Below are 57,671 nucleotides of genomic sequence, written 5' to 3' on the forward strand. Positions count from 1 at the left end.
ACACCCCAAATAGGCTCAATAAAGCGTTTTTTTGAGCGTTGTTTGATCCTTTCTTCGGTAAATTCGTGAGCCTGTTTAGGCCGATATCCACGTTTGCCTGTATTACGTTTAAGCTCTCGACTAATGGTTGATTTGTGAACACCAAGCGTTTTAGCGATCTCAGTTTGGGTTAAATTGTTATCAAGCAGGGCAGATATTTGGTATCGTTGCTCTCTGGTGAGCTGTGTGTAGTGTCTCATGTTTGCTTCTCATTCTTGGTCGATTGAAAAGCATAAGATGCTACAGCAGCTTGCCATCCAATCCTAGTTTAATGAGTTGCACTTGAGAGTTGAATCCAGGTTAGTATAATTAAACTATCAATCAGCTAGGCTAATAAACAAATTCACTCAATAGCCCGGCTCAATTTATTTAGGAAATAACACTTGCCTGCCAACTATTCAACTCAACCTCTACCACTTTCTACTCCCGGTCGTAACTTACTACGCTTAACCTTGGTAAGAGGTATTACTTGGACAGGTTTCTTAGGCGGTATCATCTTTGGGTTAGAAGTTTTAAATTTTCAGTTACAAGTTGTTGCTGTCTTTTCAGTTATTCTAGCCATGGCTTTAGTTAACCTACTCACCTGGTGGCGACTTAGCTGGCCTGGTCCTGTTACTGATACAGAATACTTATTACACCTTTTAGCCGATCTACTTGGTTTAAGCCTGCTATTTTATTTTACAGGTGGTGCTAACAATCCCTTTATTTCTTATTTTTTAGTGCCTTTAACCATTTCAGCCGCAACCTTGCCTTGGCGTTCAACTTGGATTATTGCTGCATATATCTTATTCGCCTACCCACTTTTAATGCTTTTTCATCAGCCTGTACCGCAACTTGAACACCTAGCTGAAACCAGTGAATTAAACGTGCATTTATTAGGTAGATGGGCAAACTTTGTACTCAGTACCAGCTTAATTAGTGTATTTATTTTTAAAATGGCTCAATCTTTACGTCAAAGGGATGCTGATTTATCTCAAACACGCGAACACTCCTTACGCGATGAGCAAATAATTGCAGTGGCTACTCAAGCAGCGGGTACTGCACATGAACTAGGTACCCCTCTTTCAACTATGGCGGTCATACTAAAAGAACTGAGTAATGAATATACGAGTGATAAAGAATTAAGTGCAGACTTAGACCTACTACGCAAACAGGTAGATACTTGTAAAGTTACTCTTCAGTCTTTAGTTAGTAATGCAGATCGTAGTAGGTTACTCAATCCAGATTGCAAACCCCTTAAATGCTTTTTAAAACAACTTTTAGAACACTGGGAAGTATTACGACCCGATGTGCGCTACTGCATTGACTGGTCAGATAACAGCCAAGATGAACCCCGTATTTGTAATGACATTACTCTACAGCAAGCGTTAATTAACCTGTTAAATAATGCAGCCGATGCCAGCGATGAACCAGTAACGATTGTTATAGACTGGACTAAACAAGAAGCACAAATTGATATCCATGACCAAGGCCCAGGTATTCCAATGGAAATAGCTGAACGCTTAGGTCAAACTTTTTTATCGACCAAAAGTAAAGGTTTAGGTTTGGGGTTGTTTTTAACTCATGCCACGATAAATCGGTTAGGGGGCACTGTTCACCTGTATAATCATAAACACGGCGGAACTTTAACCGAGGTCAGGTTTCCTGTTAAAGCGACTGTAGCTAAGAAATCAGTGGCAGCTAAGAATTAAAAAGGAGAAGTAGTTTCATGTGTAGTGACGATCAGCAAGAAGAAAGCACACGTATTCTAGTTATAGATGATGACGATATTTTTACTCATGTACTAGAGCGTGCTTTTTTAAAACGAGGTTATGAGGTTGAAGTGGCTGCTAATGAAGCGCAAGCCCTAGAAAAAACTCAAAGCTTCGAGCCAGACCTAATTAGCTTAGACTTAAAACTAGAGAGTAGCTCAGGCTTGAACCTTTTGCCTCAGTTAGCTGAAGTATCGCCTCAGTCTAAAATTGTGGTACTAACCGGTTATTCCAGCATAGCAACCGCAGTTGAAGCCATAAAACTAGGTGCAGTCAATTACCTTTGCAAACCGGCAGATGCTGATGAAATTCTTGCTGCCTTCCAAAAGCAAGAAGGCAACCCAGATGCCCCTCTAGCTGAACAACCCATGTCGGTTAACCGCCTAACCTGGGAGCATATACAAAAAGTTTTACATGAAAATGATGGCAACATTTCTGCTACTGCACGCGCTTTAGGCATGCACCGCCGTACTTTACAACGCAAGCTACAAAAGCGACCTGTAAGGCGTTAACCAGCTTTCTGTTAAGCTCCATCTAGGTATTTTTTGGGATCAAAAGCCCTCACCCAATCAGGCATATAAGCAGTTAACCCACTGATAATCATGCCATTAACAACGGCTTCTGGAGGTAGGGTAAGGGGTAGAAACAAGAAATAGTTTTGTGCCAAATGGGTAAACTGATGACCTGAAATATAAATCCAGGTAATTAAAATAACCGCTAAGCCTGTGCTTAAAACAGCTAAAATACTGCCAACACCTGCAGCAACCAAAACAAAAATAAAATAATTAGCGGGCAGCTTCCACTCCACAAAACGCCATACCCAATGACTAACAAAAACAGGCAAAACACAAATTAACAGCGCATTAATGCCAAACATATCCCAAGTTGCTTTACCGCTAAAGGTTAGACTCAACAGAGCAATACTTGTAGCAATCAGAGCCATAGGCCAATAAAACATGAGTGTAAGGCTGGTTGCTAGAATAAGGTGGATAGCCACTTGTGAGCTAATGCCTGCACGCATTTGCCATAAAAAAGCTACAAGAACAATGCTGCCTAAAAAAAGGTGCTGCAAACCTCTTTCTCTTAGTAAAATTTTCCAAGGCACCTGCCACAAGGCAACGGCTAAAAATACCAAGTATAAAACCCAAGCAATCCACCCGAGATTTTCAGGATGAAGGCTAGCCGAAAAACTCATGTTTTTGCCCTTTAAGTAGTAGAAAAAAACTGGTTAACAATTCTCTATAGAATAAAACTAGAAACCCATCGCGTTTTAAAGGCATAATTGCGCACCCTAAACAAAATAATAATATACATCTTAACTGAGCAAAAAAATTAGTCACAGCTCTATAACAATAAAAATCTTCGATCTATTTTGCTTTCACACTACTTTCAGTAATTTTGGAGATTTTTTCTATGCAGCTTATGCTTAGACAACTCACGATCAACCTTCGACTATGGCTTATTCTAGTCTTAGCAGTTATCACTATGGGGCTACTCAGCTTTCTAGCTATTCAGCAAGAGCGTACAGCCATTCTAAATCAAAAAAATCTTCAGCTAAAGCAATTACTTGAGCTAAGCAACACCACCTTAGAGCATTATCACCAACAGGCTGAACAAGGATTAATCAGCACTGAAGAAGCAAAAAGTAAAGCCTTTAATATGATTAAGGACTTTCGTTTTACTACTGGTAAAGACCGAGACTACTTCTCTATTTTTAACCTTCAAGGCACTGCCCTTATGCATCCTAACGCCTCGCTAGAAGGCACCAACATGCTTAGGGTTAAAGACGTAGAAGGCTTTGCCTTTATTGAAGATATTTTAGAAAAAGCCAGACATAGCAACCAAGGTTACTCTACTTATATGTGGGATAAACTGGGTTTTTCTGAACCAGTCACCAAGCTGGCTAGCTACCAAATATTCACGCCCTGGAATCTTGTTGTCATCAATGGCGTTTACTTAGACACCATGAATGCTCTGCTATGGAAGCATGCGTTAAAACTGATCACTAGCTTTATATTGGCTAGCATTATTATGGGTGGTTTAATTCTACTCATTATAAATTCTATTAAGCGGCCACTGGGTAACATGCTAGTTAAAATGCGTGATATTGCCGACGGCGATGGCGACCTTACGCATCGCTTACCCTTAGATGGTAAAGATGAGCTAACCCAAATCAACAATGCATTTAATGGTTTTATTAGTAAGATTCAAGAACTGGTTAAACAAACACACCAGTCATCGCTATCCGTTTCTGCCGCTGCTGAAGAGCTTTCTGCAGTTACTCAACAAAGTTCTCAAACCGTTCACCAGCAAAGCTTAGAGACCGATCAGGTTGCTACAGCCATGAACGAGATGACAGCCACAGTACAAGAAGTTGCTACCAATGCCACACAAGCGGCGGCGGCAGCTAGAAATGCCATAGACCAAGCCCAGCAAGGTGAAGAGCGCTTAAAAGCTACACTTAAAACCTTAGCAGACTTAGATCAGAGCATTGAACAAACGGCCTTAACCCTCGACCACCTCAAAGAGGGTACGGAAAATATTGGTGTGGTTATGGATGTAATTAGCTCTGTTGCCGAACAAACCAACCTACTGGCTTTAAATGCTGCCATTGAAGCGGCCCGTGCTGGTGAGCATGGTCGAGGTTTTGCAGTGGTTGCCGATGAAGTTCGAGGACTCGCTGCTCGCACTCAGGAAAGCACTAACGAAATCCAGGTTACGATTGAAACCTTAGTAAAAGAAGCAAATGAATCTTACCGTGCCATGTCTGAAAGCCGTAAAAAAGCGGTAGATACAGTTAACCATGCCAAAGAAACTGCAGAGGCTTTGGATATGGTGAGTGAAGCGATTCAAATAATTAATGATATGAATACACAAATTGCCAGTGCTGCTGAGGAACAAGCGGCTGTATCTGATGAGATAAACCGTAATGTGGTTAATATCAATGAGCTTTCTAGCCAAACTAGAGAGGGTTCTGAACACACAACCCAAGCTAGCCAGGATCTAGCGCGGTTAGCTGAAACCCTTAATGGGCAGGTCAGTCAGTTTAAAACTTAGTTATTAAGCAATCATAAGTTTGCCATGAGTTGAATAGAAGTTAGGTTCAGCTCATGGCCTTATTCCGCCCTGCTCCTTTTGCTAAATAGAGTTTCTCATCTGCTAAAGAAAGCAAGTCATCAACGGTTAAACCCTGTTTAGCCTCTACTATTCCGGCACTCACAGTTTGCTTTATGCCTTCATCAAAAAACTGTTTTTCTAAAGCTGATCTAATTTTTTCAACCACCAAACAAGCCTGTTCTTTGTTGGTTTCAGGACAAATTAATAAAAACTCTTCACCACCCCAACGTCCGAACACATCATTCACTCGCGTATTTTTATCAACCAACTCAACAAAGGCCTGAAGGACTTTATCTCCTACCTGATGACCAAAGTTATCATTCACTTTTTTAAACAAATCTAAATCAAACAAAGCAATAGACATAGGTCTTTTATGCCTTTGTGCTAGTGCCAACAAATCTTGTAAAGCTTTATCTAAATAGTGACGGTTATAGGCACCCGTTAGCTTGTCGGTAACGGAGGCTTTTTCTAACTGAATATTTTTTTCTTTTAAGGCAAGCTCCGCTTTCTTTAGTTTGCAGTTCACCACTCTAATGCGCTGATTAAGCTTAAATAAATAGATGGTATAACAACAGAGCACTAGCAAAGTTAAACCTAAACCAATAAAGGGCGGTAAAAACTTGCTCCAAGGAAAACCCTTTTCAACCTCTAAGGTCACCCAGCTATCATAAATGTTAGTGTGTTGCTGTCTAGAAATATGTGCTAGTGCTTTATCTAAAATAGATTTAAGAAGTAGCTGGTCTTTTTGTACAGCCATAGACAAGTCAAAAGAATAGGGTGTTTGACCCGATATTTTTAAGTTTGCCAAACCCTGTGTACGTATTAAGTAGCTTGCAACAGCAAGATTATCTATAAAAGCATCAACTTCTCCTGCCGCGACAGCTTTTAAAGCTTCTATGGCACTATCTCTTAAATCAAGTTGAATCAAGGGGTGGTGTTTTTCTAGCATTTCATGTGATGCATAGCCTTTTACCACGGCTACACGCCTAGCATTCAACTCATTCATATTAGAAATAAAGCTAACCTGATTATCAGTCACGATAATCATCGGGGAACGAATATAAGGCTGGGTAAAGCTCAAATACTGGCTTCTTTCTGGTGTTTTGGTAATGGCTGGAAAGAAATCCACACCCCCAGCTTTAGCTTCATCTAGAGTTTCTGGCCAACTGAGCTGGTCTTGAATTGCAAATTTCAGGTGCAGCAATTCTTCTAACAGTCTTATGTAGTCTCTGCTTATACCCTGTAAAACTATGTCTTTGGTATCTAGGTATTCAAAAGGTGGCCAGTTACGGTCTACCCCAACTTTTAAAGTAGGGTTAGATGCTAAGAAGGCTTGCTCTTCTGGCGTTAAATTAAGTGCCTTATTAGGCTGACTATCAAAAATTAAGCGCCCAATTCTTTGCTCATAGTCTGATTGAGTTAACTCGGTTTCAATTATTTTAGTTTTAGCTAAGAGCGCCAGCATATACTCTAAACGACCCGGTACCAGGGTACCTAATTCGGTTGTATGCCTGGCAACAAGCGTTTCTAGCCCCTGTGCTTCGGTCATAAGGGCTTGTTTGGTTTTATTTTGAGTGTTGTAATCTCTAAGAATTAAATCAACAATTTCTTCTTTATTGTCTAGCGCATATTCCCAGCCTCGCAATACAGCGCGGCGCATAGCAGCAACTCTACTGGGGTGTTTATTTGCTTCATCAGTGCTGGTGAAAAACACGTCACCGTAGAAATCCATTCCGTAATGTTTAGGGTCAAGAATATTAATGGAGTAGCCTAACTCTCTAAGCACAACAGGCTCATTGGTGCTGTAGGCTGCAATGGCATCAACCTCACCACTAATAAGCCGTTCAATACGATTAGATAAATCAACTTTTATAAGACCGTCTTTCAATACACCTTGCTCTGCAAGCATAGCAAGTACAGAAATACCGTCTGTATCGTTTTCATAAAAGGCTAAACGACGACCCACTAAGTCTGTAGGTCGATTAATGTTTGAAGAGCGCAAACTAATCAAAACATTGGGTGAGTGCTGGAAAATAGGTGCAACTAAAATAACACCGTTTCTTTGCGTCTGATTAAGCAAAATTATGGAGTCAGTTACACCATACTGAGCTTCACCAGCTAATACTTGATCAACATTGCTTAGCTCTATATCCCTTTCCCTTAACTCAACATTTAAACCCTCTTCGGCAAAGTAGCCTTGATCTAAGGCGGCATAATAACCTGCAGACTGAAACTGATGAAGCCACTTAAGTTGAATAACCACAGTATCAGAAGCCGTGCTTAGACTGCTGACTAGGAGAAGCAAGTAAAGACAGAAGCGCAGCTGAGCGAGTAAATTCTTAGGGAAGGGAGTATTCATACTTTATATGCCTTTATCTTTATTACTAACAGCATAAGCAATGAATAGAATTATTAAAAGTACATATTTAAGTTAGATAAACAAAAAAACTAACTAGGTTTCGTAAAGTAACAAATGGCTACTTATGTTTACAGCTTCACTTTCACAGGCTAGTGTAGTTCGCGGCGAAATGGAGGGAGGCTGTTTAACAATTGACTGCCGTAGCGCTTGGTAAGAATACGCCTGTCTAATAAAGTCACTCGCCCAATGTCTTGTTCAGTGCGTATTAATCGCCCACAGGCTTGCACTAATCGAATACTGGCATCGGGTACACTTATTTGCATAAAGGGATTGCCACCACTGGCTTCTATCCATTCTGCCAGCGTGGCATCTACCGGATCATCTGGGGTTGAGAAAGGCAGGCGAACTATCACCACATGCGTTAGGTATTTACCCGGCATATCAATACCTTCTGCCAAGGAAGCTAAACCAAAAATAATGCTGGGCTTTTCTTCATCAATTCTCTGACGATGTTTTTCAATTAGCCTATTTTTAGACAGCATATCTTGGGTCAGGGTTATTTTACGCAGCTGACTGGCTAAACCGTCATACACTTCATTCATTTGTCTACGTGAACTAAACAACACCAAAGCCGAAGCTTCTGGGTGATCTAGGTATTCCTGCATATAGTCTAAAATAGCATCGGTATGTGCTTCTGCTTGCGATGGGTCACAAGCCTGTTTGGGTACTTCAAAAACACCTAGCTCTGGGTAGTTAAAGGGGCTAGGGTAGGTTTTACAGACAGCATCTGCACTTAAACCTGCGCGCTGTTTTAATCTGTCAAACTTACCTAGGGCGGTTAAAGTGGCTGAAGTTAAAGTGGCTCCAAAGCAACGTGACCATAACCGATAGGCTAAATCGCCTGCTGCTGTCACTGGACTAGCACATAACTCTAGGTCTTCATCACCTTCATTTAAACTATGCCTAACTAACCAGCGTGCTAAAGGTGCCTGATTGGGTGGGTCTTGCTGGGCACAGAGCATCCACAATTGGTGGGCAGACTGAGCACGGGTATGTAGAACGGCCAAGAGTGGCTGCCACTCACCAGCTAAATCTGCATCTAGGCTAGAATTTTTTTCTGGGTCTTGGGCTTCTTTTAATAGGTTCACCAAGCTTTCTAGTACCCGACACAGGGTTGCAAAGTGAATGACCAACGCTTCTGAAAAGGCTAACAAGTTAGGTGGTAAAACCCCATTAGGCCAGCGATGAACGGCAGGCCTTGAATCCCTCGGGAGATGTTCTACCTGCTCATAAAGCTGACCATAAAGCGCACCTAAGTCTCTTTCTAAAATTTCTAAGGGCGCAACCAGTTGGTTAAGCAATCTAGCCGCTGAAGGGCTAGAGGCTCCTAGTTTTTTTAAAACTTCTGGCTGAAATTTTTTTAGTAGCCTTAGCCAGCTTAAAGCGGTATTAAAACGAAAACTGGCTGCAAAATGGTTAATGGCTTTATCGGGTAGGTGGTGCGCTTCATCAAACACATAATAAGTTTGTTCAGGTGAGGGTAAAATTACTCCACCCCCTAGGGCTAAATCTGCTAGCACTAGGTCATGGTTAGCAACAATAATGTCAGACTGCTCCATTGCTCGCCTTGCATTAAAAAATGGGCAAGCACCAGTAAAGTGAGGGCAGCGACGATTAGTGCAACGCTGATGGTCGGTGGTTAATCTTTCCCAGACTTCATTGGGTAGGTTTTCTTTTAGTGAATCCCTATCACCATCCCAAGCACCTGAAGAGAGGTTTTCAGCCAGCTTTTCTAACTGATCTTGGCCTGAACCACTGGCTTGTTTAACTAACTCAGCTTGAAATAAATCTAGCGTGGCATCTTCTTCTGGCTGGCTTTTATCTAGGGCTTTAATTAGCTGAGCAGTACACACATAACGCCCCCGCCCTTTTGCTAAAGCATAGCTAAAAGTTAGGTTGGTTAATTTGGCTAAATCAGGTAAATCACGTAGTAAAAGCTGTTCTTGTAGCGCAATGGTTGCCGTGGCTAGAACTAGTTTTTTTTCACGCGCTTGAGCTATGGGCAGGGTGGCTAGCAGGTAGGCAAGGGTTTTTCCTGTACCTGTACCTGCTTCTATAGCTATTAACTGTTGTTGACTGGTACGTTTACCTTCTTCGTCTTCTTTAATGGCTGCAAAACTTTTGGCTATGTCTGCAATCATGTGGGCCTGACCACGGCGTGCCTTAGCACCCCTACCCGCTAAAAAGTCTCGATAAGCTTGCTGTATTAATGCCTGCCACTGAGCCTTCATACCTCTTCTTTTAACAGCTCGTCAGGTGGGTAAACACAAGGCAGTTTGTTTTTGGTCAGCCCCTCAATGGCTGGTAAAGCAAAAGCATCTTCTTCACCAATAAAACTAATTGAAGTACCTAGTGCACCTGCTCGACCTGTACGACCTATACGGTGCACATAGTCTTCTGGGTCTTCTGGCAAGTTAAAATTAATAACGTGGCTTATATCGTCTATATGAATACCTCGCCCTGCTACATCGGTAGCTACTAACACTTCGATGCGGCCTGAGCGGAAATTTTCTAGCGTGGTAATGCGCTTTCTTTGCTCCACTTCGCCAGAAAGCATATCGACGTTAACACCCGACTTTTTGAGTGCCTCAAAGACTTTGCGAGTAGCATCTCGACGGTTGGCAAACACTAGCACCTTGGTTAAAGCCCACTTTTTAATTAAGCGGGTTAATAAGGGAATTTTTTCATCATCAGACACTAAAAACGCATGCTGCTCTATATTGTCTGATGCCTGAATTTTAGTTGCTATTTCAACGGTTTGTGGTGCAATCGTCCACTGGTCAGCCAAGTTCATTATGTCTTGAGTAAAAGTGGCCGAAAAGAGCAGGGTTTGGCGCTCTTCTTTATTGGGCGTGGCTCTAATGATGCGTTTCACATCAGGAATAAAGCCCATATCTAGCATTCGATCAGCCTCATCAAGCACTAACACTTCAACTTCACGCAAGTCGACATCGCGCTTGCTGTGAAAATCGAGTAGACGACCAGGTGTTGCAACGAGCAGATCTATTTTTTCGTTTCTGAGCTGATCACGCTGTTTAACATAATCCATACCACCCACTACTGATAGTAGTTTAAAAGGTGTATAGCGCATTAAGGCTTCAGCATCTTTACATATTTGAATAACCAGCTCACGGGTAGGCGCTAAAATTAACGCACGGGGTGCACCAATTTTTTGCCCAGCTGGTGCTTCTTCTTCAAGCAAATAAGTAAGAATGGCAATTAAAAAGGCTGCGGTTTTACCCGTTCCTGTTTGGGCTTTACCAATTAAATCAATGCCATGCAGAGTATAAAATAAAGATTGCGCTTGAATGGGAGTGCAGTAGTCAAAGCCTTGCTCGCCAATGGCACGTAATAACTCTTTAGGTAGCTTTAAGTCTTGAAAGCGTAGTTTACCTTCCATTGCTGCCACCTGGTGATCTTGCGGATTCCAGTCAGCCATGCTTTCCATTCCTTGCTGCTGCTTTTTCGGTGTGCTTCGAGCAGCCCGGGATGAGTTAGGGCGACGGTTCGTTGGTCTGCGGCGACGACGCTTGTTAGGTGAATTTTTTGAACCAGACGGTGCGGCAGGGGTATTTGTCAAAACACAACCTCAACTTAATGTATAAAATAACTAGCTTCCTTTTTAGGCAGCGCATTATAGCAACTTTTTAGCTAGCCTCCTAACAGGGTTTATTTAGCTTGTTGCAATTCTCTTACTTCTTCCATTAAACGTGTCACACGACTCACTAGTTGTGAACGGCTAGCTTCTAGTGAAGACAGTATTTCTTCCTGCTCAACTAACTTAGATTGCAAGTCATCTGGCAGTATTTGATTCATCTCTGTTGTGAGTTGAGCAAGCTGTTTTTGCAAGGCTTCTAGTTGTTTACGCTGGTCTTGATCACGCAAACGCTGATCAAAAGCACTAGTCGTTAGGCTAATTTCTGCAAGGCGCTGATTAAGTTCATTAATATGAAAATTAAACTCATCGGTATTGCTTTTAAGATTGCTGGCTAAGCTTTTGCTTTGGGCTAAAGCAGACTCACTTGCTGCCAGCGAGGTGGCTAATTGCTTCTCTAACTTATCCAAGCCATTATTCAATTGCTGTGTTTTACTATCTAGTTTGCCTATAGCAGAACGAATCTCTTTATGAGCTTCATTGTTTTTGGATTTCTCTGAAATAAGTGAATTAATTGTAGCTTTTGTTTCCTCTAATTGATTATTAAAACTACTACCTGCTGAAGATAAGTCTTCACCGGTTTCAGAAAGACGTATTTCTAGCTCTTGGATTCGATCCGCTAGCAAGCCTAAGGACGCCTGCTGTTGTTGAGCTTGCGTGTATTGCCAAACCAAAACTCCTAAAGCAGCAGTGGCTAAACCTATAGCCAACCAGCTTTTAAAAGAACTAGCAGGCTGAGTCGCTTGTAATTTTTCTTTTATTGGTTGCGTTTCAGGTGTTGGCTTGGCTTCTGGTGATGGCTTAGGTTCTTGTATTGGTTTGGCTTCAGACTGACTAGCATGGGCTGACTGTTTTTTAGTTGCCTCTGTCGCTTCTGCCCTCTCTCCGGTTGGCTTGGCAGCAGCTTCTACTTCTTCAATTTCTAAGCGTGGCTCTTTACGGTTAGGCATAAGGTCAATTCACCAGTGGTTATTCTGTTTTCAAATTTCAATCTATTTTGCCAAGAAGTCGAGGGAGTAGCTACTGTAACTTTTTTTAAAAAGTAGCTAGCTAGTTAAACCTGCTAGGGTATATCCCACTAAATAGCTCGGGTTTGTAAGACTTGCTAGTGAATGTTATTATTCTCGCGTTGATTGATTTGTATCAGCCCCTTGAAATTAACTGATACAGGCACCATCTAGTTAATAGAACCAATAGCTACAACCTCACTTGATGAGTAATAAAAAAGGAGATTCACCATGGCTTTTGAATTACCCGCACTACCTTTTGCAAAAGATGCACTAGAACCACACATTTCTTCTGAAACACTCGACTTCCACCACGGTAAACACCACCAAACCTACGTTACCAAGCTAAATGAGCTAGTACCTGGTACTGAGTTTGAAGGTAAAAGCCTAGAAGAAATTATTAAAGCTGCACCAGCTGGTCCAGTATTTAACAATGCTGCACAAGTTTGGAACCACACTTTCTACTGGAATAGCCTAAGCCCAAATGGTGGTGGTGCTGCAACTGGTGCTATTGCTGATGCGATTAATGCAAAATGGGGTTCTTTTGCTGAATTCCAAAAAGAGTTTGATAACAAAGCTGTTAACAACTTTGGTGCATCTTGGACTTGGTTAGTTAAAAATGCTGCTGGCGAACTAGAAATTGTTAATACTTCTAACGCTGGTACACCCATGACTGAAGGTCACACTGCACTACTGACTGTAGACCTTTGGGAACACGCTTACTACATTGACTACCGCAATGCGCGTCCTAAGTACCTAGAAGCTTTCTGGGCACTAGCTAACTGGGACTTTGTTAACCAAAACTTTGCTGGTTAATATTAGCGTTTAGCAGAAAACCCCAACTCAGTGTTGGGGTTTTTTTTGCCTTTTAGAAAGTTATTGTCAATTAAAATGAATTATTTAGCACACTTACATTTAGGTGGCTCGCGCCCTAACCAATTGCTTGGTAGCCTTTATGGTGACTTTGTGAAAGGCCCTTTAAAAGGCCACTACCCTGCAGAGTTAGAAGCAGCCATTCATCTGCATAGACGTTTAGATGCTTGGACAGATCAGCACCCGCTCATAACAGAAGCTAGATTAAGGTTTAGCCCTGAGTTAAGGCGTTATTCGGGCATTGTCTTAGACGTGTTCTTTGATCATGCTTTAGCTGTTAATTGGGCAAGCTATTCCCACGAACCTTTAGCTGTTTTCACTCAAAATTTTTACAAATTGCTAGCCAAGCAAACCAGTCTACCCGGTCGCTTGGTTAAAGTGGCGCCTTGGATAATTGAAGAAGATTGGCTAGGTAGCTATCAAGAGTTTGAAATTCTTCAAACGGTTCTCAAGGGTATTTCTTACCGCTTAAAACAGCCAGGAGTTTTAGCACCCTTTTGGCCAGAACTAGAAGATAACTACCTAGTATTGTTAAATGACTTTCAGGAAATTTACCCTCAGCTTATTGAGTTTGCAGAAGAGCATTGGCTAGTCAATTAAGTGCTGATGCATTAAATCTAGGCCACTGGTTAGTTCTGAACCTAACAAGCGCTCTGCGTAGGTTTCTAAATTACCTAGCTCACAAATGACTCGCTCTCGCCCTTCGCCCCAACCTTCAATATCAAACCCAAAACGTCTCCAAAAGTTGCGCCTAGCTGCCAAAGGCTCTAATACCAGTGATTGTGGTGCTTTTAAACGGCCTGTTATTACAGCTGTTTCAGGTAAAACATTGTTGAGCGTGTTAATTAGGGTGTTAACAAGAAAACTAGAAACTCCCTGACCAGATAAAGGGTTAGCATTTTCTAAATCAATAAGGGGCTGCGTTCCTACTAGATCAATAATTTTAACTTGTTGATCAGCAGTAAGGGTTAAACTCATCCTTGCTCTATGTACCTGACCATCAAGTTTAGCTGCAAAGTTTAAGCCCAACTCTGAACGCTTAATGTCGGTATAAAAACCTGCGCTACCTCTAGGAATAGAAACAGGTTGTTTAATGCCTTCTAATAATTGCAGCATGCGTCGATAGTTGTTATTCAATGCCATCACTCCCTGTTTTTTTCACTTCCACAACTTTACTTAAGGAACCCCTTAAATACTGTAAATAATGTTAGCACTAAGTAACGTTAGTTTAAAAATACATAAAAGTGTAGTGCGATTAGCTGTACTAACAACAAAACACCTACATAACCTAAATTCCAGCGCGTGAAAGCGTAAGAAGATAACCCATAACGCCCTTGCATGGCTAAATGCGTACCAGACAAAGGTGACAAACTCACCCCCAATGCCCAAGCCATTAAAAACACTAACGCAAGCAGGTTAGGGTCTTCAACCCAAGGTGAAAATAAGCCACCTGCCGTAGCAATCGTAATAACAGGATGAACACCCAAGCCAGATATAGCCACCAAAACCAAAAGTAGCAACCAAGCTTGCCAAGGTCCAAAGTAATCTAACTGTAAGGAAAATTCTGCAGCTTGTAATGCTGAGCCTAAACCAGCGGCCAAAACACCTGCCGACAAAAATAAGAGTGTCTCACCCGACATACTCGGCAGAGTAATTTCAATATGTTGGCGCAAATATTGCGCTGCCTTATAGCGATAGCGCACCAGCAGAAGTACCAGTGTAAATAGGATAGACAGTAAAGAAACCAGCGTTAAAACAGGGATGCTTTCATCTAGGGTGTGAATAGCTAACACACTAACTGCTAAAACAAAGGGAAGCGTTAATGCTTGCCAGTGCATAGGGTAGGCATCAGTATTTTTAGCTTCTGGGTTAGCTAGCAACAAGCTACCAGCAATAACTAAGCCTAAAGCAGCCAAGACTAAACCTACTGGCATCAACTTCCACAAACTAGCGCCTGGTGCACTCATTAAAACTACGCCCATAGAAGCAAAAAAAGGCGACCAGTGTGCTGCCAAGGTGAAGCCACGGGTAATCACTAAGGCTTGTAGTGGGGTTAAACCTTTTTTTATGGCTAGACGGTCTGCCATAATAATCATGGCAGAAAAATTAATGACCGCTCCAAAGGCATGTACGCCTAGCAGGGTTTTCCAGAGAGCAGCGCGTCCAAGGGGTAACTTTTCTTTAGCTGCTAAGTCAGTAATGGCTATTAGCCTTAAAAAACTAACTGATAACAACATGCTAACCAAGCCCTGATTACCCTCTAGTGCTTTTAGCCACCAAAAAGAACCTGTGTGCTTAAATTGCCCAAAAACTAAACCTAAAGTGCCTAAACCTAACATGACCAGCACTTGGATTCTTTGCAAAGGTTGTAGGCTAGAAAACATTCGGCTAGCCGCAAACCAGGCAAAGCATCCGGCTAAACCAGCTAAAAAAGGCCAACCAAAGCTGCCAACCAAGGCAAGAATAACCATAATAAATAGGCTATAGCCTGTTAGCGGGTCTGCTTTTAACATTATTTTTGAGGCGAGTTAAGTTTTTGCATGGATAGCTGTAATTGATCAGCAAGTCCCTGCCTGGCTTCAGTAGCTGCTCGCGTTATAGCATAAGAAAAGCCTTTAGCATCTGCATTGCCATGACTTTTAACCACGCAGCCCTGCAACCCAAGAAAACTGCCACCATTGTAGCGTACTGGATCCATTTGCTGCTTCAGCTTGTGTAGTAACGGCCGCGCCATCAAGCCCACCAAACGGCTATAAAGGTTTTTATGAAATAAATCTTGAATTTGGCCTGACAAATAACGCGCTAAACCTTCACTGGTTTTTAAAGCTATATTGCCTGTAAAACCGTCGCAAACCACTAGATCAACTTCACCACTAAATACTTCATTGCCTTCAATATAGCCAAAGTAATTAACACTAGGGTGGCCTTCTAACAGCTGTGCAGTTGCTTTGACTAAACTATTGCCTTTAATGGCTTCATGCCCAACATTAAGTAAGGCAACGCTAGGTCTGACCTTACCTTCAATTCGCTTAACCATAACTGATCCCATTAGAGCAAATTGCAACAAGTGCTCTGGCTGGCAATCAATATTTGCACCTAAATCTAGCAGGTAAGTTCGACCTTTATAAGTAGGAATGGCAGTGCTAATGGCTGGCCTTTCTACACCTGGCAACATCCCAAGGTAATAGCGGCTAATTAACATTAAAGCACCCGTATTGCCGCCACTTACCACACCTTGGCATCGACCTTCAGCCACTTGCTTAACAGCTAAATGCATAGAGGAGTTTTTTCGGCTACGCAAAACCGAGGCAGGGGCTTCATCCATACCTATGGTGTCATTGCTAGCTAATAGATGAATACGATCAGCAAACTCACTGCTAAGGTGATGCTGTAAAAGAAGGGTTTGTAGCTGTTGCTTGTTGCCTAGGAGGGTAACGCTAAGAAGGGGGTCTTGCAGCAGGGCTAATAGCACGCCTGCAATATTAGTACGGGGACCTAAGTCCCCGCCCATAGCATCTATAGCTAGGTTAATCTGCACAACACTGACCCGTGCAGACTAATACTTAATCTTCGTCTTTATTAATAACTTGCTTACCACGGTAAAAGCCTTCTGCAGTCACATGGTGACGGCGGTGAACTTCACCAGTGGTTGCATCAACAGCCAAAGCTGGAGCGGTTAGAGAATCGTGTGCACGACGCATGCCACGTGCAGAACGGGTTTTTTTAGATTTTTGGACAGCCATGATTTACTCCCAGGTTTACTAAGCCAAACTTTAAAATTCATTGCCCGGATTTAAGTGATTTTTTCAAATCAGCCAGAGCACTAAAAGGATTTTCTTTCTTTGTAGTTACTTGAACTTCAGGCTGCTGCTCGTTGAACTGCCCTGGTAGCTGACAACCACCTTCTGGATGATAAGCAACCAAAGGTAGGGCTAGGATCAATTCATCTTCTAAAGCAGGCAGAAGATCGAGTTTCTCATTTTCTATGAATACTGGCTCATGCGTTCGAGGCAAATTCACTGCCGCTTCTTCGCTAGTCACCAATCCCCACATAAATTCGTTCTCAAGTGTCTGACTTACAGCTTCCAGACAACGCTGGCATTCTAGTGTCACTTCACCCCTAACTTTTCCTTGAACTTGCAGCAGTCGGTGCTCGCCTAGGCTGAACTGCAACTCATAATGAGCTTCACCTTCAGCACTCACTAGCATTTCCTGCAGCCTGCGCATGTTTTGCATAGGTAAATCAATACTGATTACACTTTCTGCACTACATAACTTCCAAGGATCTAGCGGGTGACGCAAGTATTCATTTTGCATAAAATTCAAGCGCGTAATAATAGAGTGACTTTAGCTAAGTGTCAAAGAACAAAACACTTAAGCACAAAATTAACAGGACAAACCTGTAAGGGCGACTATTCTATGCTTTTGCAAAGAACAAGTCACCCTTATTCACTTTAAGACTCTTTACTGTTAGCTAGGTTTTTCTTACCAAAGATTTTTTGTACAACTACAAAGAACAAGGGAATAAAGAAAATACCCAAGAAAGTACCCACTAGCATACCACCCAACACACCCGTACCTATGGCGCGCTGCGCACCAGAACCTGCACCTGTTGCTATAGCTAAAGGCAAAACACCTAAACCAAAAGCCAGTGAGGTCATGATAATGGGACGCAGGCGGTCTTTAACAGCACTTAAAGTGGCTTCTATCAGTTCCATGCCTTGCTCTAAGTTAGCTTTAGCAAACTCAACAATAAGAATCGCATTCTTACTGGTTAAACCTACTGTTGCCAACATGGCTACTTGGAAATAGATATCTTGTTCCATACCACGAATAGAGCTAGCTAGAACCGTACCTAGAATACCTAGAGGTGCCACTAACATCACAGAGGTAGGCACTATCCAGCTTTCATAAAGTGCTGCTAAACAAAGGAAAACAACCAATAATGACAAGGCATACAGCAAGGGTGCCTGAGAGCCAGCATCGCGCTCTTGGTAAGACAACCCACTCCAATCCACACTGAAACCTGGAGGTAACTGACTAACCAGACGCTCAACTTCAGCCATGGCTTCGCCTGAGCTAATACCTGGTGCAGCTTCACCCTGCACTTCCATAGCTGCTACGCCGTTAAAGCGCTCTAAACGAGGAGAACCATAATCCCAACGTGTAGAAGCAAAGGCTGCAAAGGGCACCATTTCACCTTGGTTATTTTTAACTGACCAAAGCAATAGGTCTTCAGGTGACATACGAAACTCAGCTTCTGCTTGCATGTAAACACGCTTAACTCGGCCTCTATCTATAAAGTCATCTATGTAAGAGCCACCCCAAGCGGTTGAAAGCGTAGCATTAATTTCTGCCATAGATAGACCTAAAGCAGATGCACGAGCGGTATCTATATCAATACGGAACTGAGGTGTGTCTTCTTGACCATTAGGACGAACACGCATTAACAATTCACTTTGGTTAGCCATTCCTAACAACTGGTTACGCGCATTAAGTAAGCCTTCATGCCCTTGACCAGCGTTATCTTTTAAGAAGAAGCTAAAGCCTGCAGCAACACCTAATTCAGGCATAGCCGGTGGCGGGAAGGTAAAAGCTATGGCATCTTTTAAACCTTGCCAGGCCCCCATAGCGCGTCCAGCAACAGCGGTAGCTGCAGTTTGAGGTGTAGTACGCTCAGACCAGTCTTTTAACTTAACAAAGGCAATGGCTGCGTTTTGTCCAGCACCACTAAAGCTAAAACCCTGAATAGTAAATACTGAGTCAACCACACTTTTTTCATTTTGAATAAAGTGGTCCTCTAACTTATAAATACTTTCCATAGTGCGCTCTTGCGTTGCACCCACTGGGGTAATCACTTGCGAGATAAGCACACCCTGATCTTCAGGAGGTAAGAAAGAACTAGGCAGACGAACAAACATCCAACCCATAACCACCACTAGTAAAGCAAACACCAACATAAAACGACCTGGGCGTAAAAGTATGCCTTTTACACCACGGCGATAAGTGCTACTACTGCGATCAAAATTACGGTTAAACCAGCCAAAAAAGCCTTTCTTTTCGTGTGTTTCACCTTTTTTAATGGGCTTTAGCATGGTGGCACAAAGTGCGGGGGTTAATACTATGGCAACCAATACCGACAAGCCCATAGCAGAAACAATGGTGGCGGAGAACTGACGGTAAATAACCCCTGTAGAACCTGACATAAATGCCATAGGTACAAACACAGCAGAAAGCACTAAACCAATACCAACCAGCGCACCAGTAATTTGATCCATCGACTTACGCGTGGCTTCCAAAGGCGACAAGCCTTCTTCCGACATGATTCGCTCGACGTTCTCTACAACAACGATGGCATCATCGACCAGCAAGCCTATCGCTAACACCATGGCAAACATGGTTAACATATTAATAGAGAAGCCTAGGGTTGCCAAAATACCAAAAGTACCCAAAAGTACTACGGGTACTGCGATGGTTGGGATAATGGTTGCTCGTATGTTCTGCAAGAATAGGAACATAACCAAAAACACCAATACAATCGCTTCTACCAGAGTAGTAAAAACCCCTTTAATAGAAACGCGTACAAAAGGTGTGGTATCAAAAGGAATAACCACTTCCAAACCTTCAGGGAAAAAAGGTTTTAGCTCTTCCATTAGTTCTGCAATATTCTCAGCAGTTTCTAAAGCATTACCACCAGAAGCCAAAGAAATAGCTACACCACTGGCTGCTTTACGATTATAGCGTGTTTTATACGCATAGCTTTCTGCACCTAACTCTACCTTAGCTATATCACCTAAACGTAAAAGCGAGCCATCAGTATTGGCACGAATAACAATCTCTCGAAACTCTTCTGCTGTTTGCAAGCGATCTTGAGCATTAATAGTAGCGTTTAGCTCCTGACCTTCAATTGCTGGGGTCCCACCTAACTGACCAACCGCTACTTGCGCATTTTGGCCTTTAACTGCGGCAATCACTTCGTTACTGGTTAACTTGTAGGTATCTAGTTTTTCTGGGTTAAGCCATATACGCATTGCATACTTGGCACCAAATACCTGCACTCGCCCTACACCTGGTACACGACTTAAAGGTTCAGCAAGGTTAGTACTCACATAGTCTGAAATATCAGCACGAGTCATTTTTCCATCACTGGATACAAAAGCTAATACCTGCAAGAAACCGGTACTAGATTTGTTAACGCGCACTCCTTGCTCCTGAACCGTTTGTGGCAACTGCGGCATAGCTGCCTGAACTTGGTTTTGTACTTGCACCTGCGCAGTATCTGGATCGGTACCTGTAGCAAAAGTTAAGCTAATTTGAGCTGAACCGTTAGAGGAGCTGTTAGATGAAAAATACAATAAGCCATCTAAGCCGGTTAGGTTTTGCTCTATCACTTGAGTTACTGAGTTTTCTACAACTTGAGCAGAAGCACCTGGGTAGGAAGCACGAATATCAATTGAAGGTGGCGCAACTGGCGGATACATAGAAACTGGCAAATTAAAAACTGCCAAGCCCCCAGCCAACATAATAATAATTGCGATCACCCATGCAAATACAGGACGATCTATAAAAAAACGAGCCATTAAGCTACTCCTTATTCGGCCTTAACAGTAGTAACCGTTGCACCTGGACGAATTTTTTGCAGGCCAGCAACAACGACTCGATCACCTGGCTCAACACCTGAATCAACTAACCATTGATCACCAATCGTTTGATTAACTACTATCGTGCGACGTTCAACTTGGTTGCTGCCATTCACTAGCATTACAAACGTATCGCCACGCGCATCACGTGCAACACTGCGCTGAGGTACTAGCAAGCCATTTTCACGTGTACCCATATTGATACGTGCTCTTACATACATACCCGGTAGAAGTAAGTAGTCAGGGTTAGGCACTTCAGCACGCAAAGCAAAACTACCAGTGCTTTGGTTAACAGTTACATCAGCTAGTGTCATTCGACCTGGGTGAGGGTATTCGCTACCATCTTCTAACGTAATAATCACATCAACGTCTTCAGAACGAGACAAGGCACCCGACTCAAGCTGACGCTGTAATCTTAACCATTCATTAGAAGATTGGTTAACATCAATATACAGAGGGTCTAACTGCTGAATGGTTGTTAAAGCTTGCGGCTGATTAGCTGTAACCAAAGCACCACGCGTAACAGTAGAAATACTGATTCGGCCACTAATAGGTGCGGTAATACGAGCATTACCGAGTGTTACTTGACGGCTTTGCACCGTTGCCTCTGCGACAGCAAGACTGGCTTCTGCTTCTTCTAAGCCTGTCATGGCATCATCATAGCCCTGCTGACTAATCGCTCCCGTTGCACGCAGGCTTTTAGCACGCTTAGCAACCCGCTGAGCAGAACTTAAAGAGGCTTTAGCGCGCTGCAAAGAAGCTTTGGCGCTATTGAGCTCAGCTAAATAAAGGGCATTATCTAATTGATAGAGTGGTTGATTTTCTTCTACCAAGGCACCTTCAGTGAATAAACGCTCTTCAACAATTCCACTGACTTGAGGACGAACTTCAGCAATTAAAAAAGGATGGGTGCGACCCGAAAGTTCACGGTGCAAGGTTACCTCTTGTGCTTTAAGGGTAACTATAGCTACTTCTTGTGCTGGAGCCTCTTTAGGAGCTGCAGCTGGGGCTTCTTGTTTATCACAACCCACTAGCAAAGCGCTAGCGAGCAGAGTAACAAGAAATACAGGACGAAAAGGCACGCGCATAACAACCTCATATAAAAATGGTGATGCCAAAAAAACCAACTCATTTATGGCAAATTAGACTGACCGTTCTATTCTACATAGATTTAAATTAAAGTAACACTAAACAACACTATTTTTTCATTAGCTTGCCAATTAGTAACTTGGCGCCGCCAGCTCAATTAAAGCAGACTTAAAAGCAGTTCCTAAACGCTTTTCTATTAATTGCCAAGGGTTAGGTTCTGGCGTGTAGTTAACTGTTCGCTCCAAGCCCAAACGACTCTGCAAAGAGAAGACTGAGCCTAGTTCGTCAATTAAACCCTGCTCTAAAGCCAGCTCACCATTCCAAACTAATCCAGAAAAAATTTGTGGGTTGTTGACTAAGCGTTCACCACGACCCTCTTTGACTCTTTCAATAAACTGCTGATGAGTGGAATCAAGAACGGTTTGCCAAAAAGCTCTCTGCTCAGCATTCATTTCAGTAAAAGGGTCTAAAAAAGCCTTATTCTCACCTGAGGTGAATACTCGACGTTCAATACCTAAGCGCTCCATGGCTTCTTTAAAACCAAACCCACCTGAAACCACTCCAATAGAGCCTACTAAACTGGCACGATCTGCAAAAATAGTGTCTGCAGCTACTGCAACGTAATAGCCACCTGAGGCACCTAGGTCTTCAATAACGGCATAAACAGGAAGTTCAGGATTGCTTTTCTTTAGTGTTACTACACCCTCATAAATTTGACCGGCTTGTACAGGGCTGCCACCTGGGCTATTAATTCTTAACACCACCGCCTTAGCACCTGGGGCTTTGAAAGCGCGTTCTACACCTTGCAATACTTGTACAGCACTGGCTCGTCCGTCTGCTTCAATCGTTCCTTTAATATCAACTAAAGCCAAATGTTCTCCACTGGTAGAAACCTCTGTTGCAGGCGATAAAAGCTGTTTTCCTGAACCAAAAACTAGCAATAAAACCGCCAGAGTTAAGACACCACGAAAAATACCGCCAATTAAACGGCCTCTTCTAGCTCGGCGCTGCTCTAATAAAACTTCTTTAGCCCAAGCTTGCATCCATTGCTCAGGTTCACCTGTTTTCTTTTGCTCTTCAACTGGCTTAGCTTGGCTAGTCCAAGGGTCATGTTGCTCACTCATAGCTTTCCTACCTTTACTTGTTCAACTTTCTGCCAAGATTCTTCTAAGGGTGCTTCTATAGAAATGCGTTGCTGCGTTACCGGATCTAAAAACTCAAGTCGACGCGCATGCAAGAACATTCTTGGGATACCTGCACGGCGAAAATGTTCATTAATTGCGTCTTTTCCATATTTTGGATCGCCAATTAATGGAAAACCTGCCGAGGTGGCATGAATACGAATTTGGTGGGTTCGCCCTGTGACTGGTTCTGCTTCAATTAATGTCAGACCCTGTTGCTTTTTAATAATTTTGAAACGTGTCAGCGATGCCTTGCCTTGATTAAACTCAGCTACTTTCATGCGGCGCTCACCTGAGGGCGAAGAAGCACGATCGATGGGCGCATTAATTTCTACTAAGCTGCTAGGCCAATCACCCAACACCCAGGCTTGATAATACTTACCCATACTTTTTTCACGTAGCTGATCTTGTAAAAAGTTCAAAGCTTGGCGAGATTTAGCTAACAAAATACACCCTGAGGTATCCTTATCCAACCTATGCACCAGTTCTAAGCTAGTTAACTCAGGCCTAACCTGCCTTAATGCTTCAATTAAGCCGATACGCACACCACTACCACCATGCACAGCCAAGCCAGCCGGCTTGTTAAAAACCATCACCTGTTCATTTTCGAACAGAAGCGCCTCACCCTCTAAAAGTTCACGCAAACCTTTGCCCACGGGTGTTACCGAAGCTTTTTCAGCTAAACGTATAGGCGGCACCCTTACACAATCACCCGCTTTTAAACGGGTATCTGCTTTGGCGCGCTTTTTATTAATTCTTACCTCGCCTTTACGAATAATGCGGTAGATCAGAGTTTTAGGTGCACCTTTTAGCTGGCCTAGCAAATAGTTATCTAACCTTTGACCTGCTGCATTAGCCGTTATTTCTAAATAACTCACTGCAACAACTGGTGTACTGGGACTCGACATAAAGCAAATTACCTAGGTTAGCCAAAAAATCAGCTCAGTATAACAAGCTTAGAAGTCTTTTTCTGACCGATTGCTCAGCTACATGACTGCTGGTATGATGCGGTGTGCGAAAAAGGGTAACCCCTCATGGAGCGCCTGCACCCATAGTAGATTTTGGTGGGCGACACGCAGGCCAGCACAAAACAAATTTTAAGAAAACGAATTTTAATAACGCCCGATGTCCTTTATCAGGCAAAGAAGAAACCGCGGCACAGGCTCGCGAGTTGTGAATTATTTATTTTTACCTTGTGCTAACTAGCAGAAATTGTGACGTTTCGACCATATAAATTAGTTGTTTATCCCTAGCTCGCTACTCAGTGAGTAGTTTAAATGAAGCGAACAGTCTCTTAAGTTAAGCGTTAAAGCAGAGAACCAAAACCCCAACTGGCTTTTGGTGTAACAGCACAAAGAAACATAATGTAAACAACCCGCCATGTCTGGACTGCCAGAACATACGGAAACACCATGAAACGCATGCTAATTAATGCTACCCAGCCAGAAGAACGCCGGGTAGCGCTTGTAGACGGACAAAGACTTTACGATCTCGACATAGAATCTGGTTCAAGAGAGTCAAAAAAAGCCAATATTTATCGCGGACGCATTACCCGTGTAGAACCCAGCTTAGAAGCAGCCTTTGTAGACTATGGTGCTGAACGCCATGGTTTTTTACCTTTAAAAGAAATAGGTCGTGAATATTTTGCTAAAAGCCCTAATGAAGGCCGTGGCAATATTCGTGATTTAGTCAAAGAAGGCACAGAGGTTATTGTTCAGGTAGATAAAGAAGAACGTGGTAATAAAGGTGCTGCGCTTACTACCTACGTTAGCCTAGCAGGTCGTTACCTAGTTTTAATGCCTAACAACGCACGCGCAGGGGGCATTTCTCGCCGCATTGAAGGTGAAGAAAGAGCTGCCCTAAAAGATGCTATGAACAATCTAAATGTACCCAACCAAATGGGTGTTATTGTTCGCACTGCGGGTATTGGTCGTATAAGCGAAGAACTACAGTGGGACTTAGATTACCTAGTAAAAATTTGGGAAGCAGTAAACCAAGCAGCCTTAGAAAAGCCTGCGCCTTTCCTTATTTATCGTGAATCTAACGTTATTATTCGCGCCATGCGTGATTACTTACGCCAAGATATTGGTGAAGTGCTGATTGATAATCAGGAAGTTTACGATCAGGCACAAACCTTTATTCAGCAGGTAATGCCTACCTACCAGAACAAAATTAAGTTCTACCAAGATGACGTACCGCTTTTTTCACGTTTTCAAATAGAAAGCCAAATAGAAACTGCCTTCCAACGTGAAGTAAAACTCCCTTCGGGCGGCTCTATCGTTATTGACCATACAGAAGCTTTAGTTTCTATAGACATTAACTCTGCCAGAGCAACCCGTGGCAGTGATATTGAAGAAACTGCGCTACAAACTAACCTAGAAGCCGCCGATGAAGTGGCACGCCAATTACGCCTGCGTGATATTGGTGGTTTGGTAGTGATCGACTTCATTGACATGAGCCCCATTAAAAACCAGCGTGAAGTTGAAAACCGTATGCGTGATGCGCTAAAAATTGACCGCGCACGTGTACAAATTGGTCGTATTTCACGCTTTGGCTTACTAGAAATGTCTCGTCAGCGTCTACGTCCATCACTAGGCGAAACCAGTGGTATGGTTTGCCCTCGCTGTGAAGGTCAAGGCACCATTCGTGATGTTAAATCCATCGCACTTTCTATTCTTCGCTTAATTGAAGAAGAAGCCATGAAAGAAAATACCGCACAAATTCGTGCCGTATTACCAGTCACTGTTGCTACCTTCTTACTGAATGAAAAACGCTCTCCTTTAAACGAAATAGAGCAGCGTCAAAAGGTTGAAGTGTTGGTTATTCCTAACCCTGATATGCACACACCTCATTACGATGTATTCCGAGTGCGTGAAGATGAGTTACCTGAAACGGATATTCAAGTTGCTAGCTACGAGTTAGACGTTAGCGCTACTAATGACAAAGAACCGCTGAGCAGCAATGAAAAAGCAACTGGCTTTGCAGAAGCAGCTGTTCAAAATGTTATTCGCACCACACCTGCACCTACTGAAGAACAAGCCAAAGCTATTAGTGCAGCCAATAGCCAAGCGACCACAGCAGCAGAAAAAGATGAAAAACCCAGCTTGGTTAATCGACTAGTTAAATTCTTATTTGGTGAGCCGGCTACTAACACAGAAAAAGTTGAAGCTAAAAAACCAGCAACCAACACAACGCCTAACCGCAATACAGCTGATAAAAAGCCGAGTGAACGTACTCACCGCACAAGTAAAACGCGCGAAAATAACCAGCGCAACCCACGCCAGCGCACTGATAATCGCCGCACCAGTACGCGTCGTGAACGTGATGAGTCAAACAGCTCAAACGAGACAAACCGTCAGGAAACACGCCAACAAGCTGCAACTGCTCAGGATAGCAATACACCGCCTAAGCCAACTCGCACTAACCCGCGTAACCGCCGCCGCAATAAAGCAGTGACGGGTGACGCAGCCGTTGCTCCAGACTTTGAGAAGTTGAAGTCGAGCGTACAACCGACTAATGAAGATACAGTTGAAACAGCACCTTCTTCGCCTACTGACAAAAAAGCTGTAGCTAAAACTGAAACAACTGCCAGCGCTGAGCAGCAGGGAACATCAATTGAAAAAGCACCTGAGCCCAAGGTAACAGCAGCTAGCAATGAATCAACAAACACTGCAGCAGACTCAGTAGAAGAAAAGCCTAAATCTGGTCGAGGTCGTCCAGCTAAAACTGAATCAGACGCTACCGAAACAGAAGCAGTTGCTAAGGAAACCACCGTTACACAAGCGGCGGCTCCACAACAACCACTAGCCGAAGCAGCAGTTACAGAGCAGCCTAAGGTTGAAGCTTCTACTGAAACTCCTGCTACTGCTACTAAAGAAGCTAAAGCGGAAGATACTCAGGTTGAAGCGCCTCAAGTTGCGCCTGTGACTGAGCCTCATGTAGCCGCAGCAGAGCCAGCACCTGAGCCTACTCCAGTAGAAGAGGTTGCAGCACCTAAAGAAGAAGCAAGCAACAACCCCTTTGCTCACTTACCTGGCTACCAACCCTTGCCTGGTCGCGCACCTAATGACCCGCGTGAAGTGCGCCGTCGCAAGAAAATGGAAGAAGAGCTTAAGGCTCATTCAAGTAACGACTAATCGTTAGTATTTAATCGCTTGCTGACTACCTACAGCAAGCGATACCTACAAAAACTCGCTCACAAGGCGAGTTTTTTGTTTTATTTTTTCCGATAATACTTTTCCATACCGTCCAGAATGTTACGCATCAGTTGATCTAAACACCTTCGGTAGTTCTTGTGTTCTGGATTACGAAACAAAGCACTCAGCTCATGTTTACTTATAGAAAATCCATTCAGTTGCAACATTTTAAGCAGGTCATCTGCTTGCAGACTGAGTGCAATTTTAAGCTTTCTTAATATAATATTATTACTTAGTAGCTGCTCTGGCTCAGGTATGCCATCGCCTTTAGGGCCTCGGTTTTTAATGATTAACCCATTTAAAAACCGTGCAAGCATGACATCCTCACACAAAACAAAACCAGGCTCTTCTTCACGGCTCATCCAAGCTAATAACTCCTGTCTGCTGGCCTTGTAGCCACCTAGTTCAAATTTAGCCAGCATTTGTTGATCGCTATAATCAAAAATATAACGCACACGGCGTAGAATATCGTTATTGTTGATGACACACCTTCCTATTCAAACCTTCATTACCCTAGGCTTTAACTTTTGAGTCGTTTGATTGTATTTATACAAAAATAAAGGGCCACTCTAAAAGAGTGACCCTTGATCAATATTTACATCTCTAAGCTAACTTAGCTAGAACTTTATTTGGCTTTTGGCGTTTTAGCTCTAGTCGTTTTAGGCTTAGCTGTTGGTTGAGTTGCTTTTGTTGCTGCTTCTTTTTTAGCAGCAGGCTTAGTAGCAACTTTTTCTTTAGATGCAGCAGGATCTTCAGGTGAGTCCGTATTAGCCGCTTCTGGTTTAGGTGCAATAACATCGGTAATTTTTAACTTAACATAACTACCCGGTGCTGCTTCTATAACCTTTAACTTGCCTTTATTAGGATCACGAGCTACCACTTGATTCGCTGGGTCAGCATATTTGTTGCTAGTCACCCATTCTTGCCAATCTGACCACCAAGAACCTTCATGTTTATCTGCACCAGCAAACCAAGCATCAGGCGTTTCAGCTATTAGATCGTTAGTCCAGTAGCCATACTTTACTTTGTTGGGTGGGTTAACTACACCAGCAATATGCCCTGAGCCTGATAACACAAATTTAACAGGCCCTGAGTGAACCTGAGCACCAGTATAAGTCGACTTCCATTTAGCTATATGGTCTTGGATTGTTGAAACAAAGTAAGCAGGTGTTTTCACTTTGCTTATGTCTATTTTAACACCATCAACTTCTATACCACCTGGCTGAATCAAACGGTTATGCTGGTACATATTACGCAAGTAAAACTTGTGCATAGCAGCTGGCATATTAGTGCCGTCAGTATTCCAATACAGCAGGTCAAAAGCAGCTGGTCGATCACCTTTAAGGTAGTTATTAATATAGAAAGACCAAAACAAGTCGTTTTCACGCAGTAGGTTAAAGCTAAATGCCATAACGCGGCCATCTAAATAGCCGGTAGTATCTAGCTGTTTTTCCATACCTCGTAAGCTGGCTTCATTAATAAATACACTGATTTCACCTGGATCTGAAAAATCTTGCAAAGTTGCCATGTAAGTAACTGACTTAACACGCTTCTCTTGCTTAGTTGCTGCTAGGTAAGCCACTGTAGAAGCAGTTAAAGTGCCACCAATACAGTAAGAAAGCAGGTTTACATCTGCTTCACCTGTTTGCTCTTTAACAGCATCCATCGCTGCCAAAGTGCCTTGGTTCATGTATTCAGACCATCCATAATCACGCATTTCTGGACCAGGGTTAACCCAAGAAATAATAAACACACTATGCCCTTGGTCTGTTAACCATTTAACTAGTGAGTTACTTTCGCGCAAGTCTAGTATGTAGAACTTGTTAATCCAGGGTGGAACAATTAACAAAGGTGTTTTGTACTGTTTTTCAGTGGTGGGCTGATACTGAATTAATTGTATTAACTTATTCTGAAAAACTACCTGGCCAGGCGTTGTCGCAACGTTTTCACCTAATGTAAAAGCACTAACATCCGTCATAGTGACGTTCAGGCCTTCAGCACTTTGCTTCATATCGTTACTTAGCTGCTTCATTCCTTTCAGTAAGTTTTGGCCGCGTGTTTCTACTGTGCGTCGAATAACTTCAGGGTTGGTAAACAGGGAGTTAGAAGGTGAGTGTGCATTCACTAGCTGACGTGTATAAAAGTCAACCTGCTGACGCGTATGGTCTTCTAAGCCCTCAACCCCGTTCACTACATTCAACACACTGCGAGACTGAAGTAGATAGGACTGCTTAATAAACTTATAAATTAAATTTTCTGACCATTCAGGATCATTAAAGCGGCGATCATCTCTTGCAGGTTCTATGGTTGCTTCAACATCTTTTTGACCTAAGAGTTCACGCACAGTGTTTTGCCATAATTGCATCTGGCCTTGCATTAGGCTCATCTGTTCGTCAAACATCACCATAGGATTTGCAGCTAACTGCTGCCCTAACTGCTGAAAGTTTTCACCCATATCGTTAAATATAGATGAGGAGGTATCACTAGCGCCCCCTTCATTTTGACTAATAAATTGTTGTATTACAGCTTGATAACGCTCATTAGCCTCAGTCATCCATTCGAACATTTCAGCAGGGTCAAATGGATTATGATCGGGTTGCTGATCATTTTTTTCTTCAGTCATTCACCAACTCCCTTTTATTTACCTATAAAAAAAGAGGCTAGTAGCCCCTTTTTTAATTTTCTAACGCTTTAGAAGGCTAAAACTAGTCAGTATTACTTACTAGCAGGCTTAGCTGCAGGCTTGGCTGCTTTATCTTCAGGTGCTTTGTTGAAAGCTTGAGCGCGAGACTCTTCCATAATTTTTTCAATTTCGCCTTTAAATTCCATGCTCATATCAGCCATGGTTTTAGCATCTTCAAGTACTTTCTTGCTGAGCGAGCTCATCATTTCAGCTTGTGATGCGCTATAGTCACGAACGCCATCTGCATCTTTAACCGAAGTAGCTTGCTTCATTTGGGTTAAACCCATTTGGCTGTAAGCTTTTAATGCTTCTAGCTGAAAGTCAGTCATTTTTTCCATGTTTTCAACCAAAAGCGCATTAATTTTACGCATAGGGTTGTACATGTTTTTAGTTTGCTCTGTAAAAGCATTCATCATTTTTTCTTGCATGTTTTTATCTTGCATCATAATTAAAACCTCTAATTTATTTTGAGACTTAAGTCTCAGTTAGTTTTTGTATAGATTTTTATCTATAAGTTTAAATTTATTAATTTTACTTCCCTCAATCCTTCGAGGTTTATTTTTGTTATCTCTTTAAACTATAGTCTTAACTGCTGCTTTGACCATAGCTTGAAACTAAGTCCATCATCATTTTTTGATAACTACTGACTGAGTCAAAACCTTGTGAGACGAATGGTTTTAAGAGTGATAAGGGGTCGTAACCATCTACTCCAGCTTCCATCTGCTCTCTTATCTTCCTCATTAAGTCATCCTGAAATGGCTGTACATCAGGTAAGCCCATAGCTTTACGAAACTCTTCAGGAGTCATTTCTAATTCTATATTGACCTTCACAAGCGCCCTCCGCCTTTATAGGTGAGTCCTTCATTTACTATTTAAGCAGTATTTCATATATAAAGCAACTAGGATATAAGACTCTAGCCTTAACATAAACTAGTGATAGTTTTCCTAGTGTTTTTATCTAGCTAAGCCTAGCAACTAATTAAAATCGCCTAAGATTAAAGCTAGATTACCTTCTTGGCTAAACAACATTAGGCGGTATTATGGGTGTAGTTTGTTTTACATCAACATTTTGGCCTCTATGACGCAATAAATGATCCATCAATACTAAAGCTAACATTGCTTCAGCAATAGGTGTCGCTCTTATACCTACACAAGGGTCATGGCGACCTGTAGTTATTATTTCACAAGCTTCACCTTTAATATCAACACTTTGGCCAGGTAAGCGCAAACTAGATGTTGGTTTTAATGCCATACTCACGGTGATAGCCTGACCACTGGAAATACCGCCTAAAATACCACCAGCATGATTACTTAAAAAGCCTGCTTCACTCATTTCATCTCGGTGCTCACTACCTTTTTGTTCAACAGAAGCAAAACCGGCACCCACCTCTACTCCTTTAACAGCATTAATAGACATCATGGCATGGGCTATTTCTGCATCTAGACGATCAAAAACTGGCTCACCTAGCCCGGGCGGAACGCCTTCAGCAACCACTTCTATGCGTGCCCCAATGGAATCACCTTCTTTGCGTAGAGCATCCATATAGGCCTCCATTTCAGACACCTTGTCAGGATCAGGACAAAAGAAAGGGTTACGCTCAACTTCATCCCAATTAAGCTTTTCTACTTTGATAGGCCCTAGCTGTGACAAATAACCGCGCACAGTAATACCGTGTGTTTCAAATAAGTATTTTTTAGCTATAGCGCCTGCAGCCACACGCATAGCTGTTTCGCGGGCTGAGCTACGACCACCGCCCCGATGGTCACGAATGCCATATTTTTGTTGGTAGGTGTAATCAGCATGGGCAGGGCGAAACTGCTCTTGAATTTTGCCGTAGTCTTTAGAACGTTGATCAGTGTTTTCTATTAGCAAACCTATGGGTGTACCCGTTGTTTTACCTTCAAATACTCCCGATAAAATCTTTACCTGATCAGCTTCACGCCTTTGCGTGGTATGACGACTAGTACCAGGTTTGCGGCGGTCTAAATCTAGCTGCAAATCAGCTTCTGTTAACGCCATTCCCGGCGGACAACCATCGACTATAGCGCCTAAAGCTAGGCCATGACTTTCACCAAAGGTGGTGACAGTAAATAGTTTTCCAAAGGTATTACCCGACATAAATCAGCTTCCGTTTATATTTATATAAGTTAAATGTTTGTTAAAGCCGCATTAAAATCTGCTTGATATTCATCTAACTGTTCAGCAGTTAATACAAAAACACCACCAGCTTCAGATTCAAATTCAACCCATAAAAAAGGTACTTGTGGAAATAAAGCTTCTAGGTGGGTTTCGCTATTACCCACTTCCACCACCAATAAGCCGCCATCATTAAGGTGTTGCCTTGCTTGGGCTAAAATAATCCTTACTAGATCTAAACCATCTTCACCTGCTGCAAGCGCTAACTCAGGCTCTTGATGGTACTCTTCTGGCATAGTAGCTAGGTCTTGAGGATCAACATAGGGTGGATTACTAACGATTAAATCGAATTTCTCATCCACTTCTAAGGCTGCAAATAAATTAGAAGCAAGAGCGGTAACTCGCTGACCTAGGTGGTGACGACTAATATTTTCTTTTGCTACCTCTAAGGCATCTTGCGAAATATCGCTTAAAGTCACTTCAGCCGTTGGAAAAGCATAAGCACAAGCAATACCTATACAACCACTACCCGTACACAAGTCTAAAATTTTAGCGGGTGGCTGGGTTTCATCAAACCAAGGCTCGAAGCAGTTAAGAATAAGTTCGGCAATAGGTGAACGAGGAATAAGCACTCTAGCGTCTACTTTAAAAGGCAAGCCAGCAAACCAACTTTCGCCCAGTAAATAAGGTAGTGGTGTACGATTTTCACAACGCTGTTTAATAAGCCTAATTAAATTTTCACGCTCTTGATGGGTAAGTCGTGCATCTAATAAACGCTCGTCTGTATCCCAAGGCAGATGTAAACTACCCAATACTAGGTGAAGCGCTTCATCCCAGGCGTTATCTGTTCCATGACCATAATAGAGGTGATTTTGGTTAAAATTGGTTAGCGCCCAACGAACAAAGTCTCTTAGAGTTTGCAGTTCTTGCACTAGCGAACTTGTCGATTGATTAGTGATTGAGCTCATCGCTGAGTAATTTCCTAGGTTGGCGTGTTAGCATTAGCTCAGTTTAACATAAGGAGCAAAAAGTGAGCCCTGATAATGACTCTAATGATGATCAAAACTTATTCCGTGAGTTAATGAAAGGGGTTAAACCCGTCAAGCAAAACCTTGCAGACCTAGGCAAACCACGCCGAGTCAAAGACATTAACCACCAAGTTCGTCGTCAAGCTGCCACCAGCGAACCCAGCTCTTTAGCAGACTTAGGCATTTCTGACGGCCAGGTTAGACCGGTTAACCCAGGCGAAAGCTTGCTTTTTCATGTGCCTGACTTGCCTCTAAGAACCTTGCAAGAATTAAAAAAAGGACAGCTAAACTGGCAAGAAGGACTGGATTTACATGGGTTTACTATAGAAAAGTCTAGGGCAGCACTGAGTGAGTTTATTCGTGATGGTTACCAGTCTTCTAGTCGCTGCTTGTTATTGGTGCATGGTAAGGCCTACAACCGTGAAGGTGAAGTACCTAGCATTAAGTCTCACGTTAATGTTTGGTTAAGGCAAATGCCTGAAGTTTTGGCTTTTTGTTCTGCCTTGCCAAAAGATGGTGGCACAGGTGCACTCTATATCTTACTGCGCACCCGTAAACGCCTAGCTAACTAATAACCTAAGGCTAAATCAACTAAACCTAGTGGCTTTTCACCCTGAGCTAAGCGTTTTAAGTTATCCACCACCTGCTCTACTGCTAACTCGGGCAGAGTATAAGCTGCTATGTGAGGCGTTATTAGCACTTGTGGATGAGTCCAAAAAGGGTGAGCAACTGGCTCGAGGGGTAAAGGCTCAGTTTTAAATACATCTAACACCGCTAACCTTAAGTGTTTAGAGTCTAAGAGGCTAATTAAGTCACTATCAACTAGCTGTTGTCCTCGCCCTATATTAACTAAACTTGCTCCCTGGGGTAATTTTTCTAAGTTCTGTTTATTTAAAATCCCAGCGGTTGCTTGAGTATTAGGCAGCAAATTTACCAACAAATCTGTTTGCTTTAATAGGTTTGAAAACCCCTCATCACCCACTAAAACCTCTACACCTTGTAGACTTACAGCCGTTCTTTTCCAGCCCTTAACTGAATAACCTAGCTCAGCAAACTTTTGTGCTACTTTTATACCTAGTTCGCCTAAACCTAAAATTCCAATACGTGGCTTATCTAAACTTTTACTGGGTTCAGCCTGCCAAATTTTTTGTTTTTGACGTGCTATATACAGGTCAAAATCACCTTGTAAAGTCAGTGTCACCCATAAAAGGTAATCAATCATCTGTTGCGCCATACCCGCATCCAACAAACGCATAATGGGTAAGTTATTAGGAATATCTTCTCTTGAAACTAGCGCATCAACACCCGCGCTAAGGGCAAACACACCTTGTAAATTTGGAAAACTTTTAAAGAAGTTAGGTTTAGGGTTCCACACACCCGCCCAGTGCACTTTCTCAAAATCTACTTTATCCTTTGCAGTAACAACACGAAGTTCTGGTGCTTGCTGCTTAAAACACTTAAGCCAATAGTCCTCTTCTCGTTCATCACCAAAATGCAGGTAAAACATGATCTAACTCCTAGTTTTGAATAGCTACTGCTATGATTTACCAGCAAGCCTAACTAATATATGTCTAGCAGCCAAATTAGCCATCTTGTAAGCTAGCTTAAATTTTAACTAGCCTTTTTAGAGAGCAGCAATATGAAGCTTAGCGACTTACATCAGTTTGAACAGTTCTCACAGCTTACAGACGAGCAGTTAATTTTGCTTAAACCCAGCATGAGAATAAAACGCTGTGAAGCTGCTGATGAAACGATACTCCCCTTAGGCTCCAGCTCTGATTTAGAGTTTTTTTTACTTAATGGGAAGGTAAACCTCGTTGCTGAAGATGGGCGCGAACAAGAAATTAAAGCCGGCACTCCTGAAGCTAGGCTAAGTATTGCAAGACTCAGGCCCAGTATTTACCAAGTTAATAGCGCCTCTGCTGCTGTTTTAATTGCTTTACCAGGCAAGCTGCTTACTCAACAAGTTAAAGCGTCTATTATTGCTAATTTTGATGGGCTAGAGCTGTCAACCAAGGCTCAAATATTTTATAACCGCCTTAAAACTGCATTAGAAGATAAAAAATTTACCCTACCTAGCCTACCCAGTGTCGCATTAAAAGTTAGAAAAGTGCTCGAGCAAGAAGAGCCAGAAATTGCTGAGCTAGAAAAGCTACTGAATCACGATCCATCTATCAGCGCAAAACTGGTGGCTGCAGCCAACAGTCCGCTTTATCACCGAGGTAGTCATTGCAAAACATCCGCTGATGCCATTATGCGCTTAGGTTTAGAAACCACTTCCCAGCTGGTTATGCTGTTTTCTTTGCGCCAGCTGTTTAAAGCTAAGCAAGCTTGGGTTAAAAAACGCATGGTAGAGACTTGGACACAAGGTGTTAGGGTTGCAGCTATTTGTCAGCTACTCACTTTGCACCATTCACACCTATCGGGTGATCAAGCCTTATTAATTGGATTAATTCACAACCTAGGTGAGTTAGCTATTTTAAAGTTTATGGACCAACAAGGCGAACTTGACCCTAAGGAAATGGAGCCACTCTTGGAGGAGTTGATGCCAGAGGCTGGCGGTTTGTTATTGAGTAGCTGGAATTTTGATGAAGAAATCATTACAAGTATTCGCCAAATTAACACTTGGCAAACCACTGAAGACAATCCTAAGGCAACCCTAGATGATTTACTAAAAGTAGCCCGCTTACATAGCTTAAAAGGTACTGATGACCAATACCGCTACCCGCGCTTAGATGAGCTACCGGCTTTTAGAAAGTTAGCCAAGCAAGGCTTAACAGAAGATTTTAGTCTTGCTTTGGTAGAAGATGCCGCTGAACAGGTAGCAGAAACGCAAGCTATGTTTGGCTTGTAATTCAGCTAGTCCCTGAAACAGACTTCAACAACAAAGTCGCCACTTTCCACATGGAAGGGTATTAAAATTTTTGGACCATAAACGCTGTGCAAAATTTTATGCCCTTCACCTACAAAAGTAACCGGTTGCGACAGATAAAAGTTATAACCTTCTTCAGATAGAATCTTTTTAGCTCCACCCGAAACCATATTGGTTATTTCACCAATCAAGTCTTCCACTGTGGCATTAATTTTAGTGGGACGCTCACCCAGCATACGCTCGACTAGGTCTATTGCGACGGGTTCTGTAAAGCTAATTGCCATAGAGCCGGATGTTTTTTCACCCATTAAATCTATAAAACCGGTGACCACACCACGGGCAATATTATCTTCCTTTAATATGGATTTGCCCACCTGCGGCTGAAGATCACACATAGTGCGTAAAACATTTACCATGGCGTGAAGGAAGGGATTAATAAAATCTGCGCGCATAACTGCTACCCAAAGAATAAAAAGTAAACGCAAAGCTTACCGCAAAGACTCTACAAAAGGGAGGTGTAGATTCAAAAACATTGTTTAATGCAGGAAAAAAGCCATAAGTTTACGTTTACGTCAACTTCCTCTAGTGCTATGTTAGCGGGTATAAATGGTTAAACCTGTATAACCAACAGTTTTAATTCGACTAGTATTATGTTTAATGATCAACAACCTAAGTTAACAACAATAATATGGAGGCTTTCTTATGCCTGTAAACCAACCCCTTTGGCAACCTTCACCCAGCAGCATCGCAGCTAGCCCACTGGCTGCTTTTATGCAGCAGGTAAATGAAGGTTACCAATTACAATTAACTAGCTACGAAGACCTCTTTCAATGGAGCAACACTCACTCTGCGGAATTTTGGTCAGAGATTTGGGATTTTGGTGGCGTGGTGGCCGCTGAACAGGGCAGCCAAGCTTTAGTTGATGCCCATAAAATGTCCGGTGCGCGCTGGTTTCCTGAAGCTAGATTAAACTTTGCTCAAAACTTACTTAAATTTCGTGATGACCGCCCAGCAATTATTTCTTTACACGAAAACGGCCAACGCATTTCATTAACCCACGCCCAGCTTTACGACCAGGTTGCGCAAATTTCTGCCGCCCTACAAAAAGCAGGGGTTAAGCCAGGTGATCGAGTGGCTGGCTTTGTTCCTAACTGCCATTACGCCTTAATTGCCATGCTTGCCGCGACTAGCTTGGGCGCTATCTGGTCTTCTTGTTCACCAGACTTTGGCTTTAATGGCGTACTCGATAGATTCGGGCAAATTCAGCCTAAATTTTTATTTGCCACCGATGGCTACCTCTATAACGGCAAACGTATCAATAGCCTGCCTCTAGTGGCTGAAATTGTTGAATCCTTAGATGCCTTACAAGAAGTGGTGGTTTTTCCTTATTTAGAAACCCACCCAGACATTAGCGGTATCAACAAGTCGATCTTATGGGATGATTTTAGAATTGCCGATGCCAAAGAAATAGATTTTGCTCAACTGCCCTTTGATCACCCCATTTATATTATGTACTCATCAGGTACTACGGGTGAGCCCAAGTGCATTGTGCATTCTGCCGGGGGTACTTTATTACAACACTTAAAAGAACATTTGTTACACACCAGCTTAACCCGTGAGGACACCCTATTTTACTACACCACTTGTGGTTGGATGATGTGGAACTGGCTAGTGTCAGGTTTAGCCGCTGGGGCAGCCTTGGTGCTTTTTGATGGTTCACCCTTTGCACCAGAACCTAAAGCACTTTGGGATATGGCAGAAAATGAAGAGGTAAGCGTGTTTGGTACTAGCGCTAAATACATTGCCGCTTGCGAAAAAGCTGGTTTAAAACCCGGTACTACCCATAAGCTACCTAAATTACGTGCGATTCTTTCTACTGGTTCGCCTTTATCGCATGAATCCTTTGATTACGTTTATCGTGAAATCAAACAAGACTTACTGCTTGCCTCAATTTCTGGCGGTACCGATATCGTTTCCTGCTTTGCGCTGGGTTGCCCAATTCGCCCGGTTTACCGTGGACAGTTACAAGCCCGTGGCCTAGGCATGGATGTGCAAGTCTTCAACGATGCAGGCCAGCCAGTTTTAGAAGAAAAAGGTGAACTGGTCTGTACTCAACCCTTTCCTTCTATGCCGATTGGCTTCTGGAATGATGAAGACGGAAGCAAATACCAAGCCGCTTACTTTGATCGTTTCGATAATATTTGGGCACACGGCGATTATGCAGAAATTACCGCTGAAGACGGCATGATTATCCATGGTCGCTCTGATGCCGTGCTTAACCCAGGTGGTGTACGTATAGGCACAGCAGAAATTTACCGTCAGGTAGAAAAGGTTGAAGAAGTCTTAGAAGCTCTGTGTATTGGGCAAGACTGGAAGGACGATGTACGTGTGGTTTTGTTTGTGCGCATGAAAGAAGGCTTTGTGCTTGACGATGCAATGCGTAAACGACTGCGCGATACAATTCGGTCTGAAACTACACCCCGCCATGTTCCTAGCAAAATTATTCAGGTGGCCGATATTCCTCGCACCCTGTCTGGAAAAATAGTAGAGCTAGCGGTTAGAGAAGTCGTGCATGGCCGACCGGTTAAAAACCAAGATGCTTTAGCCAACCCAGAAGCTTTAGAATTATTTGTAGACTTACCTGAACTGCAAAGCTAACTAAAACTCAGCCATAAAAAAACCGGAGACCACAATCTCCGGTTTTTTTCATATTACTCAATTTAGTCATTACGTTAGCGACGACGGCAGGACAAGGCAAAAACCTGCGAAAAGGCGCAGTTTACTAGAAGTAAATGAGCACTTTAAGCAGGTTTTTAACGCAGTCATGCCTAGGCAGCTAGTAATTCAATTAAACACGCTCAAAAATTGTCGCCACACCCTGCCCCATTCCAATACACATAGTCGCTAAACCTAGCGTGGCATCTTTTTGCTCCATTACGTTCAACAGAGTAGTGGAAATACGTGTACCCGAACAACCCAGTGGGTGACCTAAAGCAATTGCACCACCGTTTAAGTTAACTTTTTCGTCCATCTTATCCATGAGTTTCAAGTCTTTTAGCACGGGTAAACCCTGAGCAGCAAAGGCTTCATTCAACTCAACAATATCCAAGTCATCAATGGTTAAGCCGGCTGCTTTAAGTGCTTTTTTAGTGGCTGGAACAGGACCGTAACCCATAATGGAAGGATCACAGCCAGCAACACCCATAGAGCGTACTTTAGCAATAGGTTTAAGTCCTAAGGCTTGAGCTTTCTCGTAACTCATCATCAGCATACCAGAAGCACCCACAGATAAGGCAGAGGAAGTACCTGCGGTTACTGTGCCACTACGAGGATCAAAGACTGGCTTAAGCTGGCTTAGCGTTTCTACTGTGGTTTCGGGGCGAATCACTTCATCTTTAAGAATGAGCTTTAAACGACCTTCTGCATCATGACCTTCTACACCAATAATTTCGTTATCAAAACGACCATTGATAGAAGCGTCATGGGCTAAACGGTGTGAACGTGCACCCATTTCATCTTGCTGTTGACGAGTAATACCGTGCATTTTACCTAGCAATTCAGCGGTTAAGCCCATCATCATTGCGGCTTTAGCATTTTGCATACTCGCAGAGGGGTTCACATCGACACCGTGCATCATGCTCACGTGCTCCATGTGTTCTACACCACCCACTAGGTAAATATCACCTAAGCCCGCTTGAATATTCGCGCCAGCAATATGGATAGCACTCATGGAAGAACCGCACAGGCGGTTAACCGTTTGTGCCGGCACAGTTTTAGGAATATCGGTTAAAATTGCCGCATTACGGCCTACGTTATAACCCTGCTCTAGGGTTTGGTTGACACAACCCCAAATAATGTCATCTATTTCGGCTGGGTTTAAACCTGCATTACGCGTTAATAAGGAACGCATAATGTCAGCGGATAGTTCTTCAGCTCGCACATTACGGAAAGCACCATTTTTGGCTTTAGCCATGGCAGTGCGTACACCATCTACGATTACGATATCACGTGGTTGCAGACTCATTGTTCTTCTCCTGAATTCGGTGACAAAACCTTAGCTATAAACTTTAGCTATAAAAAGATTCGTTATTAGCGGCCTTAGCACGCAGCTTATCGGTCACGGCATAAAGCGGGCCTAAATCTGCTAGGGAATCTGCTAGGTCAACAAAGGCTTGTACACCCATGGCATCTATATAACGTAGCGCACCACCACGGAAAGGCGGGAAGCCTATGCCGTAAATAAGCGCCATATCCGCTTCGGCTGGTGTACCTACAATATTATCTTCTAGGCAGCGCACCGTTTCTAAACAAAGAGGAACCATCATGCGGGCGATAATTTGCTCATCGGTTAGCTCTTCATTCGCTTTAACTAAAGGCTGAATCAGCGCATCCGTGGTTTCATCATTCACTTTTTGCGGCTTACCCTTACGGTCTTCTTCATACTTATAGAAACCCGTTGCATTCTTCTGACCTAGACGACCTGCATCGTACATAGCATTCAAAACTGTTTTACCTTCGCGCTTCATACGATCTGGGAAGCCTTCAGCCATCACCTCGTTAGCATGTACCGCAGTATCTAAACCCACCACATCTAGCAAGTAAGCAGGACCCATGGGCCAACCAAACTTTTCCATCACTTTATCAACACGGCGGAAATCTGCACCTTGTTCAACTAGGCCAATAAAACCACCAAAGTAAGGGAAAAGAATACGGTTCACTAAAAAGCCTGGGCAGTCATTCACAACTATAGGCGTTTTACCCATTTGCTTGGCGTAGGTCACCGTTGCCGCTATGGCAGTTTCAGAAGACTTTTCACCACGAATCACTTCCACCAAAGGCATACGGTGTACAGGGTTGAAGAAGTGCATACCACAGAAGTTTTCTGGGCGCTTAAGGTTTTTAGCTAGGCTGTTAATCGAAATGGTTGAAGTGTTAGAGGCAATAATGGCATCGTCTGCTACTTGATCTTCTAGCTCAGCCAATACCGAAGCTTTAACCTTGGCATTTTCAACCACCGCTTCAACTGTTAGCTCTACGTCTTTAAAATCACCGTAAGAAAGTGTAGGACGAATACGGCCTAAGGTTTCTGCCATTTGTGCTGCCGTTATACGCTTACGCTTTAACTGGCCGCCTAATAGCTTATTGGCTTCTTTTAAACCTAGTTGCAATGCTTCTTCGTTAATGTCTTTCATCATAATCGGCGTGCCTTTAGAAGCCGACTGATAAGCAACACCACCACCCATAATACCTGCACCTAAAACCGCTGCCTTTTTAACGGGGTTTACCTGTTTTTCATAAGCAGCTGCTTTTTTCTTAACTAGTTGATCATTCAAGAACAAGCCAACCAAGTTAAAGCACACATCCGTTCTAGCCATTTTGGCAAAGGTTTTGGCTTCAACTAGCTGAGCTTTTTCACGCTTGGCTGTAGCACCCTTTTGAATGGCTTTAATGGCTTCAACAGGCGCTGGGTAATGTGGGCCAGCTTTACCCGCAACAAAACCTTTAGCCGTTTCAAAGACCATCATGGATTCAATGGGGTTCAATTTAAGCGGTGCTTTTTTCTGTTCGCGTCGCGCTTGCCAATCTAGGTTACCCGCTTGGGCTTCTGTTAGAAGATCTAAAGCTGTGTCACGTAATTTATCATTACTCACTACGGCATCAGCAGCACCCATTTTTAGTGCTACATCAGCACGGTTTTCGGTACCACCAGCAATCCATTCAATCGCATTGTCTGCACCAATCAGGCGTGGTAAACGCACACCACCACCCCAACCAGGAATAATACCTAACTTAGTTTCGGGTAAGCCAATTTTTGCTGTGTCTGCCATCACACGAAAGTCGGTGGTCAGTAGCATTTCACAACCACCACCTAAGGCTAGGCCGTTGATTGCGGTTACGGTTGGAAAAGGTAAATCTTCAATGCTGTTAAATAACTCATGAACTTGCAGGTTCATATCAGTTAAGAATTCTTCGGTTTCACCAAAAATGCCGTGAAACTCGGTAATATCAGCGCCAACAATAAAAGCTTCCTTGGCACTACTCATAAGCAAACCCTTAATATCGGATTTGGCTTGTATGGCTTTAACTGCTTCACCTAACTCTTTAATGGTGTCTGTACTAAGTACGTTAATTGCCTGACCTTCGCGATCAAAAATCAGCTCTGCATTTCCGTCACTAAGGGCGTGTACCTGAATGGCTTTGCCTTGGTAAATCATCGTATGATCTCCAGCTTTTTGTTGTAGAAAAACTCATCGGGCACTTCTAGCTTGTTACCTAACAAACTTTCATACGGCCGTTTGAACTTAGCTAAGGTTCGTCCATTCAGCTTAAGTTGTCAAGCCGCTCTATAAAATACTAAACACTACTCAGAGACTTTACCTGAAAAAAAACCTTGGCAAACCTGGTTATAGCAGGCGATAAGCCCTGAAAAAAAATTATCTGAAACAACCTATTGACATTTAGAGACGGTCGGTCTAATTTACACAAAGATTAATTAGACCGACCGTCTAATATTTGAGGAAAAAATGACAAAACCATCAGTAAAACGTAAACCGGGACGGCCTAAAAAGCACTCAGCAGCCGACTTTATAGATACCCGACAGGCATTGGTTCGGGCAGGCCTGGCAGCCCTTACTATTAAAGGCTATTCCAGCACGGGTATTGATGAAATTTTAAAAACAGTGCAAGTCCCTAAAGGCTCTTTTTACCACTACTTCGCCAGCAAAGAAGCCTTTGGGGCAGAACTTATTGAAGCCTATGGTCAGTATTTTGCTAAAAAACTAAGCCGCTGGTTTGATGACACTCATACCAGCCCCTTAAACCGCCTGCTGGCTTTTATAACAGATGCCAAAAAAGGGATGCAGAAGTTTGAATACCAAAGAGGTTGTTTAATCGGCAATCTCGGTCAGGAAATGGTGGCACTTCCTGAAGGATTCAGAAAGCAGCTGATACAGGTATTTAACGACTGGGAAGCTAAAACAGCAGATTTACTGGATGAAGCCAAAGCTGCCGGAGAAATAGCAGATACAACCAACACCGCACAAATGGCCTATTTTTTCTGGGTTGGCTGGGAAGGCGCTGTTCTCAGAGCCAAACTTGAACAATCAGGTGAACCGCTGGACCTTTTTACACAAGAATTTATCACCCTCATTAAAACGTAACAAATTTATCAAACACTGGAGAAAACCATGTTTAAAGCAGTCCTAATTGAAGGCAACAGAAAAGATCAGCAGGTTTCATTAAAGTCAGTTGATGAAACACAGCTACCCGAAGGCAATGTTGAACTAGACATCGTCTATTCAACCCTTAACTACAAAGATGCACTTGCCATTACAGGTAAAGCTCCCATTGCAAAACACTACCCCATGATTCCAGGTATTGATTTTGCAGGCACAGTAACCAGCTCCAGCCACGCTGATTTTAAAGCAGGCGATCAGGTTATTCTTAATGGCTGGGGTGTGGGCGAAAAACACTGGGGCGGCCTAGCTGAAAAAGCCCGTGTATCCGGCGACTGGCTGGTTCCTCTGCCTTCTGCCTTCACACCCAGACAGGCAATGGCTATAGGTACGGCTGGCTACACTGCCATGCTTTGTGTAATGGCCTTAGAAAAACACGACCTCACCCCCAAAGACGGTGAAATTCTGGTCACTGGAGCAGCAGGTGGTGTAGGCAGTGTAGCCGTGGCATTACTGGCAAAACTGGGCTTTAGCGTAACCGCAGTCACCGGTCGCCCGGAAGAAGAAGCTTTTCTTAAATCCTTAGGTGCCAGCAAAATTATGGATCGCGCCGAATTAAGCCAACCCGGTAAGCCTTTAGCAGCCGAAACCTGGGCTGGTGCTATAGACGTTGCAGGCAGCCATGTGCTTGCCAATGTATGCGCAGGTATAAAATACCAGGGTGCTGTTGCTGCCTGTGGCCTTGCCGCGGGTATGGATTTCCCCTCAACAGTAGCTCCCTTTATTTTGCGTGGCGTCACCCTCTACGGCATAGATAGCGTAATGGCACCCAAAAACAAGCGATTAGATGCCTGGCAGCGTCTGACAGAACTGCTTGATCTTTCCTTACTTGAAAGCCTGACCACAGAAGTTGCTTTTGATGAAGTCATTAACGCCGCCCACCAACTGATGGAAGGCAAAGTAAGAGGCCGTGTTGTAGTACCCATTCAAGCTTAATTACTCATTAAAACTAATAACTAACAATTCCGATAAATAAGGATTCAATATGAGCAATACAACAGAACAACCCATTAGCCGCTTCCCTGTCCCTTCACTTGATGAAATGCCTGAAGATGTACGCAACAGAATTTTAGACGTTCAGGAAAAATCAGGTTTTATTCCTAACGTATTTTTAGTACTGGCTAAGCGCCCGGCTGAATTCCGTGCTTTTTTTGATTATCACGATGCACTGATGGAAAAAGAAAGCAACCTAAGCAAAGGCGAACGAGAAATGATTGTCGTTGCCACCAGCGGCTACAACCAGTGCCAATACTGTGTTGTTGCTCACGGTGCAATTTTGCGTATTCGTGAGAAAAACCCGCTAATTGCAGACCAGATTGCCGTTAATTACCACAATGCCGATATTACTCCTCGCCAAAAAGCCATGCTAGATTTTGCTGTTAAAGTATCGCAAACGGCTCAAGAAGTCAGTGATGCGGATATTAACGAGCTAAAACAACATGGCTTTGATGATGAAGATGTTTGGGATATTACCGGCATCTCCGCTTTCTTTGGTTTATCTAATCGTATGGCCAATGTCACCGCCATGCGCCCTAATACCGAATTTTATTCTTTAGGGCGTTAAAAAACTGTATTCGGTAGCTATCTAGGGGTAGCTACCGAATAATCTCTATCCATTCACCTCAGTGAACTAATTTCTACTCATTCCGGTACGCCCGAATGAAATCTAAACACTGGGTCTGGGCTTTCTATCAGTTGTTTTTCTGCTTCTAACAGTGCCGCTACTCTTTCTGTAATGGGCTTATCCGTATAAAGATTAGCTAGGTATAAGTAACCTTCAAAGTGCCTTGCTTCTGCTTTAATTAACGAGCAGTAGTAGTTGGCTAAAGTTAGCTCACCTTGCTCCACCAAGCTAGGTATTAATGCCGCAAAGCGTTCGCAAGAACGGGCTTCAATAATGGCACCAACAATTAAGGTATCTACAAAGCGTCCTAGTTCGCTGGTTCTTAGGTGTTTAAACAACTCGCCTGCATAACGCCCTGGCGATAAGTTGTGGTAGGTAATGCCACGGTCACGCAATAAATTAATTACCTGCTTAAAGTGTTGCAATTCCTCTCTGGCAAGCGGGGTCATTTTATCGAGCAGCTCGTCATATTGAGGATAACGGTGCATTAAGCTAATCGCTGTGGAAGCGGCTTTCTTTTCGCACAGGGCATGGTCGATTAAAACGGTATCTAGGTTTTGTAGGGCATAATCTACCCAAGTTTGGGGTGTGCTACACAATAAAAAAGCATCAATTTCAGGTGTGGCCGGTGCTTCAACAGAAGTAGTCAAAATTACAGTCTCAAAATAATAAATTAAGCATCAAATAGTGTGGCTTCTTTAGGTTTGAAAGTAAACGCCAGCAATTGTGCTTGCAGGTTAGCAACATCTAAAGGTTCATCTGCTAGCAATTCTAACCGTGAATCACGCCGATAGGTAATTGCTTGCATCAACATTTCTGATCCTACCTTGTTAAAACTGCGCCATTGTTTGGTTCCCACACGAAATACACCTTTAATTCTAAGCAAGTTTTGCTGCTGATCTATCCATTGATACAGCTTGTCTTCATCAAAAGCATCGTCCCGATGAAACACCCAACCCACCGAAAAAGCACCCAAACCTTCACCTTGTTGGCAAACAGGCTTACCCACTTCAGGCAAGGCTAAAAAAGCTAAACCAGCGGTTTGTGGTGCTAAAAAATTGGCTTTAGGGTGATGACTAGGCGTTGATTTCGGCTTGCTTTGTTGGCTAATTAGCTGGGCGGCAGAATCTAAAACACTCAGTGGTAGCTCACCCTTTTCACAGCTTAACAAAGCCAACTTAGGTGGAAACATCTGCTGGGCTTCTTCTAAAGCTTTTTGGGTTTGCGCTGGGGTAGCAAGGTCGGTTTTATTAAAAACCAAAATATCTGCTAAAGCGATTTGGTCTTGAAAAGTTTCATGCGCCACTACTTTAGGCTCGTCTAACAAGCGAGGATCAACCAAAGTAACCAGCGGACGCAATTCCAAAACATCGTTAAATTGCCCGCCCGTTAGTAAATCAATAATACCGGCTGGGTGACCTAAACCCGTTGGCTCAATAATCAGCCGGTCAGGCTTAAAGCGTTGTAAAAGATTAACTAAGGTGACAGAAAGCGTTAAACCCAAGGCACAACAAATGCAGCCTCCAGGTAATTCTTTAATTTGTAAATCTTCACCGGCTTCTAACAGGCTGGCATCCACGCCAATTTGCCCGAACTCATTCACCACCAAAGCCCAGCGCTCGCCTTCTGGCTTATTTTTAATTAAATGATTGATTGCCGTAGTTTTACCAACCCCTAAAAAACCACTCATTAGGTGAACGGGTACTTTATTGGCGGGCTGTGTATTTTCAGAGGTACTCATAAAGCGTTTTCACGTTCCAATAGCTGTTGTTTCATCGTTAAACCAAAAGCAAAGCCACCTAAACTACCATCACTACGTAGCACACGGTGGCAGGGCACTAAAAAGGGAATGGGATTGGCACCACAGGCCGTACCAACAGCTCTAACAGCCTTAGGTTTACCTAGGGCTGCTGCTAGTTGTGCATAACTGAGTGTTTTACCCTTGGGAATCTCTAATAAAGCTGACCAAACCGCCAACTGAAAAGCAGTGCCTCTTAAATCCAGAGGCAAGTCTTTAATTAAAGCAGAATTTACTAAGGCCGCGCTAAGGCGTTGTGACCAACTTATACGCTGTCCAGCCGATAAAGGCTCTATTCCAGCTAAAGAAAAAGCAGTCAACTGTTCTGCAAAATCAGCATCATTAAAAAATGGCTCTAGTGCAACCAGCCCTTTAGAGCTAACCAAAATAATAGCGTTACAGTCACCTGTTTGAAATTCAGCCCATCCCTGCAGCTCACCCTTTAACAAAGATGATTTAATCATTTGCTGCACCTCATTTGCCCTACTCGTTAGTTTTAGCAGATTAACAGATAGATTAACTGACTTGTATGCAGGGTAAGATAAAAGCCAAAAAAAACCCCGCCTAGTTTGCACTAGTTGGGGTTAAGTTAAAGCGGGAGGGGTGTTACATTTACTTCATGGAGATAGTGGTGTTCACGCCTTCTGAAATACTGTCTGGCTGGAACCAACGCTCGGTTACTGTCTTGCTGTGTGTCCAGAACTTCACTGCTTCTTTACCATTAGGACCTAATGGACCTAAACGTGAAGCACGTGAACCAGTGAAGCTGAAGTAAGCAACTGGCACAGGAATTGGCATGTTAATACCTACCTGACCTACATCAATTTCGTTTTGGAACTTGTGCGCAGCCCAACCCGAAGCGGTAAAGATTGAAGTACCGTTACCATTTTCATTCGCATTAATGTAAGCAATCGCTTCTTCTAAGGTTTCAACACCTACAATGCAAAGGACAGGGCCAAAAATTTCTTGTGAATAAATATCCATTTCTGGGGTTACATCGGTGAACACTGTTGGGCCAACAAAGTTACCCTTTTCATAACCTTTAACCACTGGGTTACGGCCATCTAGCGCCAAAGTTGCACCTTGAGCAACGCCAGAATCGATTAGCTTAACAATTCTGTCTCTAGCTTGCGGTGAAACCACTGGGCAAACATCAACCTTAACGTCTGTACCTGGGCCAACCTTCATGGTTTTAGAGCGTTCAACTATATCGGCAGACCATTCACGCGCTTCACCCACTAAAATAACCACTGGGTTAGCCATGCAACGTTGACCCGCAGCACCAAAGGCAGAGCCTAGCAGTGCATCAATGGCTTGGTTTTTGTTGGCATCAGGCAAAACAACCGCGTGGTTTTTAGCGCCCATCATGCACTGAGCACGCTTACCAGCACGACCAGCATGGTCATAAATAATTTTACCAACGTGGCTAGAACCAATGAAGGATACGGCTTTAATGTGTTCATGTTCACATAAACGCTGGGCTACTTCTGGACCACCATGAATTACGTTTAATACGCCAGGTGGCAAGCCAGCTTCGTGCGCTAGTTCAACTAAACGCAAGCTAGAAGTTGGGTCTTGCTCAGAAGGCTTAAGTACAAAGGTGTTACCCGTTGCAATAGCAATAGGGAACATAAAGCAGGGCAACATAATAGGGAAGTTAAATGCAGTAATACCAGCGCCCACACCTAAAGGCTGCTTTAGGGTATAAACGTTAACGCCTGTCGCTACGTTTTCTGCCATTTCACTGATTTGTAGTGAAGGGATAGAACAAGCGTGTTCGATTACTTCTAAACCACGACCCACTTCACCTTCAGCATCTGGCAAAGTTTTACCGTGTTCTTCGGTGATTAAAGCAGCTAACTCTTTAGCATTGTCACGCACTAGCTGTTGGAACTTAAGCATAATACGCATACGCGCAGCTAAAGAAGTATTACGCCAAGTTTTGAAGGCTTCGTTAGCATTTTCAATCGCTGCGTCTACTTCATCTAGCGTACAGAAAGGAACACGCGCAACCACTTCTTGCGTTGCTGGGTTAAGAACATCACGCCAGTCGGTTGACTGAGAGATGACTTCTTTACCACCAATAATCATAGGAGTTTGACGTACGGTCATGGCTTACCTCTTTTAGTTAGCATACTTCTTTATAGTTAGAGTGCTGCAAATGCTCGACCTGAACTAAGCTTTATTAATTATTACTTTAAATACCTAGCTAGGTAACTTGGTTAACATCTTAGACACTCGCATCACTTCTTGACAAGCCACCTAAGTGCAAGGCAGGCTTGCATAAATGCAAAGCAGTTAACTAGATCTAGAAAAAGAGCTGAAAATGGATTGGGATGATATACGAATTTTTTTAGAATTAGCTCGAACAGAAAAACTAAGTGAAGCAGCAAAGCGTTTACGTATCAATGCTTCCACTGTATCTAGGCGTTTACACCGTTTAGAAACACAGCTGGAAGTGCAACTGTTTGAACGTGGGCCTGATGGTCACCAGCTAACCAGCCAAGGACAACTGCTTTTAGCAACAGCAAGACAAATGGAGCAACAAGCGCTGACTGCTAGTGAAATTCTGCAAGGGCTAGGTGAAGAAAGCATAGGTTCAGTAAGAATAGGCTCTACCGAAGGCTTTGGTAGCTTTTTTATTACACCGCAACTCAGTGAATTTTGTCGCCAAAATCCACGCCTAGTGGTTGAACTCTTACCCATGCCGCGCTTTATCAAATTAACTCGACATGAAGCAGACATGGCAGTGACCATTGAACGCCCAAGGCACACCAGTTTAGTTGTCACCAAGCTCTGTGATTATCGCCTTAAACTCTATGCCACTGAAAACTACCTAGAAAATGCGCCGCCACTGAATAAAATAGAAGACTTAAACCGCCACCGTTTAATTGGCTATATCGATGACTTACTCTTTTCAGACCAGCTGAATTATATGGATAGGCTTTTACCCGATGCCCAGCAAGTTTTTCGTAGCACCAGTGTTATTGCTCAATACACCATGGCAAAAGCAGGTCTGGGTGTGGCTATTCTGCCCTGTTTTATGGCCAAAGAAGCCCCAGAACTAAAACCTATTTTAGAAGAACCACTCACCTTAACGCGCAGTTTTTGGCTAGCCGCCCAGCCAGAACGCAAACGCCTAGCTAGAGTAGAAGCCGTTTGGTTGGAATTAAGAAGATTGGTAGAAGAACAAGAAGATTTGCTGATGGGGGAAGGTCGTGGCGACCTTCTTCAATGTAAGTAATAAATACCTAAGAAAAATGGTTCCTGTCCACCTCAGGGCGTGTTGTTATGAGTTTTCACCTAGATGAATGGCAAACTGTTGGAGCATATATTCATCACTAAGTGGAGGGTAGAGTATTTTTAGTTTTTCGTAAGAACTTTCTTTAACCAATACAGGCACAGCTATTTTTTCTGCTACATTTGAATCAGATAGCTCAAAATTTTTATTTATATCAAATGAATCAATAGCTTCTGATAATACCTCTGAGTCAAGTGAGCCTAACAAAAGTTCTAAATATTTCGCAGTGCTTTTAGTTAGCCAGACTTTCACCAACCCCCCATCCACAAGAACACCCTGAACTTTAAAATAATATAAATTCTCATCATTCGGAGCGGGGACGTCGAAATATGGTTGAATTTTGGCACCAGCGGTTGTTGTGATAGAGTATTTTTTTTTGCCAGATTCTTTCTCATAAACCCATAGACTTCGGGAAGATTTTCGTGATCCCCTTGCCGGAGTTATGCTCCATTCTGCATAAAAGTCGTTAACATTGGGCTTTGTCATTTCCTCTTCAAAATACAAAAACTCATCTAATGTATCTTTCCATAAGAGCCAACCAATACGCATATCTGCTGATTTATTTGTAGAGTTAGCCTTTACCGCTTCAGATCTTGTATCTATTAGCTCATTATACTGAGCTAATATATTTTCCATTGCTTTTTTTGGGTCACTTTCGTCTGGAATTCTAATACTTCTGGTTCCAGCAGGATGCATTTTTGTTGTTCCACATTCATTCAATATACTTCCTGATTTTGTTACCCTCAGCATTTTATGTTCTACGCCAAGACCTTCATGGTTAATATCGATATGCAGATTACTCCAGTCTGTCTCAGGAATTTTTTTGGTATTACAGTAAACAAAATCCCAATCGCCTTCTTCCATTTTTCGACCAAGCATTGTTGATACTTTTGCAGATAAAATATCCATTGCGATATTTTTTTCTTCTTCAGTAAAAGCTTCTAATGTTTTAACTGCCATACTTTTCTTCCGCTTCTAATATTGCATTACCTATGATTTTACCTAATAGTGGCGGGACTGCATTACCTATCTGGAATGCTCGTTGCATCCTTGTCCCATGTAAATACCAAGATGCAGGAAAAGTCTGTAATTTCAATAGCTCTTCGTCAGACAGGTATTCGTGCTCTACTGGGACAGGCGGAGTGTCCCCTTGCTTCCTTCCTTTAGTTGCCCACTGCTGCCTAAATAGCTGCTTTTCTGGAACACCATTAGGTGCAAACGCTAACTTTGCTCCTTGATGTGCCCCTATCGTGGGTGAAGGTCTATCGAATGTCCAAGTTACAGGTTCATCATGTGGGCGAACTACATTTTTCACCCATAACCTTGCTTTTTCAGAGTTGATTTCTCCATAGATAGGGTGTGTGCCAGGCCATAACGCATCATACATAGTTACCCACGGTCTCAGCTCACTTCCAGAAAATAACTCCTCTTGCTGTTGTTTTTTGTTTGGTTTTCCGTGAGTTGCCTCCGGCCAATCAAAATCCAACCCATCTCTACTGCCAACAATAATTAAACGCTCTCGTATTTGAGGGGCACCAAAATCAGCTGCATTCAAAACTTTATGGCTACACTTATAGCCAAGCTTTTCAAATTCATTAAAAATAATTTTTAATGAACCTCCTGCCTCGTTTCGAATATCCCATGTAGCGTCATTATCACCACATACTATGCATTTTTTGGAGTCTTTTTGGCTGGAGAAATTCTGTCTGACTTCAAATGGAGCCAAGCTTTCAGAATGGCAACTATTGCAAGTTTGATATATGACATCTGTTTTGGTAAAAGTGATCCCCTTAACATTTTCAAATAGAAACCATTTAGGATTTAGATCTTTGACAAGCCGTACAAACTCATAAAAAAGATCACCATTCTTCGTACAGTCCAGCGACTTTTGCTTCCCAGCTTTGCTAAATGGTTGACAAGGTGGCCCTCCAGCAATACAAAATAAGTCGTTATCTATTAAACGTTCAAATTCGGAGGATGGTACTTCTCTAATATCACCTTCAATAACTTTACACTCTTGGAGATATTTTTCTTTATGTGTGCGTGTCTTTATTCTTTGAAAGAATAGCTGCTTATCAATTTCAGATAACCGTTTAAAACAGGGTTGCTTTAATGCCTCCTCTACAAACGTATCAACTTCATTAGAGTTTAGGTTGCAGAGCATTTTATTTTTTCTAAGCGTTTCACATGCCTGAGGTTCAAGTTCATTTGCAACTATGGTTGTAAATCCTGCTTGTTCTAAACCGAGATCTAGCCCACCTGCACCAGCGAAAAGAGAAATTAATGATCGTTTTTGAGTCATTTACGAATTACCTTGTTAGTATAGTTTTTTAGTGATATACAGGCATACTAAATATCATCTACATCTACCAAAAAATCAGCATATACACTTACTGGCAGCCTCGGGCGGCAGTAATAAAGCTAAACCCAACAATAACAAACATAATTTTAGGTTTTAAACAAAATAGACTATGCAATCAAACAACCACCAACTCTGGTTCTCTTTCTAACAGTATATTAAAACGACTTTTAACTGTGCTGGTTATTTCTTCTGCTAGGGCTAATAAGTCTTGTGCTGTGCCACCGCCGGTGTGTATAAGCACTAAAGCTTGTTGGTCATGTACGCCAACACTGCCACGTTTAGCACCTTTAAAACTACACTGATCTATTAACCAAGCGGCGGCTAATTTACAGCCGTTGGTTGCTGGGTAGTGGGGCATTTTGGGGTAGAGTTTTAATAACTCATCGGCTTGTTGCTGGCTAATGACTGGGTTTTTAAAAAAGCTGCCGGCATTACCAATTTTGGCTGGGTCAGGGAGTTTAGATTGGCGTAGCTCAGTGACGACTTGGGCAATTAGCTGGGGTAATGGCAGGTTTGCAGTTTCTGGCTGTTGTTGTTTTTCTTCTAAACGCTGCTGTAAATCGGCATAGCCTAAACGGGGTTCTGCTTGTTTAGAAAGCTGTAACTGCAAGGCGGTAATAATAAACCGGCCTTTCCAGTCATGTTTAAAGCGGCTGTCTCTATAACCTAAAACGCAATTTTTCGCGGCGATAATATCGAACTTGGCTGGCTGTCCATGTTCTGGCAACCAATAACCTTCTACGGCTTGTAGTGTGTCGGCTAGCTCAACGCCATAAGCGCCGATATTTTGAATAGGAGCCGCGCCAGCTTGGCCGGGGATTAGAGCCAAGTTTTCTAACCCAAAATAGCCTTTACTGGTGGTATCTAATACTAATTGTTGCCAAGAATAGCCAGCTGAGACTTTTAATATTAAATTATCTGGTTCAATTTCAGGCCATTCTAAGGCATGTGGTTTTTGTTGTAACACTACCGCTTTTAAATTGCCCTGAAAAATAACATTGCTACCACCGCCCAAAGGAAATACCGGCAAGGCTTGTGAACTAGCAAAATCAAAAACTTCGGGTAAGTCTTCGGGCTTTTCAGCTTGCACTAACCAACTAGCTTGGGCAGTAAATCCCAAGGTATTTAGCTGATCAAGCTTAGCAAGCGGTATTTTACTCAGCATCGTTTAAAAGCCGTGCGTTTTACGAATTTGTATCAATAAACGCTTACAGGCAGATTCGACTAAATCAACCACCTGATGAAAGCCAGTGTCACCACCATAGTAAGGGTCGGGTACTTCTTTAATGGCCGAAGGGTTGAAACTTAACAGTAAACGAATTTTTTCTAACTGTTCTAATTCCATCACCAAGTCTTCAACATCGGCTTGGTTCTGTTTATCCATCACTAGCACATAGTCAAAGGTGTCTAGGTCTTCTGCAGTAAATTGGCGCGCACGCAAGGCAGATAAATCGTAACCTCTATCTAAACCTACTTTTTGGGTACGTTCATCGGGCGCTTTACCTACATGCGCATCACTGGTTCCAGCAGAGTCTATTTGAATTTTATCTTGCAAATCTGCTGCTTCAACAAGTGTACGAAACACTCCTTCAGCAGTAGGGGAACGACAAATATTACCTAAACAAACGAATAAAACCTTAATCATTTTTCACTCAACAAATTATTTAATTAGCCAGCTAGATTTTTCAGCAACAAGGCCTGAAGGCGCTGGTAGTCTTCAGGTGTATCAATACCTTGCGGATGTGGCTGACAAGCTTCAGCAACATGGATTTTGTGGCCATTCCATAGCGCTCTTAACTGCTCTAGCTGCTCGGCTTGCTCAAGCGGTGCCGGCTGCCAAGTCACGTACTCATCTAAAAAGTCGACACGGTAAGCATAAATACCAATATGCCGCTGAAAATTAATACCAGCAGGTAAAGCTTGGGGTTTAAAATCACCAGTTTCATTAGCAAGAAAGTAGTCTCTAGCCCAAGGTTGAGGGCTACGGCTAAAATAAAGTGCTAGGCCGTTTTTATCGGTTACCACCTTGACATTATTAGGATTAAAAACAGCTTCTATCTCGGTAATTTTTTCACTCAGGGTAGCTATACTAGCTTGTGTGTTTTTTGCCAAATTAGCTGCCACCTGATTAATTAATTCAGGTGGAATCATTGGCTCATCTCCCTGCACATTTACCACCAAAGCTGTTTTAGCTAAGTTTAGCTGACTCACTACCTCTTGTAAGCGATCTGTACCACTGGGATGATCTGCAGCAGTCATACAAACTTCTGCACCAAACTGAGCGGCTGTATCTGCTATGCGCTGGTCATCTGTGGCTATTACCACACGCTCTGCATCACTTAAGCACGTTTGTTGCCACACATGCTGCAACATAGGTTTGCCAGCTAGGTCCAATAAAGGTTTGCCTGGCAAACGTGATGAGGCGTAACGCGCTGGAATAATTGCTGTAAAGCTCATTTTTTTTCTAACTTTTCTTCAGTCGTCAGCTGCCTTGCTTCACTTTCCAACATAACAGGAAGCCCATCACGGACAGGGTAAGCCAACCCACTAGGGCGGCACACTAATTCTTGAGCTTCTTTGTTATAATGCAAAGCCGCATGGGATACAGGGCAGACTAGCAAAGCTAAAAGTTGCTTATCCATGAAACGCTCCAAAAGTGAGTTAGTAAAGTGGGTTAGTTAAGAAGTTGGATTGTAACTGAAATACCAAATATTTAAGAGGTCTTATTAACCAGCCACACAAAACCTGGCCTCTTAGCTAACAATTTACCATCAACGACCAAAGTTGAAGCCTTCTTGTAACTCGCTAACTTAACTTTGTCGACACTTTAAACTACAATGCCAGCGCCTTTTCAAAGACAACGAAATTTTATTCGTTTGCTTAGATATTAAAAAAGTTTTTTTGCAGTAGATAGAATCGCCAACAGATGAGGGTATAAAATCGTGCTAGAAGCTTATCGCAAACATGTCGAAGAACGCGCCGCAGAAGGCGTACCACCCACACCTCTTAATGCAGACCAAACCGCATCTTTGGTTGATCTGCTAAAGAACCCACCAGCAGGCGAAGAAGCATTTCTTGTTGACCTAATTACCAACCGTGTACCACCCGGTGTTGATGAAGCAGCCTACGTTAAAGCTGGTTTTTTAGCGGCTATTGCTAAAAACGAAAGCTCCTCACCACTAATCAGTGCAGAAGAGGCTGTTGAACTGCTTGGCACTATGCAGGGCGGTTACAACATCGTAACGCTAGTCGACCTACTAGACAGTGACGACCTAGGCAAGCTTGCTGCTACCCAGCTTAAATCTACCCTGCTAATGTTTGATGCATTCCACGACGTTGCAGACAAGGCCAAAGAAGGCAATGCCAACGCTAAAGAAGTGATTCAATCTTGGGCTGATGCTGAATGGTTTACTAACAAACCAGCACTGGCTGAAAAAATTACGCTAACTGTATTTAAAGTACCTGGCGAAACTAACACGGATGACTTGTCACCTGCACCTGATGCTTGGTCACGTCCAGACATTCCAGTTCACGCTAACGCTATGCTTAAAATGGCGCGTGATGGCATCGAGCCTGTTGAACCAGGCGTTACTGGTCCACTTAAGCAAATTGAAGAAGTTAAAGCTAAAGGCCACCCCGTTGTTTACGTGGGTGACGTTGTAGGTACGGGTTCTTCACGTAAGTCTGCGACCAACTCAGTGCTTTGGTTCTTTGGTGACGACATTCCTAACGTACCTAACAAGCGTGCGGGTGGTTTCTGCTTTGGTAACAAAATCGCGCCTATCTTCTACAACACTATGGAAGATGCTGGTGCATTACCGATTGAAATGGATGTTGAAAACCTAAATATGGGTGACGTGATAGACGTTTATCCTTATGAAGGTAAAGTTTGCAAGCATGGCACAGATGAAGTCCTTTCTACTTTTGAACTAAAAACTCAAGTTCTACTAGACGAAGTGCGTGCTGGCGGTCGTATTCCTCTAATTATCGGTCGTGGCCTAACTGAAAAAGCCCGTACTGAATTAGGTTTAGGCCCTGTTGATACCTTTAAAAAGCCAGAACAACCTGCTGATACCGGCAAGGGTTACACCCTAGCGCAGAAGATGGTTGGTAAAGCCTGTGGCGTTGAAGGTATTCGTCCCGGCACTTACTGCGAACCTAAAATGACCACTGTAGGTTCTCAAGATACCACTGGCCCTATGACTCGTGATGAGCTAAAAGACTTGGCTTGCCTAGGCTTCTCTGCAGACCTAGTTATGCAGTCTTTCTGTCACACAGCGGCTTACCCTAAGCCAGTTGATGTGAACACTCACCACACCCTACCTGACTTCATTATGAACCGTGGTGGTGTTTCTTTACGTCCTGGTGACGGTATCATCCACTCTTGGTTGAACCGTATGCTATTACCAGACACTGTAGGTACTGGCGGTGACTCACATACACGCTTCCCTCTAGGTATTTCTTTCCCAGCGGGTTCTGGTCTAGTTGCTTTCGCAGCGGCTACCGGCGTTATGCCTTTAGATATGCCTGAATCTGTACTGGTTCGCTTTAAAGGTGAAATGCAGCCAGGTATCACGCTACGTGACCTAGTTCATGCGATTCCTTACCAAGCCATTCAAGACGGTCTATTGACTGTTGAGAAAAAAGGTAAGAAAAACGCTTTCTCTGGTCTAGTACTAGAAATTGAAGGTTTAGAACACCTAACGGCTGAACAAGCATTTGAACTATCGGATGCTTCTGCTGAGCGCTCTGCTGCTGGTTGTACTATTACCCTGTCTGAAGAGTCAGTTGCTGAGTACCTAAAATCTAACATCACCCTACTGCGTTGGATGATTGCTAATGGCTACGGCGATGCACGTACTATCGAGCGTCGTGCTAAAGCGATGGAAGATTGGCTAGCTAACCCACAGCTAATGCGTGCAGATAAAGATGCTGAATACGCACACATCATCGAAATTGATCTGAACGAAATCAAAGAACCAATTCTTTGTGCACCTAACGATCCTGATGATGCACGTAAACTGTCTGATGTTGCTGGCACCAAAATTGATGAAGTATTCATCGGTTCTTGTATGACTAACATTGGTCACTTCCGTGCTGCGGGTAAATTGCTAGAGCAGTTCAAAGGTTCTTTACCGACTCGTTTATGGTTAGCACCACCGACCAAAATGGACCAATACCAGTTAACTGAAGAAGGCTACTACGGTACCTTTGGCCGTGCTGGTGCGCGTATGGAAATGCCAGGTTGTTCACTGTGTATGGGTAACCAAGCACGTATTGCAGCTAAATCAACCGCTGTATCTACTTCTACGCGTAACTTCCCTAACCGTTTAGGTGATGGTGCTGATGTATTCCTAGCTTCTGCAGAGCTTGCAGCGGTTGCCTCTATTATGGGTAAACTGCCAACTACCGCTGAATACCTAGAATACGCCAACCAGATCAATACAATGGCTAGCGATGTTTACCGCTACCTAAACTTTGATCAAATGGATGAGTATCAAAAAGCTGCTTCTTCAGTGATTCCTGTTGCACAAGAATCCTAAGTAGCAAAAACCTAAGGCTTTAACTAGCTTAAGGTTTTCTAAGCCCGCCCTGCCTAGCAGTGGCGGGCTTTTTATTGGTAAGCTTGCACTAGTCACTTGCAATAGTAATGCAGATCAATCA

The 57,671-nt window shown here is 43.0% G+C and carries 49 protein-coding genes; 14 read left to right on the forward strand and 35 right to left on the reverse strand.

Features of this window, described 5'->3' with window-relative positions:
- The coding region (locus BP27_RS17110) for a helix-turn-helix domain-containing protein (protein WP_027850944.1) at positions 1-239 on the reverse strand (239 nt) is incomplete at its 3' end.
- Between the two features lie 183 nt (positions 240-422).
- Here BP27_RS17110 and BP27_RS15575 point away from each other — a divergent pair.
- Both BP27_RS15575 and BP27_RS0107035 read left to right on the forward strand, forming a co-directional pair.
- Positions 423-1,730 (forward strand): ATP-binding protein, encoded by a 1,308-nt coding sequence (locus tag BP27_RS15575; protein WP_051610434.1) that lies wholly within the window; start codon positions 423-425, stop codon positions 1,728-1,730.
- A gap of 17 nt (positions 1,731-1,747) precedes the next feature.
- The gene (locus tag BP27_RS0107035; protein ID WP_036239686.1) at positions 1,748-2,302 is read left to right on the forward strand and encodes a response regulator transcription factor; all 555 of its coding nucleotides are present in this window, start codon (positions 1,748-1,750) and stop codon (positions 2,300-2,302) included.
- 11 nt (positions 2,303-2,313) lie between these two features.
- On the opposite strand, the gene BP27_RS0107040 is transcribed toward BP27_RS0107035, so the two are convergent.
- Positions 2,314-2,985, reverse strand: a complete 672-nt coding sequence (locus BP27_RS0107040; RefSeq protein WP_027850946.1) for an energy-coupling factor ABC transporter permease — start codon at positions 2,983-2,985, stop codon at positions 2,314-2,316.
- Positions 2,986-3,203: 218 nt separating this feature from the next.
- Here BP27_RS0107040 and BP27_RS0107045 point away from each other — a divergent pair, with 218 nt between their 5' ends.
- Positions 3,204-4,847, forward strand: a complete 1,644-nt coding sequence (locus BP27_RS0107045; protein WP_027850947.1) for a methyl-accepting chemotaxis protein — start codon at positions 3,204-3,206, stop codon at positions 4,845-4,847.
- A gap of 46 nt (positions 4,848-4,893) precedes the next feature.
- On the opposite strand, the gene BP27_RS0107050 is transcribed toward BP27_RS0107045, so the two are convergent.
- The 4 genes from BP27_RS0107050 to BP27_RS0107065 form a co-directional block, all read right to left on the reverse strand.
- Positions 4,894-7,266, reverse strand: coding sequence for an ABC transporter substrate-binding protein (locus BP27_RS0107050; RefSeq protein WP_027850948.1), 2,373 nt, complete (start codon positions 7,264-7,266; stop codon positions 4,894-4,896).
- Between the two features lie 149 nt (positions 7,267-7,415).
- Positions 7,416-9,557: an ATP-dependent DNA helicase DinG gene (dinG, locus tag BP27_RS0107055; RefSeq protein WP_027850949.1), complete on the reverse strand. Its 2,142-nt coding sequence runs from the start codon at positions 9,555-9,557 to the stop codon at positions 7,416-7,418.
- On the reverse strand, positions 9,554-10,906 hold the full coding sequence (locus BP27_RS0107060) for a DEAD/DEAH box helicase (protein WP_027850950.1): 1,353 nt from the start codon (positions 10,904-10,906) through the stop codon (positions 9,554-9,556). Before BP27_RS0107060 ends, dinG begins: the two co-directional genes overlap by 4 nt.
- Before the next feature lie 89 nt (positions 10,907-10,995).
- Positions 10,996-11,931: a hypothetical protein gene (locus BP27_RS0107065; protein ID WP_027850951.1), complete on the reverse strand. Its 936-nt coding sequence runs from the start codon at positions 11,929-11,931 to the stop codon at positions 10,996-10,998.
- A gap of 288 nt (positions 11,932-12,219) precedes the next feature.
- Between BP27_RS0107065 and BP27_RS0107070 the strand changes: the two genes are divergently transcribed.
- Together BP27_RS0107070 and BP27_RS0107075 are read left to right on the forward strand one after the other, a co-directional pair.
- Positions 12,220-12,804, forward strand: coding sequence for a Fe-Mn family superoxide dismutase (locus BP27_RS0107070; RefSeq protein WP_027850952.1), 585 nt, complete (start codon positions 12,220-12,222; stop codon positions 12,802-12,804).
- A 75-nt stretch (positions 12,805-12,879) separates the two neighbouring features.
- The gene (locus tag BP27_RS0107075; RefSeq protein WP_027850953.1) at positions 12,880-13,461 is read left to right on the forward strand and encodes an acyl carrier protein phosphodiesterase; all 582 of its coding nucleotides are present in this window, start codon (positions 12,880-12,882) and stop codon (positions 13,459-13,461) included.
- On the opposite strand, the gene BP27_RS0107080 is transcribed toward BP27_RS0107075, so the two are convergent.
- The 9 genes from BP27_RS0107080 to BP27_RS0107120 form a co-directional block, all read right to left on the reverse strand.
- Complete coding sequence (locus tag BP27_RS0107080) at positions 13,450-13,998, reverse strand: hypothetical protein (RefSeq protein WP_211251299.1); 549 nt, start codon at positions 13,996-13,998, stop codon at positions 13,450-13,452. The genes BP27_RS0107075 and BP27_RS0107080 overlap by 12 nt on opposite strands.
- 86 nt (positions 13,999-14,084) lie before the next feature.
- Entirely contained in the window at positions 14,085-15,374 is a 1,290-nt protein-coding gene (locus BP27_RS15580; RefSeq protein WP_051610435.1) for a hypothetical protein, read from the reverse strand.
- Positions 15,374-16,399: a phosphate acyltransferase PlsX gene (plsX, locus tag BP27_RS0107090; protein WP_051610436.1), complete on the reverse strand. Its 1,026-nt coding sequence runs from the start codon at positions 16,397-16,399 to the stop codon at positions 15,374-15,376. Before plsX ends, BP27_RS15580 begins: the two co-directional genes overlap by 1 nt.
- Before the next feature lie 25 nt (positions 16,400-16,424).
- A complete protein-coding gene (gene rpmF, locus BP27_RS0107095) occupies positions 16,425-16,604 on the reverse strand; it encodes a 50S ribosomal protein L32 (RefSeq protein WP_027849638.1) in 180 nt (59 codons plus the stop codon).
- 37 nt (positions 16,605-16,641) lie between these two features.
- On the reverse strand, positions 16,642-17,178 hold the full coding sequence (locus BP27_RS0107100) for a YceD family protein (RefSeq protein ID WP_051610437.1): 537 nt from the start codon (positions 17,176-17,178) through the stop codon (positions 16,642-16,644).
- Positions 17,179-17,315: 137 nt separating this feature from the next.
- Positions 17,316-20,441 carry an efflux RND transporter permease subunit gene (locus BP27_RS0107105; protein WP_027850957.1) on the reverse strand — a complete coding sequence of 1,042 codons (3,126 nt, stop codon included), beginning with the start codon at positions 20,439-20,441 and terminating at the stop codon, positions 17,316-17,318.
- Between the two features lie 11 nt (positions 20,442-20,452).
- Entirely contained in the window at positions 20,453-21,589 is a 1,137-nt protein-coding gene (locus BP27_RS15585; protein ID WP_036239688.1) for an efflux RND transporter periplasmic adaptor subunit, read from the reverse strand.
- A 132-nt stretch (positions 21,590-21,721) separates the two neighbouring features.
- The gene (locus tag BP27_RS15590) at positions 21,722-22,714 is read right to left on the reverse strand and encodes a S49 family peptidase (protein ID WP_036239690.1); all 993 of its coding nucleotides are present in this window, start codon (positions 22,712-22,714) and stop codon (positions 21,722-21,724) included.
- A complete protein-coding gene (locus BP27_RS0107120) occupies positions 22,711-23,679 on the reverse strand; it encodes an RluA family pseudouridine synthase (RefSeq protein WP_027850958.1) in 969 nt (322 codons plus the stop codon). Before BP27_RS0107120 ends, BP27_RS15590 begins: the two co-directional genes overlap by 4 nt.
- 513 nt (positions 23,680-24,192) lie before the next feature.
- Here BP27_RS0107120 and rne point away from each other — a divergent pair.
- Positions 24,193-26,907: a ribonuclease E gene (rne, locus tag BP27_RS0107125; RefSeq protein ID WP_425411881.1), complete on the forward strand. Its 2,715-nt coding sequence runs from the start codon at positions 24,193-24,195 to the stop codon at positions 26,905-26,907.
- An 80-nt stretch (positions 26,908-26,987) separates the two neighbouring features.
- On the opposite strand, the gene BP27_RS0107130 is transcribed toward rne, so the two are convergent.
- The 6 genes from BP27_RS0107130 to prmB all read right to left on the reverse strand — a co-directional run bounded on the left by BP27_RS0107130 (position 26,988) and on the right by prmB (position 32,755).
- Complete coding sequence (locus tag BP27_RS0107130) at positions 26,988-27,464, reverse strand: YehS family protein (protein ID WP_342665794.1); 477 nt, start codon at positions 27,462-27,464, stop codon at positions 26,988-26,990.
- A gap of 128 nt (positions 27,465-27,592) precedes the next feature.
- Positions 27,593-29,590 carry a class I poly(R)-hydroxyalkanoic acid synthase gene (phaC, locus tag BP27_RS15595; RefSeq protein WP_150112027.1) on the reverse strand — a complete coding sequence of 666 codons (1,998 nt, stop codon included), beginning with the start codon at positions 29,588-29,590 and terminating at the stop codon, positions 27,593-27,595.
- 92 nt (positions 29,591-29,682) lie between these two features.
- The gene (locus BP27_RS0107140; protein WP_051610438.1) at positions 29,683-30,096 is read right to left on the reverse strand and encodes a phasin family protein; all 414 of its coding nucleotides are present in this window, start codon (positions 30,094-30,096) and stop codon (positions 29,683-29,685) included.
- A 139-nt stretch (positions 30,097-30,235) separates the two neighbouring features.
- Positions 30,236-30,481, reverse strand: coding sequence for a DUF6489 family protein (locus BP27_RS0107145; RefSeq protein WP_027850962.1), 246 nt, complete (start codon positions 30,479-30,481; stop codon positions 30,236-30,238).
- A 187-nt stretch (positions 30,482-30,668) separates the two neighbouring features.
- Entirely contained in the window at positions 30,669-31,769 is a 1,101-nt protein-coding gene (gene aroC / locus BP27_RS0107150) for a chorismate synthase (protein WP_027850963.1), read from the reverse strand.
- A 29-nt stretch (positions 31,770-31,798) separates the two neighbouring features.
- The gene (prmB, locus tag BP27_RS0107155; RefSeq protein ID WP_036239692.1) at positions 31,799-32,755 is read right to left on the reverse strand and encodes a 50S ribosomal protein L3 N(5)-glutamine methyltransferase; all 957 of its coding nucleotides are present in this window, start codon (positions 32,753-32,755) and stop codon (positions 31,799-31,801) included.
- Between the two features lie 62 nt (positions 32,756-32,817).
- On the opposite strand from prmB, the gene BP27_RS0107160 reads away from it, so the two are divergent.
- Positions 32,818-33,387, forward strand: coding sequence for a Smr/MutS family protein (locus tag BP27_RS0107160; RefSeq protein WP_027850965.1), 570 nt, complete (start codon positions 32,818-32,820; stop codon positions 33,385-33,387).
- Here the strand turns inward: BP27_RS0107160 and BP27_RS0107165 are convergent.
- Positions 33,384-34,322, reverse strand: a complete 939-nt coding sequence (locus BP27_RS0107165) for a 2-hydroxyacid dehydrogenase (protein ID WP_027850966.1) — start codon at positions 34,320-34,322, stop codon at positions 33,384-33,386. The two genes, BP27_RS0107160 and BP27_RS0107165, sit on opposite strands and share 4 nt — an antisense overlap.
- 132 nt (positions 34,323-34,454) lie before the next feature.
- Here BP27_RS0107165 and BP27_RS0107170 point away from each other — a divergent pair, with 132 nt between their 5' ends.
- Positions 34,455-35,669 carry an HDOD domain-containing protein gene (locus BP27_RS0107170; protein ID WP_027850967.1) on the forward strand — a complete coding sequence of 405 codons (1,215 nt, stop codon included), beginning with the start codon at positions 34,455-34,457 and terminating at the stop codon, positions 35,667-35,669.
- Between the two features lie 5 nt (positions 35,670-35,674).
- Here the strand turns inward: BP27_RS0107170 and BP27_RS0107175 are convergent, their stop codons facing one another.
- Entirely contained in the window at positions 35,675-36,139 is a 465-nt protein-coding gene (locus BP27_RS0107175) for a chemotaxis protein CheX (protein WP_027850968.1), read from the reverse strand.
- A 250-nt stretch (positions 36,140-36,389) separates the two neighbouring features.
- Between BP27_RS0107175 and BP27_RS0107180 the strand changes: the two genes are divergently transcribed.
- The gene (locus BP27_RS0107180) at positions 36,390-38,345 is read left to right on the forward strand and encodes an acetoacetate--CoA ligase (protein WP_027850969.1); all 1,956 of its coding nucleotides are present in this window, start codon (positions 36,390-36,392) and stop codon (positions 38,343-38,345) included.
- Between the two features lie 190 nt (positions 38,346-38,535).
- Here the strand turns inward: BP27_RS0107180 and fadA are convergent, their stop codons facing one another.
- Both fadA and fadB read right to left on the reverse strand, forming a co-directional pair.
- A complete protein-coding gene (gene fadA, locus BP27_RS0107185; RefSeq protein ID WP_027850970.1) occupies positions 38,536-39,711 on the reverse strand; it encodes an acetyl-CoA C-acyltransferase FadA in 1,176 nt (391 codons plus the stop codon).
- Positions 39,712-39,754: 43 nt separating this feature from the next.
- On the reverse strand, positions 39,755-41,902 hold the full coding sequence (fadB, locus tag BP27_RS0107190) for a fatty acid oxidation complex subunit alpha FadB (protein ID WP_027850971.1): 2,148 nt from the start codon (positions 41,900-41,902) through the stop codon (positions 39,755-39,757).
- Positions 41,903-42,211: 309 nt separating this feature from the next.
- On the opposite strand from fadB, the gene acuR reads away from it, so the two are divergent.
- Genes acuR through BP27_RS0107205 form a run of 3 tightly spaced genes read left to right on the forward strand, consistent with a single transcriptional unit; the run spans position 42,212 to position 44,486 of the window.
- Positions 42,212-42,847 (forward strand): acrylate utilization transcriptional regulator AcuR, encoded by a 636-nt coding sequence (acuR, locus tag BP27_RS0107195; protein WP_027850972.1) that lies wholly within the window; start codon positions 42,212-42,214, stop codon positions 42,845-42,847.
- Positions 42,848-42,874: 27 nt separating this feature from the next.
- A complete protein-coding gene (gene acuI / locus BP27_RS0107200; protein WP_027850973.1) occupies positions 42,875-43,858 on the forward strand; it encodes an acrylyl-CoA reductase (NADPH) in 984 nt (327 codons plus the stop codon).
- A 49-nt stretch (positions 43,859-43,907) separates the two neighbouring features.
- Positions 43,908-44,486, forward strand: a complete 579-nt coding sequence (locus BP27_RS0107205; protein ID WP_027850974.1) for a peroxidase-related enzyme — start codon at positions 43,908-43,910, stop codon at positions 44,484-44,486.
- A gap of 77 nt (positions 44,487-44,563) precedes the next feature.
- Here BP27_RS0107205 and BP27_RS0107210 read toward each other — a convergent pair whose 3' ends face one another.
- The 4 genes from BP27_RS0107210 to BP27_RS0107225 all read right to left on the reverse strand — a co-directional run bounded on the left by BP27_RS0107210 (position 44,564) and on the right by BP27_RS0107225 (position 48,456).
- Positions 44,564-45,196: a MiaE family protein gene (locus BP27_RS0107210; protein WP_027850975.1), complete on the reverse strand. Its 633-nt coding sequence runs from the start codon at positions 45,194-45,196 to the stop codon at positions 44,564-44,566.
- Positions 45,197-45,219: 23 nt separating this feature from the next.
- Positions 45,220-46,287 (reverse strand): CobW family GTP-binding protein, encoded by a 1,068-nt coding sequence (locus tag BP27_RS0107215; protein ID WP_051610439.1) that lies wholly within the window; start codon positions 46,285-46,287, stop codon positions 45,220-45,222.
- The gene (locus BP27_RS15600; RefSeq protein WP_051168333.1) at positions 46,284-46,808 is read right to left on the reverse strand and encodes a methylated-DNA--[protein]-cysteine S-methyltransferase; all 525 of its coding nucleotides are present in this window, start codon (positions 46,806-46,808) and stop codon (positions 46,284-46,286) included. Before BP27_RS15600 ends, BP27_RS0107215 begins: the two co-directional genes overlap by 4 nt.
- Before the next feature lie 148 nt (positions 46,809-46,956).
- Entirely contained in the window at positions 46,957-48,456 is a 1,500-nt protein-coding gene (locus tag BP27_RS0107225; protein WP_027850977.1) for a CoA-acylating methylmalonate-semialdehyde dehydrogenase, read from the reverse strand.
- Positions 48,457-48,670: 214 nt separating this feature from the next.
- On the opposite strand from BP27_RS0107225, the gene BP27_RS0107230 reads away from it, so the two are divergent.
- Positions 48,671-49,588: a LysR family transcriptional regulator gene (locus BP27_RS0107230; RefSeq protein WP_036239696.1), complete on the forward strand. Its 918-nt coding sequence runs from the start codon at positions 48,671-48,673 to the stop codon at positions 49,586-49,588.
- A 45-nt stretch (positions 49,589-49,633) separates the two neighbouring features.
- Here BP27_RS0107230 and BP27_RS15605 read toward each other — a convergent pair whose 3' ends face one another.
- The 6 genes from BP27_RS15605 to BP27_RS0107260 form a co-directional block, all read right to left on the reverse strand.
- Positions 49,634-50,605 (reverse strand): hypothetical protein, encoded by a 972-nt coding sequence (locus tag BP27_RS15605; RefSeq protein WP_051610440.1) that lies wholly within the window; start codon positions 50,603-50,605, stop codon positions 49,634-49,636.
- Positions 50,595-51,947 carry a DNA cytosine methyltransferase gene (locus BP27_RS15610; RefSeq protein WP_036239698.1) on the reverse strand — a complete coding sequence of 451 codons (1,353 nt, stop codon included), beginning with the start codon at positions 51,945-51,947 and terminating at the stop codon, positions 50,595-50,597. The genes BP27_RS15605 and BP27_RS15610 overlap by 11 nt, the downstream gene beginning before the upstream one ends.
- 175 nt (positions 51,948-52,122) lie before the next feature.
- Positions 52,123-53,172, reverse strand: a complete 1,050-nt coding sequence (murB, locus tag BP27_RS0107245; RefSeq protein WP_027850979.1) for a UDP-N-acetylmuramate dehydrogenase — start codon at positions 53,170-53,172, stop codon at positions 52,123-52,125.
- A 3-nt stretch (positions 53,173-53,175) separates the two neighbouring features.
- On the reverse strand, positions 53,176-53,652 hold the full coding sequence (locus tag BP27_RS0107250) for a low molecular weight protein-tyrosine-phosphatase (RefSeq protein ID WP_036239700.1): 477 nt from the start codon (positions 53,650-53,652) through the stop codon (positions 53,176-53,178).
- Positions 53,653-53,675: 23 nt separating this feature from the next.
- Positions 53,676-54,464 (reverse strand): 3-deoxy-manno-octulosonate cytidylyltransferase, encoded by a 789-nt coding sequence (gene kdsB / locus BP27_RS0107255; RefSeq protein ID WP_027850981.1) that lies wholly within the window; start codon positions 54,462-54,464, stop codon positions 53,676-53,678.
- Entirely contained in the window at positions 54,461-54,649 is a 189-nt protein-coding gene (locus tag BP27_RS0107260) for a Trm112 family protein (RefSeq protein ID WP_027850982.1), read from the reverse strand. Before BP27_RS0107260 ends, kdsB begins: the two co-directional genes overlap by 4 nt.
- Positions 54,650-54,949: 300 nt before the next feature.
- On the opposite strand from BP27_RS0107260, the gene acnB reads away from it, so the two are divergent.
- Entirely contained in the window at positions 54,950-57,550 is a 2,601-nt protein-coding gene (gene acnB / locus BP27_RS0107265) for a bifunctional aconitate hydratase 2/2-methylisocitrate dehydratase (RefSeq protein WP_027850983.1), read from the forward strand.
- Positions 57,551-57,671 lie beyond the last annotated feature (121 nt).

The sequence above is a fragment of the Marinospirillum insulare DSM 21763 genome, from assembly GCF_000686905.1.
Taxonomy (GTDB): domain Bacteria; phylum Pseudomonadota; class Gammaproteobacteria; order Pseudomonadales; family Halomonadaceae; genus Marinospirillum; species Marinospirillum insulare.

What these genes read in the sequence shown, in the direction of transcription:
- BP27_RS0107205 (WP_027850974.1), top strand. Translation starts at nt 43,908, where the DNA reads ATGAGCAATACAACAGAACAACCCATTAGCCGCTTCCCTGTCCCTTCA.
- kdsB (WP_027850981.1), bottom strand. Translation starts at nt 54,464, where the DNA reads ATGAGCTTTACAGCAATTATTCCAGCGCGTTACGCCTCATCACGTTTG.
- aroC (WP_027850963.1), bottom strand. Translation starts at nt 31,769, where the DNA reads ATGTCGGGTAATACCTTTGGAAAACTATTTACTGTCACCACCTTTGGT.
- BP27_RS0107165 (WP_027850966.1), bottom strand. Translation starts at nt 34,322, where the DNA reads ATGTTTTACCTGCATTTTGGTGATGAACGAGAAGAGGACTATTGGCTT.
- BP27_RS0107230 (WP_036239696.1), top strand. Translation starts at nt 48,671, where the DNA reads ATGGATTGGGATGATATACGAATTTTTTTAGAATTAGCTCGAACAGAA.
- fadB (WP_027850971.1), bottom strand. Translation starts at nt 41,902, where the DNA reads ATGATTTACCAAGGCAAAGCCATTCAGGTACACGCCCTTAGTGACGGA.
- BP27_RS0107180 (WP_027850969.1), top strand. Translation starts at nt 36,390, where the DNA reads ATGCCTGTAAACCAACCCCTTTGGCAACCTTCACCCAGCAGCATCGCA.
- BP27_RS0107045 (WP_027850947.1), top strand. Translation starts at nt 3,204, where the DNA reads ATGCAGCTTATGCTTAGACAACTCACGATCAACCTTCGACTATGGCTT.
- BP27_RS0107260 (WP_027850982.1), bottom strand. Translation starts at nt 54,649, where the DNA reads ATGGATAAGCAACTTTTAGCTTTGCTAGTCTGCCCTGTATCCCATGCG.
- BP27_RS0107100 (WP_051610437.1), bottom strand. Translation starts at nt 17,178, where the DNA reads ATGCAAAATGAATACTTGCGTCACCCGCTAGATCCTTGGAAGTTATGT.
- phaC (WP_150112027.1), bottom strand. Translation starts at nt 29,590, where the DNA reads ATGACTGAAGAAAAAAATGATCAGCAACCCGATCATAATCCATTTGAC.
- BP27_RS0107140 (WP_051610438.1), bottom strand. Translation starts at nt 30,096, where the DNA reads ATGATGCAAGATAAAAACATGCAAGAAAAAATGATGAATGCTTTTACA.
- BP27_RS15580 (WP_051610435.1), bottom strand. Translation starts at nt 15,374, where the DNA reads ATGTTAAAAGCAGACCCGCTAACAGGCTATAGCCTATTTATTATGGTT.
- BP27_RS0107035 (WP_036239686.1), top strand. Translation starts at nt 1,748, where the DNA reads ATGTGTAGTGACGATCAGCAAGAAGAAAGCACACGTATTCTAGTTATA.
- dinG (WP_027850949.1), bottom strand. Translation starts at nt 9,557, where the DNA reads ATGAAGGCTCAGTGGCAGGCATTAATACAGCAAGCTTATCGAGACTTT.
- BP27_RS15600 (WP_051168333.1), bottom strand. Translation starts at nt 46,808, where the DNA reads ATGATTAAATCATCTTTGTTAAAGGGTGAGCTGCAGGGATGGGCTGAA.
- acuR (WP_027850972.1), top strand. Translation starts at nt 42,212, where the DNA reads ATGACAAAACCATCAGTAAAACGTAAACCGGGACGGCCTAAAAAGCAC.
- BP27_RS0107050 (WP_027850948.1), bottom strand. Translation starts at nt 7,266, where the DNA reads ATGAATACTCCCTTCCCTAAGAATTTACTCGCTCAGCTGCGCTTCTGT.
- BP27_RS0107075 (WP_027850953.1), top strand. Translation starts at nt 12,880, where the DNA reads ATGAATTATTTAGCACACTTACATTTAGGTGGCTCGCGCCCTAACCAA.
- fadA (WP_027850970.1), bottom strand. Translation starts at nt 39,711, where the DNA reads ATGAGTCTGCAACCACGTGATATCGTAATCGTAGATGGTGTACGCACT.
- BP27_RS0107065 (WP_027850951.1), bottom strand. Translation starts at nt 11,931, where the DNA reads ATGCCTAACCGTAAAGAGCCACGCTTAGAAATTGAAGAAGTAGAAGCT.
- BP27_RS0107170 (WP_027850967.1), top strand. Translation starts at nt 34,455, where the DNA reads ATGAAGCTTAGCGACTTACATCAGTTTGAACAGTTCTCACAGCTTACA.
- BP27_RS0107215 (WP_051610439.1), bottom strand. Translation starts at nt 46,287, where the DNA reads ATGAGTACCTCTGAAAATACACAGCCCGCCAATAAAGTACCCGTTCAC.
- BP27_RS15610 (WP_036239698.1), bottom strand. Translation starts at nt 51,947, where the DNA reads ATGACTCAAAAACGATCATTAATTTCTCTTTTCGCTGGTGCAGGTGGG.
- rne (WP_425411881.1), top strand. Translation starts at nt 24,193, where the DNA reads ATGCTAATTAATGCTACCCAGCCAGAAGAACGCCGGGTAGCGCTTGTA.
- BP27_RS0107250 (WP_036239700.1), bottom strand. Translation starts at nt 53,652, where the DNA reads ATGATTAAGGTTTTATTCGTTTGTTTAGGTAATATTTGTCGTTCCCCT.
- BP27_RS0107175 (WP_027850968.1), bottom strand. Translation starts at nt 36,139, where the DNA reads ATGCGCGCAGATTTTATTAATCCCTTCCTTCACGCCATGGTAAATGTT.
- prmB (WP_036239692.1), bottom strand. Translation starts at nt 32,755, where the DNA reads ATGAGCTCAATCACTAATCAATCGACAAGTTCGCTAGTGCAAGAACTG.
- BP27_RS15605 (WP_051610440.1), bottom strand. Translation starts at nt 50,605, where the DNA reads ATGGCAGTTAAAACATTAGAAGCTTTTACTGAAGAAGAAAAAAATATC.
- rpmF (WP_027849638.1), bottom strand. Translation starts at nt 16,604, where the DNA reads ATGGCTGTCCAAAAATCTAAAAAAACCCGTTCTGCACGTGGCATGCGT.
- BP27_RS0107120 (WP_027850958.1), bottom strand. Translation starts at nt 23,679, where the DNA reads ATGTCGAGTCCCAGTACACCAGTTGTTGCAGTGAGTTATTTAGAAATA.
- BP27_RS0107225 (WP_027850977.1), bottom strand. Translation starts at nt 48,456, where the DNA reads ATGACCGTACGTCAAACTCCTATGATTATTGGTGGTAAAGAAGTCATC.
- acuI (WP_027850973.1), top strand. Translation starts at nt 42,875, where the DNA reads ATGTTTAAAGCAGTCCTAATTGAAGGCAACAGAAAAGATCAGCAGGTT.
- BP27_RS15585 (WP_036239688.1), bottom strand. Translation starts at nt 21,589, where the DNA reads ATGCGCGTGCCTTTTCGTCCTGTATTTCTTGTTACTCTGCTCGCTAGC.
- BP27_RS0107105 (WP_027850957.1), bottom strand. Translation starts at nt 20,441, where the DNA reads ATGGCTCGTTTTTTTATAGATCGTCCTGTATTTGCATGGGTGATCGCA.
- BP27_RS0107040 (WP_027850946.1), bottom strand. Translation starts at nt 2,985, where the DNA reads ATGAGTTTTTCGGCTAGCCTTCATCCTGAAAATCTCGGGTGGATTGCT.
- BP27_RS0107070 (WP_027850952.1), top strand. Translation starts at nt 12,220, where the DNA reads ATGGCTTTTGAATTACCCGCACTACCTTTTGCAAAAGATGCACTAGAA.
- murB (WP_027850979.1), bottom strand. Translation starts at nt 53,172, where the DNA reads ATGCTGAGTAAAATACCGCTTGCTAAGCTTGATCAGCTAAATACCTTG.
- BP27_RS15590 (WP_036239690.1), bottom strand. Translation starts at nt 22,714, where the DNA reads ATGAGTGAGCAACATGACCCTTGGACTAGCCAAGCTAAGCCAGTTGAA.